The organism is Streptomyces flavusporus (assembly GCF_046267975.1).
GTDB classification, from domain to species: Bacteria; Actinomycetota; Actinomycetes; order Streptomycetales; family Streptomycetaceae; genus Streptomyces; species Streptomyces flavusporus.
This window is the reverse complement of record NZ_CP176503.1, coordinates 7,655,001-7,712,671: the sequence shown is the minus strand read 5'-3', so window position 1 is coordinate 7,712,671 and position 57,671 is coordinate 7,655,001. Positions and strand designations below refer to the sequence as shown.

Here is a 57,671-nt window from a genome sequence, read left to right as displayed (position 1 = left end):
CGGCCGCCCTTCGAATCCGCGGGCGACGACACCGTCGTTGATGCGCTTGGTCGGATCGCCCGCGGCGGCGAGCAGGGCGGCGGTCAGGGCCAGAGCCTCGGAGTTCTGCATTCCCCCGGGGACCAAAGCGCTCGCCCACACCGTCACCCGCGAGGAGATCTTCCACCTGCTCATCGGCGAACTCCTCATCACACTCGACGGCCGCACCGACCGCGTCCTGGCGGGCGACACGGTGATCATCAACCCGGCGCCACCCTCGCCGTCGAGAACCCGACCGACCGGACCGCGATCTCCTGGGTCACCACCTCCATCGGCCTGGAGGCAGAGCCGGCCGACGGCACGCGCATCGTGCCGCCGTGGGCCAACTGAACGCCGGTCGAGGGGAGTTACGCCACCAACGACCCCGGAATCACCGCCCACGGCCCGAACTTTGCTCGCGCGCGGTCCGCGACCTCCTCGATGCGGCGGACCTTTTCGTCCACGGGGTCGAAGGTGAGCTGATAGGAGGCCTGTTCGGCGGGAGTGAGGCCCTCGGCGCGCAGGGCGATGGCGCGGACGCGGGCGCGCTGGAGGCCGAGGGACTCATACATGCGGGCATGCGAAAGTCCCGCCCCTCGCGCGCGGGGCGGGACTTCGCAAGAACGGAGTGGATCAGCCGATCTCGGTACCGGTCGCCGACAGGGCCTCCGTCACCGGCTGGAAGAAGGTCTCCCCGCCGGAGGTGCAGTCGCCGCTGCCGCCGGAGGTGAGGCCGACCGCGTTGCTGCCGGAGAACAGCGAGCCGCCGCTGTCACCGGGCTCGGCGCAGACGTCGGTCTGGATGAGGCCGTTGACGATGTCGCCGTTGCCGTAGTTCACGGTGGCGTCCAGGCCGGTGACCGTGCCGGAGTGCACCTGCGTGGTCGAGCCGCTGCGGGTGACCTCCATGCCGACCGTGGCCTCGGCCGCGCCCGAGATCGCCTGCGCGGAACCGTCGTAGAGGTTGACCTCGCTCGGGTGGTCGCCCTCGGCGGTGTACTTGACGAGGCCGTAGTCGTCACCCGGGAAGCTCGAGGCCTCGTTCTCACCGATGACATTGCCGGACGAGTCCGACCAGGTGGAGATCCCCTCGGTGCAGTGGCCCGCGGTGAGGAAGAACGGCTCCCCGCCCTTGACCACGTTGAAGCCGAGCGAGCAGCGCCCGCCGTCGCCGGTGATGGCGTCGCCGCCGGCGATGAAGGGCTTGAACTCTCCCTTGGTGCGCTGGAGTTCGGCCGTACCGCCGAGCTCCTCGACGACCGCGGTCAGCTTCTTCCACTCGGCCGCGGAGACCGTGCGGTCGGCGGTCACGACGACCTTGTTGGTGGTCGGGTCGGTCACCCAGGAGGTGCCGGGGATGGTCGCGTCCTGCTTCAGGGTCGTACGGGCGCTCTTCAGCTCGGCGAGGGAGTTCTCGACGATTCTCGCCTTGGCGCCGGCCTGCTCGACCGTCCGGGCGGCGGTCTCGTCGAGCACGTTCACCACGAGGCTCTTGGCCTTCGCGTCGTAGTACGTTCCCGCCGCGTCCGCGCCGAGGTCACGGTCGAGCGTCGAGGCGAGCTTTCCGGCCGCCAGGGCCGACAGCGTCTTGAGTGCGGGCGCCTCCGGGGTTTCACTGGCGTTCGCACTCTGCAAGGTGACTCCCGCGGCGACCAGTGCGGCGATGCCCGCACCTGCCACGGCGGCCCGCCGCCTGGGTATGCGTCGGTGCTTCAACTCACGTCCTCCTGTGGGGGGTCGGTCCGGGAGGCTGTGGGGGCCTCACGGACCAGAAGGTGTGTGGACTGGCGCCCACTATTCCGACACCCACAGGGAGCACACAAGGTCGACTTCAGGACGCGCGTACGACAACTGGCGTGCGCCCCATACGCCTTGTGCAACTTGAACGTCCACGGTCACGCCAGCGCGATTCGCAGTGCAAACACTACGCGCGAGTAACCGGTACGCATTGAGTGAGGTCTAGCCCTGTCCGAAACTCGACCCTTCGGGGACTGGAACAAGGGCGAGCCCCCGCACGCGAGTTGCATGCGGGGGCTCGCTTGCTGCCGGCTGCAGATCAGGCAATACAGGTACCGATGGCCGACCGAACGTCAGTAGACGCTGACGCCGTAGGCGCTCAGGGCCTCCGTGACGGGCTGGAAGAAGGTCGTACCGCCGGAGGAGCAGTTGCCGCTGCCGCCGGAGGTCAGACCGTACGCGGTGCCGTTGCTGCCGTAGAGCGGGCCGCCGGAGTCGCCGGGCTCGGCGCAGACGTTGGTCTGGATCATGCCGTAGACGACGTCGCCGCCGCCGTAGTTGACGGTGGCGTTGAGGGCGGTGACCCGGCCGCTGTGCGTGCCGGTGGTGGAGCCGTCGCGGATGACGGTGGTGCCCACGCTCGGCGTGGCCGCGCGGGTGATGTCCACGCCGTTCGCCGTGCCGGGCCTGCTGACGGACCCGGAGTACCGCACGATGCCGTAGTCGTTGCCCGGGAAGCTGGAGCCGGTGGTCGAGCCGATGACCGTGGTGCGGCCGGAGTTGGAGTACCAGGTGCCGGCGCCGTCGGTGCAGTGACCGGCAGTCAGGAAGTACTGGGTGCCGCTGCTGTTCTGGACGTTGAAGCCGAGGGAGCAGCGCCAGCTACTCGCATAGATGGCGTCGCCGCCCTGGATCAGCTTGTTGAACTTGCCGGGGGTGCGCTTGATCGTCAGGGCGTCGGCGTTGGCGCCGGCCGCCTTCTTGATCTTCGCGATCTCGGCCGCGGAGACCGTGCTGTCGACGGTGAGCAGCACGCGGTTGGTCTTGCTGTCGACGGCCCAGGCGGTGCCCGGGACGTCGGCCTTGAGCACCGAGTTGCCGGCGCTCTTGAGCTCGGTGGCGCTGAACGTGGCGGTGTCGGACGCGTTCGCGCTGGGGACCGCGATCGCGGCGGCGGCCACGAGTCCGGTGGAAACGGCGATCAGCCGGGTCCGTCTCGCTATGCCGCTGCGGGGGGTGGTGCGCTTGATCCTCACTTTTCGTTCCTCCACTTGGGAAGTCGGGGGCCCGCGTGGGGTCGGGGCCCGTGAGGCGCAGCCAGCGGGCACGACCGTCCGGATTCCGAACCGCCGTGCCCCTGACAAGCACTGAGGGGGAGTATTCGGCCGAACGACCGGTAGGCGCAAGGGCGCCTTTCGGCCGTCAACTTTTGAACCAGCTCCGGGGATTGGCCGCCGCTGCCCCACCGTCAGCGCACATCGACCCTTCCTTCAGCAGCCGTCGCAGGGGCAGCAGCAGTCGCACCCGCCGCAGTTGCAGTCGCAGTCACGGCAGCAGCCCTCGCGCTTCTTGCGGGACCAGGGGCCCTCGTACTCCTTCGCGCAGCACAGCTTGCAGGTGCAGCACAGCAGCCAGAACATCCCGCAGCCGGCCCAGAACCCACGCCGCCCCTTCGGCGGCTGGGCGGCCGGCCCACCGCCGAACCCGCCGAAGTCACCACCGCCACCACCGCCGGGCGCTCCCCCACCGCCCGCATAAGGGTTCCCGCCCGCGTACGGGTTCCCGCCGGCGTACGGATTCTGCGGCGCCCCGTACGGCCCTTGCTGTGGCGGCTGACCATAGGGCCCGGGCTGGTGGGACGCGCAGGCGGGCACCGTGTCGAACGCCCGGTCCACCGAGCGCCGCAGCTCGTGCACGAGCAGCAGGTGCGCCAGCCGACCGTCCACGAACTCCACCTCCCGCAGCGCCAGCCGCACCCCGTGCACGGCGTCGTCCGCGAGCCGCCGCGCCTCGGCGAGCGAGGTCCCCGTGGCCGTCAGCGGGTTCCAGGCACCCGACGCGGCGTCAGTCTCCTGGTCCTCCACGGCGTCCAGCAGATGCGCCAGCCGTCCGAAGAGCCGGCCGGCCTCGGCGAGCGGTTCGGCGTTGCCCGGCCGGCCCGCCAGGATCGCGGTGTGCGCGAAGGCCGCGGCGGTGGCGGTCTCGGTCGGCTCGGTGACGGTCAGGATCGACGTCCCGGGCCCGGCGAGCGCCTCGATGCCGACCTGCCGGTCCACGGCGTCGACCAGCACCGCGGTATCGAACCCGACCACCGCTGCGCCACGAGCCCCCGCACGCCCCCACCCGTCGGCAACCCGGCGCGCGGCGAGCGCCACCGGCCGGCGGCCCAGCAGCCCGTCCCCGTCGGCGACATGGTCGCGCACCTTGGCCGACGCGAGCACCAGCGAGACGGCGGCCGCGAGCCGGGCCCCCTCACCCTGGGCGACGGACGCGGTCCGCATCCCGCGCAGCGGACACGGCCCCGCGGTACGCCGCCACCCGCCGGCGTCGGCCCGCGCGGCCTGAGCCTCCGTCAATACGGAGATGAGAAGCCCGTCGTAGTTCGTCACCACCCGGGCGAACTGTCCGTGGTCACTGCGCAGCGCGAGACACAGTCCGCACAGATGCGCCATCCACTGCGTCTTGAGTCGTTCCCCGAGCCGGTGGCTGCACGGCCTGACGATTCCGAACACAACGATCCCCCGTGATGCGTGTGACATTGAGCAGCCGCATCGTATCGACCGATTTTCACATCGGATCGACCGCCTTGGTTCACCCGTACGCCCCGTCCCTCACCCGTACGCCCTGAAGAATCATATTTCACTCACAGTCAGCAGCTGGGTATGGCAGGACCCTTGGGGCACCCGGGCTCTCGACGGATTCGCTGTGCACCAGTACCGTCACAAACCCCCCGCGCGGCGTCTATCCACTTGGCGCACCGTCCGCATCATGGATGACCATAGGGATGCGGAAAGCGAGAAAGCCCGCTGTGAGAGGAGGCGTCCATGGGATCGGTGCGCAAGGCGAGTGCGTGGCTCGGCCTCGTCGACGACAACGATGACGAGCGTTACTACGACGACGAGTACTCCGAGGGGACCGAGTCCGGGGACGCCTGGGTCACGGACCCCCGGGTGAAGGTGGCCACGGACACGGCCGAGGAGCGGGGCCGCCGGATCGGCACGGTCACCCCGGACAGCTTCCGGGACGCCCGCGCCATCGGCGAGCTGTTCCGGGCCGGCGTCCCGGTGATCATGAACCTGACGGCCATGGAGTCCGCCGACGCCAAGCGCGTGGTGGACTTCGCGGCCGGCCTGATCTTCGGGCTGCGCGGTTCGATCGACCGCGTGTCCAACCGTGTGTTCCTGCTGAGCCCCGCCGACACGGAGATCATCAGCGGGGAGCCCGCCGCCCACCGGGCGGACGGCTTCTTCAACCAGAGCTGAGGCAAGGCCGCTCACCGGCCCTGCCCTTTCCGGTGCGACGGATCACCGGAAGGCATCGACTCCGGTGAGCGCCTTGCCCAGCACGAGTTGGTGCATCTCGACGGTGCCCTCGTAGGTGAGCACCGATTCCAGGTTGGTCGCATGCCGCATCACCGGGTACTCCAGTGAGATCCCGTTGGCCCCGAGGATCGTCCGGGCCGCACGGCAGATGTCGATGGCCTCTCGTACGTTGTTGAGCTTGCCGAAGCTGACCTGTTCGGGTCGCAGCCGGCCGGCGTCCATACGCCGCCCCAGATGATGGGCGAGCAGAATCCCCTTGTGCAGTTCGACCGCCATGTCGGCGAGTTTGGCCTGGGTGAGCTGGAATCCGCCGATGGGCCGCCCGAACTGCTCCCGCGTCTTCGCGTACTCGACGGCGGTCTCGAAGCAGGTCCGCGCCGCACCCATGGCACCCCAGACGATGCCGTACCGGGCATGGGAGAGACAGCTGAGCGGACCGCGCAGTCCGGTCACGTCCGGCAGCACGGCAGCCGCGGGCAGCCGTACGCCGTCGAGAATCAGCTCGCTGGTGACGCTGGCCCGCAGCGACCACTTGTGCCGGATCTCGGGCGCGGAGAACCCGGGGGCGTCGGTGGGCACGACGAACCCGCGGACACCTCCCTCGGTCTGCGCCCACACGACCGCGACCCCGGCCACGGACCCGTTGGTGATCCACATCTTGCGCCCGTCGAGGACCCAGTCGCCGCCGTCCCGCTTGGCATACGTCCGCATCGAGGCGGGGTCGGACCCGTGATCGGGTTCGGTGAGCCCGAAGCAGCCGATCACGTCACCGGCGGCCATGCCGGGCAGCCACCGCTGCTTCTGCTCCTCGGAGCCGAACCGGTGGATGGCGTACATGGCGAGCGATCCCTGCACCGACACCAGGGACCGGATCCCGGAGTCGGCGGCCTCGAGCTCCAGACAGGCGAGCCCGTACTGCACCGCACTGGCCCCGGCGCACCCGTACCCGCTGAGCGACATCCCGAGCGCCCCGATACCCCCGAGCTCCTTGGCGAGCTCCCGGATCCCCGGCAGCTCGCCCGCCTCGAACCACTCGGCGATGTGCGGCAGCACCCGGTCCGCGGCCCAGCTGCGCACGGTGTCCCGGACGGCCAGGTCCTCGGGCTCCAGCAAGTCGTCGATCCCGAGCGGATCGAACGGATCGAAGGCGGGCAACTTCGCGGACTTCTCGGACTTCGAGGACACCGGCACCCTCCGGGCAGCTCAAACTAGCACCGCTAGTCACGGACTCGGGGTGACGTTACGACCCGAGGGCCGGCGGAGCAACCACCCGCAAGCCACCGACGGCGCTCAACCCCCGCGGCCGACGTCCACCGGGGGTGCGTGGGTGGGAGACCCGACGTCGGCACGAGGCGACGGCACCTCCACAGCGACCGTCTCGCCCTGCATGACCCGCGGCAACCGCAACGCCATCACCGCCCCGAGCAGCAACAGCCCCGCACTCACCAGCAGCGTCACATGCAGCCCATGCACAAAACAGTCCCGAGCCGCCTCCCGCAGAGCATCCCCCGCCGGTCCCCCGAGCCGCCCGGCAACGTCATACGCCTCCCCCAGCGAATGCCCCGCCGCAGCCGAGGCCGACGCCGGGACCCCCGGCACGGACGTCAGCCCAGGCGTGTACGCCGCATTCATCACGCTCCCGAGAAGCGCAATCCCGATCCCCGCCCCCAGCTGGTACGACGTCTCCCCGATCGCCGCCGCGCCCCCCGCCTGCTCCGGCGGAGCCTCGCTCAGCATGGACTCGTACGCCCCGAACAGCGTGGTCTCCAGCCCGAACCCGAGCAGCACGAACCCGGCCAGCAGCAGCCCGGGGTTGTCCTGCCGCCCCATCGCGGTCAGCAGCACCACGGCGAAGGCCGTGAGACAGAACCCGGAGCTCACCATCCGCCGCGGCCCGAACCGCCGCAGCATCCGCGCCCCGGACAGCCCCGCAGCCATCGCCGCGAACGTCAACGGCACCAACCGCAGCCCGGTCTCCAGCGGCGACAGGTCCAGCACCAGTTGCAGATACTGCGCCGCGATCAGCTCCAGCCCCACCAGCGCGAGCATCGCCAGCACAATGCACCCGACCGACGTGCTGAACGCCGGACGGGCGAACATCCGCAGGTCGACCAACGGATACTTGCGCCGCCGCTGCCGCCGTACGAACAGGACGACCAGCGCGACCCCCACCACCAGCGGCACCACGGTGAACGCGCTGTCCACCGGCTCACCGCCCCCGAGCCGCTTGACCCCCAGCACCACCCCGAACAACCCGGCCGCCGCCATCAGCGCACCGGCCACGTCCCAGGGCCCGTCCCCCGCGCCCGTCGACTCGGGCAGCAGAAGTCGCCCCACCGGCAGACTGACCAGCATCAACGGGATGTTGACAAGGAACACCGATCCCCACCAGAAGTGCTCGAGGAGGAAGCCGCCGAGAAGGGGCCCGACCGCCGCGCCGACCGCGGCCACCGCACTCCAGACGCCGATCGCGAGCGCCCGCTCGCGCCGGTCGGGGAAGACCTGCCGCAGGATCGACAGCGTCGCGGGCATGATCATCGCGCCGCCGACGCCGAGCAACGCCCGCGCCACGATCAGGACCTGCGCGGTGTCGGCGACGGCCGCCATGGCGGAGGCGACGCCGAACAGGGCGTAGCCGAGGAGCAGGATCCGTCTGCGGCCCACCCGGTCGCCGAGCGTGCCGAAGAGGATCAGCAGCGAGGCGCAGACGAGCGGGTAGGTGTCGACGATCCAGAGCAGTTCTATCGCGCTGGGCTTGAGGTCCTCGGTGACGGCGGGCACCGCCACGTGCAGCACGGTCGCGTCGACCGCGACCAGCAGCAGGCTGGTGCAGAGGACCACGAGGACGACCCAGCGGTTGGCACCGGCCCCGGCCGCCCGACGGCGCAGCCCGACGGCAGCCGTGGTCGTCCCGGACATGTACGTACCTCCCAGATGTTCCCTCGCTTCGGCGGGCTCACGGGGGTGGGGACTCCCCCGTGACTCGGCCGGAGAGGAGCGGTGGTCTCCGGCCCGCGCAACGATCGGCGAGTGACACGTCAGCGTACGCGAGTCCGCCCCCTGAACTAGTGGCGGACCTCTCATACATATGGCGGAACAGTGTGGCGTACGCCACTACCGTCGCCCGCCTTCGCCTGCCATCACGTCGCCGCCGGCCGTGCGGTTGCGTGGGCCGTCGATAATCGAGCCCGTGACCGATCTTGAAACGCCTGTGGCACGCCGCGGCTCCGCGGCCCTGCGCCGGGCGGCCCCGGCCCTTCTCGGGTACGCGGCCGTCCGTGCGCTGGGACTGCTCGCGCTGGCCGGATGGAGCGCGGCGCGGGACAAGAGCGCGTACACGCTGCTGACCGCCCGCTGGGACGCGCTCTGGTACACCCGGGTCGCCGAACTGGGCTACGGCTACGAGGTGCGTCTGCCGAACGGCGACGTGCACTCCAACCTGGCCTTCTTCCCCCTCCTCCCCTGGCTGGAGCGGCTGCTGCACGCGGTGACCCCGCTGTCGTACGCCGACGCCGGCTTCGTCGTCAGCCTGCTCGCCTCGCTCGCGGCGGCGTGGGGGATCTTCGCGATCGCGGACCATGTGTACGGCCAGAAAGGAGAAGGCGCGAAGCGCGGCCTTGGAAGGGTGGTGGGGGGAGACGGGCGGGCAGGGGTCTGTGCGGTGCTGTTGTGGGCGGTGCTGCCGGTCGGGATCGTGCAGTCGATGGCGTACAGCGAGTCGCTGTTCACGGCGCTGGCCGCCTGGTCGCTGTACGCGGTCCTGACCGGTCGCTGGCTCACGGCGGGCTCACTGGCCCTGCTGGCGGGACTGACCCGGCCGGTGGGGCTCGCCGTGGTCGCGGCGGTGTGGGCGGCCGGCATCGCCTCGTTCGTACGAGCACGGGACCGGGACCTTGCTCCATCCGTGCGGTACCGCAGCGCGGCGCCCGATCCCGGCGCACATGCCCTGTCGCGCGCCGCCTCCTCCTCCGGCGGCGCGGGCATCGAGGGCGCGTCGGCCGGGCGGCGCGCCCTCGGCATGCTCCTCGCGCCGCTCGGTGCCGCCGGGTACGTCCTGTGGGTCGGCCACCACACCGGCAAGGGTCCGCTCGGCTATCTCGACGTCCAGGCGGGCTGGCGCAACGGCTTCGACGGCGGATACGCCTTCGCCCGCTTCGTCGCCGAAAAGTTCACGTCGTTTCCGTCGGCCCTGGCCGGCCTGGGCCTGGTCGTCGGGGTCGGGCTGGTGGTCTGGCTGTACGTCGTCTGTGTCCGGCAGCGCCAGCCGCTTCCGCTGCTGGTGTACGCGGGGGTGGTCACCGCACTCGCCCTGTGCGCGTCGAGCTACTTCGGCTCGAAACCGCGCCTGTTGCTGCCGGCGTTCCCGCTGCTGCTGCCCCTCGCGCTCGCCCTGGCCAGACTGCGCACCGCTGCTGCCGCGCTGGTCGTGGGCGGGGTCGCGGCGGCGTCGGCGGTGTACGGAGCCTTCTGGCTGAACGGCTCCGGTCCGCCCTGACCTGCTTCGATCGCCGGTTTTTATTGCCGGGTTATTGCCAGGTTATCGAACGGAAAAGTTCTCCCCATGGCCCGGTGAACGGTTTCATAAGCAGCTGAAACACTACGCCATGGGTCGATCAAAGGAATTGAAGGGAAGGGCTACGAGGGATTTAAGAATCCCCGGAAATAAACCCCTTCCTGAGAGAAATCCCACATCACATCGTCATTACAAACCCGGCGATTGGACGGGGAACTGAGCTCACTCGCTGTAACGTCGATTGTGTGCGTACCGAACCAACGCTGACCCGGCTCGACCGGATCTTCGCCCGACTGGACCGTGAACCCGTGCGGCCGGTCCTCGACGTGCCGCGAATGACCCGGCACCGGGTGGTGCTCTTCGGCGCGACTCTCACCTTCTACCTGACGATCGTCCTCGCCGTGGTGACCACCTCGTGGCTGGTCCGGTTCGACTGGCAGGCGATGCTGTTCCGCCCCTACCAGCAGTGGTCCGGGATCCACGCCTTCCTGGACTACTGGGTGGTCCTCGGGCAGCGCGGCCCCACGGCCGTCATGGTCGCCGCCTGGCTGGGCTGGCGCTGCTGGCGGCAGCACACGCTGCGGCCGCTGCTGGCGTTCGGCGCGGCACTGCTGTTGCTGAACGTGACCGTGGGTGCGGTGAAGTACGGCCTGGGCCGCTCGGGCCCGCACTACGCGACCGAGGTCGGCTCCAACGAGATGTGGCACTGGTTCCAGGCCGGGAGCGACATATTTCCCTCGGGACACACCGCGAACGCCGTCGTGACCTGGGGCATCCTCGCCTATTTGGCCACCTCGCCACGCGCCCGGCGCTGGCTGTCCGCGCTGTCGGCGGTGCTGTCGCTCAGCGTCGGCCTCACCACCGTCTACCTGGGTACGCACTGGCTGAGCGATGTGCTGCTGGGCTGGGCCGCGGGTCTGCTCATCCTGCTGGCGCTGCCATGGTTCGAGCCGCTGATCGCCCGCGCCGAGGCCCGGCTCCTGGACCTGCGCGACCGCTGGCTCGCCGGTGCGCGGCGTACGGCTCCGCAGGCCGCGCCCGTCCCGGCCGAGGCTCCCGCGGTGCTCACTCCGTGCACGGTCGCCGAGGAGGAGGCGGCACCGGTGCGCGAGACCCTCTCCCCGTCGGCGGCCCGCACCACCCGGGCGCCGGTCTATCTGGCCCCGGGCCCGCACAGCACCCGCGCGGAGCGCACCCCGGTCACCTCGGCGGGCAGCCGCCGGCCCCCGCACCCCGACCGTCTCCCGCGCGGCCCGGCCTCGACGGCCCGCCCGGTCACGGGCGGCTGACGGCCCCGACGGTACGCATGACGAAAGGCCCCGGTTCCTCCTGGAGGAAACCGGGGCCTTTCGTCATGCACCGTCGGCCGGTCAGCCCTTCCAGGAGCGCGCCACCACGCCGTCCTTGACCTCGAAGTTCAGCCGGCCCACGCGGTACTCCATCGTGATGATCGCCCCCGGCGGCAGCGAGCGCACCGTCGACCAGCCGCGCTCGCGCGCGAGCCGCTCGGCCGCGGCCTCTTCGAGGCCGATGTATGCCTCGGGACTGTCGTCGGGTTCCGCGGGGGGTGTGGGAATGGGTGCCATGCCGCCACGCTAGGCGTTGCACGGCGGCCGGGGAAGTCGGCCAGGGAAGTGAACCCGTGCACCGTGGGTCACTGATCCCCCCGTGGTCACACTTCTGTCACAAGATCACGACACGCGCTTCGGTGGAACTCCATCACCCGAACGGACGGATCCGTACGCCTTACGGCGGCATCCGAACACAATTCCCGTGTGTCTCCACAACTCCTCGAATTGCCCGGCGGAGAGTTTCTGAAGGACCGTCCCCGGATCCCATTCCCATTCCAGTTTCGGGCGAGCCCGCGGGGAGTCGGCACAACACAGGAAATACCCGGTTCTGACACAGACTCCCCGTACGCCCCCTGTCGCGGCACCCGGCCGCGCGAGCATCATGGCGTGGGCTCGCGGGTACGCGTGGCGCGGGCTCGGCGGGCCCGGGCGCGACGAGCGAAGGGGCGAGCGAGGCATGGGGACGGAGACCGTACCGGCAGCGGCAGGACCCGTACGGACCAGGGCGCGCGGCGAGGTGATCGTCGACTGGCTGACCACCACCGACCACAAGAAGATCGGCCACCTCTACCTGATCACGTCGTTCGCGTTCTTCCTGATCGGCGGGGCGATGGCGCTGGTGATGCGCGCCGAGCTGGCCCGGCCGGGGCTGCAGATCGTGAGCAACAACGAGTTCAACCAGTTGTTCACGATGCACGGCACGATCATGCTGCTGCTGTTCGCGACGCCCAGCTTCGCCGGTTTCGCCAACGAGCTGATGCCGTTGCAGATCGGCGCCCCGGACGTCGCCTTCCCACGGCTGAACATGCTGTCCTACTGGCTGTTCCTGTTCGGCGGGCTGATCGTGCTCGGCTCGCTGCTGGTGCCCGACGGGCCCGCCAACTTCGGCTGGTTCGCCTACGCGCCGCTGAACAGCATGGAACGCTCGCCCGGCGTCGGACCCGATCTGTGGATCATGGGGCTGGCGCTGGCCGGCTTCGGCACGATCCTCGGCGCGGTCAACTTCATCACCACCATCATCGCCATGCGCGCCCCCGGCATGACGATGTTCCGGATGCCGATCTTCACCTGGAACACGCTGTTCACGTCGATCCTGATCCTGATGGCGTTCCCGGTGCTGGCGGCCGCGCTGCTGTGTCTGGAGGTGGACCGGCGGTTCGGCTCGCACGTCTTCGACGCGGCCAACGGCGGTGCGCTGCTGTGGCAACACCTGTTCTGGTTCTTCGGGCATCCCGAGGTGTACATCATCGCGCTGCCGTTCTTCGGCATCGTCACGGAGATCATCCCGGTCTTCAGCCGCAAGCCGATCTTCGGCTACACGGCGCTGATCGGCGCCACGATGGCGATCACCGGTCTGTCCGTGGTCGTGTGGGCGCACCACATGTTCGCCACCGGGGCGGTGCTGCTGCCGTTCTTCTCCTTCATGAGTTTCCTCATCGCCGTGCCGACGGGCGTGAAGTTCTTCAACTGGACCGGGACGATGCTCAAGGGCTCGCTGTCCTTCGAGACGCCGATGCTGTGGTCGGTCGGCTTCCTGGTGACGTTCCTGTTCGGCGGCCTGACCGGGGTGATCCTGGCGTCGCCGCCGATGGACTTCCACGTCACGGACTCGTACTTCGTGGTGGCGCACTTCCACTACGTCGTGTTCGGCACCGTCGTCTTCGCGATCTTCGCCGGGTTCTTCTTCTGGTGGCCGAAGTTCACCGGGAAGATGCTCGACGAGCGGCTCGGCAAGATCCAGTTCTGGACGCTGTTCATCGGCTTCCACACCACGTTCCTGGTGCAGCACTGGCTGGGCGCGGAGGGCATGCCGCGCCGCTACTCCGACTACCTCGCCGCGGACGGCTTCACCGCCCTGAACACCGTGTCGACGATCGGCGCCTTCCTGCTGGGCCTGTCGACGCTGCCGTTCCTCTACAACGTCTGGAAGACCACCAAGTACGGCAGGAAGGTCGACGTGGACGACCCCTGGGGCTACGGCCGCTCCCTGGAGTGGGCGACCTCCTGCCCGCCGCCGCGCCACAACTTCACGACGCTGCCGAAGATCCGCTCCGACTCCCCGGCGTTCGACCTGCACCACCCTCAGTACGCGGAGCTCGAGCAGCACCCCGTTCAAGAGCCCGGCTCAGGCGGTCCCGTGCCGTCCTGATCGCCTCCGTCAGCCCGTCCGGTTCCAGCACCTCGAACTCGAATCCCATCAGCATCACATGAATGACCATCACGTCGAGGCTCGCGGCCCCGGTGCGCAGGATGCAGGCATTGTCGCCGTCGGCCTGAAGCGTCCCCGCGGACGGCGAGATGCGCTCGGCGGCCTCCTCGACGGGCACCAGCAGCCGGATGGCGGCCTGCGTGGCGTACGCGCGCGTGGAGACGCCTTTCGAGACGTACGCGGCCAGGTCCTCGGCGGGCGGGGTGCGCGGGGCGAAGCGCGGGCCGTGCGGCGGCTTCGGGGCGATGCGGTCGACGCGGAAGGTGCGCCAGTCGTCCCGGTCGAGGTCCCAGGCGACCAGGTACCAGCGGCGCTCGGTGCACACCAGGCGGTGCGGTTCGACGCTGCGGCGGGTGGGGGTGCCCTCGTGGTCGAGGTACTCGAAGCGCAGCCGCTCCCCATCCCGGCACAGGCCCGCCAGCTCGGTCAGGACGGCCGGGTCGACGGCGGCCGGCTGGGGGCCCCTCAGCATCGGCACGGTGAAGGCGTTGAGGGCGCCCACGCGTCGGCGCAGCCGGTTCGGCAGGACCTGCTCCAGCTTGGCGAGGGCCCGCACGGAGGTCTCGCCGATGCCGTCGATGCCCTGTCCGGCGGCCGTGCGCAGTCCGACGGCGACCGCGACGGCCTCGTCGTCGTCCAGCAGCAGGGGCGGCAGCTCGGCACCCGCGCCCAGTGTGTAGCCGCCGCCGGTGCCGGGGCTGGCGTTGACCGGGTAGCCGAGCTCGCGCAGTCGGTCGACGTCCCGGCGGACGGTGCGCGGGGTGACGCCGAGGCGGTCGGCCAGTTCGGCGCCGGACCTCCCCCACTGCCTGAAGGGCGTGGGCGGTGCCCCCAGCGGTGGGCCTGGAGCAGCGAGAGCAGGCGCAGGAGGCGGGCGGAGGTTTCCAGCATGGGTCGAGTCTGTCAGCCGTTGCGGACAGGTGCGGTCCTGAAGCGTCACGGCTCGTACGACAGCAGCGGCACGTCGAAGCAGGTGCTGTTCATGTCCCCCTGGGAGACCCAGCCCCGGCCGTCCTGCCAGCGGGCCACCGACAGACAGTTCCTGCGGATCTGCGGCGGCTCGGGCAGCGGCCTGAAGGTGACGGGGAGCAGCAGGCCGTCCGCGGTGTAGCCGTCGCTGCGGTGCACGAAATCGTCGACGCACGCGCGCGTGATGCCGGTTCGGGAGCAGGACCGCGCCGCGTCCGTGAACCACTTGGCCGCCGCCCAGCCCTCCAACTGCCACTGGGAGTGCGTCGGCAGCGACTCGGTGGCGTCCCGGAACTCCCGTACGGCCTCGTTGCCGGTGTCCTGGTGGTTGCGGCTGGACCCGGTCGCCCACAGGGCGTTGCGGCAGCGCGGGGCGTCCCTGTAGTCCTCGGGGACGGTGGACGTCCAGTTCTGCACGTTGGTGACCTTGGCGGTGACCTCGGCGCCGACGTCGTCCATCGCCTTGCACAGGCGGGCGTTGCCGTGGCTGTCGATGGCGTCGAAGACGAGGTCGGCGCCCTGCTGCTTCAGGTCGGCGGCGACGGCACGGAAGTTGGGCAGCGCGAAGTCGACCTGCTCGGTGACGACCTCGTATCCCTCGGCCTTCAGGCCCTGCTCGACGAGCCGCGCGTAGGCGGCGGACGCGGCCTGGTTGTACGAGACGACGGCGGCCGTGCGTGCCCCGTGCTCGCGTTTGAAGTAGCGGTAGACCTCCGTACCGCCGTACAGCTTCCCGTCCCAGCCCGGCGTCCCGTCACGGGGCGCCTGGCTGCCGTAGATGCCGTACAGGTGCGGGTAGGTGTCGTAGGCGGCGCCGATGGGCTGGCCGCCGATGTCGGGCACGCGCGCGCGGGAGACGCGGGAGGCGCCGGCGTAGTCCAGGGCCGTGGTGGCGACGAGGGCGACGACCCGGTCCTCGTCGATCAGCCGGTGCACGCACTCGTTGTTGCCCACGCCGCTGCCGCCGTCGTCGCACCGGCGCACCTCGACACGGCGGCCGTCGATGCCCCCGCGCGCGTTGAGGCGGTCGAAGTAGGCCTGGGCGCCGTCGCGCGGGCCGGTGAAGGCGTTGCCGCCGACCGGGCTGGTGACGCTGGTGATGATGCCGACGCGCAGGGGCTCACCGGTGGCCGGGGCCGGTGTACGCCTGTCGTGCTCGAAGTCGCTCTCCGGAAGCCGGCTTCCGCAGGCCGTGCCCAGCAGGAGCAGCAGGACCGCGGCGGCGGCTTCAGCAGCCCGGTACGGGCGACGCATTGCCGGTCTGGTTCAGCGCGACAAGTCCGCACAGGGTCTTGACCGACACCTTCCAAGTGCCCTGCTGCTCCACGGCGGTACCGGCGGCGTCCGGCAGGGCGGTGGCCCCCTGGAGGGTCAGCGTGTACGTCACGTTCGCCTCGGTCGCCGAGGTGAACTCGACCTTGTCGACCTTCGCCTGCACCTGGGAGCCGCGTTCGTCGCCGCTGAAGGCCTGCAGCACCGGGGCCATCCGGTCGCCGTTCTCCAGGAAGTTCTGCTTGTCCTCCAGGGCGGTGGCCGGGTCGAAGAACTTCTCCCAGTTCTGCCGGATCTCCCGCTCGGCCGCGGCCGTGTCGGCGGGCGCGCTCGCCGCCTGATCGGTCGGTTCCGTCTGCTCCACGGCCGGCGTCGGAAGTGGACTGTCGCTGCCTCCCCCCTCGTCGTCGCTGCACGCCGCGAGGGCCGGGGCGAGGAAGAGGAGCAGGGCGGCCGCCAGTGCCGCACGCCGTCCCGCGTTCGTCCGCCTGAGGTCGCTCCCGAGAACCATCTGGCTCACCACCGGGTGTCGGTCCGGGCCGTGCACGCCGCTTTCAGGGTCAGCTTCCGGAAGGCATAGTGCAAGTCCGTTGGCAGACTTGGACATACAGCCAGACACACCCAGACACACGACGTGTGGGAGCCGGCCATGAGGACAGCCCGACTGCGGACCGTGCACCCCGTCCTGTGGGCCGGCTGGGCGGCGCTCGCGGCCGGCGCGGTGCTGTGCGTCCTGGGCTGGTACGGCGTCTCCGGTGAGCGGTTCGCCGAGCGGCAGCTGCCCTATCTGGCCTCCTGCACGGTCCCCGGCGCCGCGCTGATCATCGCCGGGGCGGTACTGCTCACCCACGGCCGCACCACGCTCGCCGCCGCGCGCGTGGAGGAGCTGTACGCCCTGCTGGTGGCCGCCGAGCCCGCCGACGGGGACGGGTCGGGCCAGGCAGCCGTCGCGCCGGTCGCGGTCAGCGCGGACCTGTTGATGGTGCCGGGCGGCACACTGTTCCACCGTGCGGACTGCCCGCTGGTGGCCGGGAAGGCGGAGGCCGTGCCGGTGGACGGGAAGCTGGTGGTGGGCGGCGAGCTGGGCCCGTGCCCGATCTGCGAGCCCGCCGGGACGACGGGCTGATGTCGTCCCTCACGTACGACCTGACGCTCGCCGGCCTGTCGGTGGGCAGCGCCGCCGCGCTCACCGGGATCGGGCTGATCGTGACGTACCGCGCGACGGGCGTGCTGAACTTCGCGCACGGCGCCATCGCGATGGTGTGCGCGTACGCGCTGCGGCAGTGTGTCGTCGAATGGGGCTGGCCGCTGTGGCCGACCGCCGCGGTGACGCTGGTGGTGCTGGCGCCGGGTCTCGGCGTGGTCCTGGAACGGTGGGTCTTCCGCCCCCTGTCGGTCCTGGGCAGTGATCCGGCGCAGACTCTGGTGGCGTCCATCGGGGTGTTCGTGCTGCTGGTCGGCGGGGCGGCGCTGCTGTGGGGGCAGGGGGCGCGGGACGACGCCCCGGTGCTGGTGTCGGACGAGCCGTGGGGGCAGTTGGCCGTCGTGCTCGTGCTGGCCGCCGGTGTGGCGGCAGTGCTGCGTCCTTCCGGGGGACACCCCCGGACCCCCTGGTGGACACGGTTCGGGCGGAGCTGCGGGCGGTCGTGGACGACCGGCAGCTGGCCGTGCTCGGCGGGATCGACGCGGACCGGGTGGCCGCGGCCGGCTGGGCGTTCGGCTCGTTCACGGCGGGGCTGACGGGCGTGCTGCTGGCGCCGTACGTCCGTCTGGACCCGTACGGGATGCCGCTGTTGGTCATGGAGGTGGTGGCGGTCGCGGTCGCCGCGCGGATGCGCAGTCTGCCGGTCGCTGTGCTGGTGGCGCTGGGCGTCGGGGTCGCACAGAGCCAGTTGACGCGGCTTCACCCGGCTGGCTGGGGCGAGCCGTTGCTGCAGGCGGTCGGCGCGAACCTGTTCGTGGTGGCGTTGCTGGTCGCCGCCCTGGTGCTGCCCGGCATCGGCACACGGGACGCGCTGCCGCGTACGGCGACCGCGCGAGTGCCGACCCCGCCGGGCGCCTGGATCGTCGCCGTGGTCCTGTTCCTGCTGCCGCTGGGCTTCGCCCCCTCCCCCGGCCTGACCGTCCTGCTCGGCCGCAACGGCTCCGGCCGTACGACCGCCCTGCGCGCGCTCGCCGGAACCGTGCCGCTGTCGGGCGGCGCGGTGCTGTGGGACGGCGTCGACGTGACCCGCATGCCCGCCTACGAGCGGGCCCGGCGCGGACTGTGCCTGGTACCGGAGCGGCAGGCCGTGTTCGGCTCCCTCACCGTGCGGGAGAACCTGGAACTCGCGGCGCCGCGCCACGACTCCGCCCTCGCCGCCTATCCGCAACTGCAGCCGCTCCTCCCGCGCCGCGCCGGCACCCTCTCCGGCGGCGAGCAGCGCATGCTCGCCCTCGCCCGGGCGCTGCTGACACGCGCGCGCGTGGTGCTCGTCGACGAACCCGCGCAGGGCATGTCGCCGGCGGTCGCGGCCCGCACGTACGACCTGCTGGGCTCGCTGGACGCCTGCGTGGTCCTGGCGGAGCAGCGGCTGCCGCCCGCCCTGCACGGCCGGGCCGCCCTCGTGTACGAACTGCGCCGCGGTGCGGTCGTCTTCAGCGGGGAAGCGGGCGAGTTGCGGGCGCGGGAAGCGGCGGACCGCACACCGCGGGGGCGTGCTCCGGGCCCTGCGCGCGGGCCGAACCCTCCGGGATGAGCAGCATCATGCCGTGCCTGCGGGCGACGTCGCCTGCTGCGCCAGGGCCCCGCCCGGTCGGTGGACCGGGCGGGGCCCCGTGCTCCGGGCAAGGGGAGCGGCTCAGAGCGCGAGGCGCTGCCCGGGCACGATCACGTCGGGATCACCGCCGATGACGGCCTTGTTGGCGGCGTAGAGCCGCTGCCAGGTGGTCCCGTGCCGGTCGGCGATACCGCTCAGGGTGTCGCCCTGGCGGACGGTGTAGTCGCCGCGGGTCGCACCGCGGTCCGGGTGGCCCGACGCCCGCGCCGGCGTCTTCGCCGGCTGCGCCGAGGTGGACTGCTCGGACTGGTCGGACTGCTCGCCGGCCGAGCCGGTCGCGGGCGCCTCGGGAGCGCCGCCGGACGCTCCGGCGCGCACCGAGCAGGTCGGCCACGCCCCCCAGCCCTGTGCGCGCTGAACCTTGGTGGCGACGGCGATCTGCTGCTCCTTGGATGCCTGATCGGCGGTGGGCGCGTAGGCCGTGCCGCCGTACGCTCGCCAGGTGTCGGCGGAGAACTGGAGTCCGCCGTAGTAGCCGTTGCCGGTGTTGATGTGCCAGTTGCCGCCGCTCTCGCACTGGGCGATGCGGTCCCACACTCCGCCGTCCGCGGCCGCCGCGTTGCCTGTTCCGGCCAGCAGCCCGAGCGGGGCCAGCAGGACCGCCCCGGCGAGGACCGCCGTCGTACGCGTCTTACGGACGTTGTTGCGAGTGGTATCGGCACATTCGGACATGTAATTCCCTCTCGACGGACCCGGGGTCCCCCAAGGCGGGGCGCGTTTCCCGCGCATGGCCGCGGTCGTCGCGCTCCGCCCCGTCCGCCGACGGCTGTGCTGTGCGCCGGCCTGATGCGGCCGGCGCGGCGGCGGACGTACCCGAGCGGTGCTCGTTGCACACGGCCGAGGAATGTACGGAGCTTGAGGAGCCGGCCTCAACCAACTCCTCGTCGTTCCAGGCCAGTTCGCCGTTACCCGAGGTATCGTCAATTTTCGGCCACCCATTTCATTCGCCGATTTCCTGATTTGTCGACCAGTCACTCCGTCGACCTGTGACCCACTTCACCACCACAAGTGCCTTGCCGCTTCCCCGACTTGACGGTGAGTGTCCGATTCCGTGCCGGTCGTGACCGTGTGCGGTGGATGGTTCGATTCCGTTCGCCGGTCAGCGTGACTCCCGCCACAGATCCCCCGTTGTCTTCTTCATGAGCCCGGGACCACCCGGACCACGGGCCGGGAGCCACCCGGCTCGCCACGTACCGCATCCCGAGGGAGCCACCCGTGCCGCGCATGCTCGACGTCAGCGACGAGGTACGCGCCGAGATCGGCGACGAAGAAGCCAACCGGCTGCTCGCCGGAGAGAACGCCCCCGGCAGTTACGACTGCACGTCCTGCCGCACCCCGGGGGACTCCGAGCGCGAGCGGACCAGCACCGTCCTGTTCATCGGCGACGAAACCGCCGTGCTCGCCTTCGCCCACGCCACCTGCCTGCCCTCGCAGGTCGTCCAGGTCACCGAGGAACAGCTCCGCGGCGCCGTGCGGTCCATCAGCGGCGACACGGTCGACCTGGAGCCGGAGCAGGTGGTGCCGGAGCAGGCCGTGCTCGGTGTCACCAGCGGACTGGTGCTCATCGCCGGGGAGTTGCACCCGGCCCTCGTCGTCGAACCCACCGGCCCCATCGTGCGCCCGGGCTCCATCGCCTCCGGTGACGACTTCCTGCCGCTGCTGATCGAGCAGGGCTTCATGCCGGTGACCGAGCTGAGCTCCCTGCCGCCGGTGCTGCACGGCTGGTCCGTGCTGCTCGCCATGGGGCAGCTGCACGCGGTGCTCCAGCCGAGCCCGGGCGGTCAGCCGGTGGCCTGGTGGCAGGCGCATCAGCCACTGCAGGTGACCGAGGGGTGGCGGGCCGCCGCCAACAAGCACCAGCAGGTGCTGATGTTCGCGGCTCCGGTGGGGTCGATCGGGCGTCAGCCCCGGGAGGATCTGCTGCGGGACGCCTTGGACAAGGCCGCGGCCAACGGGAAGCTCGTCGCGAGTGTGTTGCCGCTTGCGGGGACGTGAGCGAGCGAGATCGTCGGGGGTGCAACAGTCCTGCGCCCCTTGCGGTCTCGCTCGGCCGCATCTCTTCAGAGCCGGGGTCGTTTGGACATACGTGCACGCATACGACGTTTCCCGCCGCCAGTCCTTCCAGTCGATCCGGTCCACGCGGCCGGCACAGGAACATTCGGGCGGCCCATCGGCCACGCCGATCTACGACGCGCTCTATGCCGAGTACGTCAAGTCCTTCCGCTCGCTGCCGGGTGACCGCAGCGGCGAGGACGAGTTCGGGTTCACCGCCTTCGCGAGCATCCCGCACGGTTCGGGATCGTTCGGGGGCCACCGCGCGGGATCGTTCAGCAGCTCGTACAGCGCCTACAGCGCGGGCGCGCAGAGCGCCCGGCACGGCAGTGGGCAGCTGTCGCCCTGGCAGCGGGTCGGGCAGATCGGGCAGCACGGCACCGGGATGCACCACGTCCCGGCGGCGCTGCCACCCGGCCCCCGCAAGGGGAGCTGAAGCGACGAGGGCGGCCCGGCGAGGGCCGCCCTCCTGCTACGTCTTGTGCCGTGTCGCTACTTCTTCTTCGCGCCGCGCTTCTCGCGCACCCGCACCGAGATATGGATCGGCGTCCCCTCGAAGCCGAACTCCTCGCGCAGCCGGCGCTCGATGAAGCGCCGGTAGCCCGCCTCGATGAACCCGGAGGCGAAGAGCACGAACCGCGGGGGCTTGGTGCCGGCCTGGGTGCCGAACAGGATGCGCGGCTGCTTGCCGCCCCGGACCGGGTGCGGGTGGGCGGCGACCAGTTCGCCGAGGAAGGCGTTCAGCCGACCCGTCGGGACGCGCGTCTCCCAGCCGGCCAGGGCCGTCTCGATCGCCGGGACCAGCTTCTCCATGTGCCGTCCGGTCTGCGCCGAGACGTTCACCCGGGGCGCCCACGAGACCTGGCCCATCTCGGTCTCGATCTCCCGCTCCAGGTAGTAGCGGCGCTCCTCGTCGAGGGTGTCCCACTTGTTGTACGCGACGACGAGGGCGCGGCCCGCCTCGACGGCCATGGAGATGATGCGCTGGTCCTGCACCGAGATCGACTCGGCGGCATCGATCAGGACGACGGCCACCTCGGCCTTCTCGACGGCCGCCGCGGTGCGCAGCGAGGCGTAGTAGTCGGCGCCCTGCTGGAGGTGGACGCGCTTGCGGATACCCGCCGTGTCGACGAACTTCCAGGTCTTGCCGCCGAGTTCGATCAGCTCGTCGACCGGGTCGCGGGTGGTGCCGGCGAGTTCGTTGACGACGACCCGCTCCTCGCCGGCCACCTTGTTCAGCAGCGAGGACTTGCCGACGTTCGGGCGGCCGATCAGCGCGACGCGGCGGGGGCCGCCCACGGCGGCTGCGAAGGTCTGCTGGGGCGCATCCGGCAGCGCCTCCAGGACGGCGTCCAGCATGTCGCCGGTGCCGCGGCCGTGCAGCGCGGAGACAGGGTGCGGCTCGCCGAGGCCGAGGGACCACAGATAGGCCGCGTCGGCCTCGCCGCTCGGGCCGTCGACCTTGTTGGCGCACAGCACGACGGGCTTGCCGGCCTTGCGCAGCAGTCGTACGACCGCCTCGTCGGTGTCGGTGGCGCCCACCTTGGCGTCGACGACGAAGACGACCGCGTCGGCCGCCTCGATCGCGAACTCGGCCTGCGCGGCCACGGAGGCGTCGATACCGAAGACGTCCTGCTCCCAGCCGCCGGTGTCGACGACCTTGAAGCGGCGGCCCGCCCACTCGGCCTCGTAGGTGACGCGGTCGCGGGTGACACCCGGCTTGTCCTCGACGACGGCCTCGCGGCGGCCGATGATGCGGTTCACCAGAGTCGACTTGCCGACATTCGGACGGCCGACGACGGCGAGTACGGGCAGCGGTCCGTGCCCGGCCGCCTCGATGGCACCCTCGACCTCCTCGAGGTCGAAGCCCTCTTCCGCGGCGAGCTCCATGAACTCCGCGTACTCGGCGTCGCCGAGCGCCCCGTGATCGTGCTCGAACGCGTCCGAGCCGTCGGGCTGGATGTGGTCGTTCATGAAGTCCGTACCTCGTCGTTCATCGTGGTGATCGGTGGAGTACCCGATATCGGGTGATCCACTACTCAGTGTCGCTCAGCGCCCGGTAAGGCGCCTGGCGTTTTCCAGGTGCTCGGTGAGCTGTTTCTGGATGCGCTCGGTCGCCTCGTCCAGCGCCGTGCGGGTGCGCCGTCCGCTGCCGTCGCCCGCCTCGAAGGGTTCGCCGAAGACGACGTCGATACGGTGCCGCAGCGGGGGCAGCCCCTTTATCAACCGTCCCTGCCGCTCGGAACTTCCCAGCACGGCCACCGGCACGATCGGGGCGCCGCTGCGCACCGCGAAGTACGCGAGGCCGGAGCGCAGTGCGGCGAAGTCACCCTCGCCGCGGGTGCCCTCCGGGAAGATGCCGAGGACGTCGCCGGCGGACAGCACGTCGAGGGCCCGCGTGATCGCTGCCCGGTCGGTCGTGTCGCGGTCGACCTTCAGCTGGCCGATGCGGGTCAGGAACGGGTCGAGCGGGCCGACGAACGCCTCCTTCTTGACCAGAAAGTGTGTCGGCCGGGGCGCCACGCCCATGACCATCGGGCCGTCGATGTTGTGGGAGTGGTTCACGGCGAGGATCGCCGGACCGGCCGCGGGCACCCGCCAGGCGCCGAGCACGCGCGGCTTCCACAGCCCGTACATCAGGCCGACGCCGATGCGCCGCCCGACCTCGGCGCCCCGCGCCGACGGCACCTCGCTCACTTCCCGGCCCGCTTCTCCTCGACGAGGGTGACGACGCACTCGATGACCTGCGGCAGCGTGAGGTCGGTGGTGTCCACCTCGACCGCGTCGTCCGCCTTGGCGAGCGGCGAGGTCTTGCGGCTGGAGTCGGCGGCGTCCCGCTTGATCAGAGCCTCGCGGGTGGTGTGGATGTCCACGCCCTTCAGCTCGCCGCTGCGGCGGGCGGCACGGGCCTCCGGGGAGGCGGTGAGGAAGATCTTCAGATCGGCGTCGGGCAGCACGGTCGTCCCGATGTCGCGGCCCTCGACGACGATGCCGTTCTCGGCGGCGGAGGCGATGGACCGCTGCAGCTCGGTGATCCGGGCGCGCACCTCGGGCACCGCGCTCACCGCGCTGACCTTGGAGGTGACCTCCTGGGTGCGGATCGGGCCGGCGACGTCGACGCCGTCCACCGTGATCGTCGGGCCCGCCGGGTCGGTGCCGGAGACGATGTCCGGCTTGCCGGCCACGGCGGCGATCGCGGACGGGTCGTCGATGTCGATGCCGTTGGTCACCATCCACCAGGTGATCGCCCGGTACTGGGCGCCGGTGTCCAGGTAGCTCAGGCCGAGCTGCGCCGCCACGGCCTTCGACGTGCTCGACTTGCCCGTGCCGGAGGGGCCGTCGATGGCGACAATCACGGGCTGGGCGGTCCGAACGGCGCCGTTTTCCACGGGGGGACACCTTCCTGGTGCGGTGTGGTGTGAGTGTGCGGGGCGCGATCGTGCCCCGCACAAGGTTACTGGCTTCGGGTCACTCGTCCGGCCGCACGGCACCTCCCGACGCGGTGGGCTGCCCCACCCCGGCACCTACTGCCGGATCGCCCAGCCCCGCTCGCGCAGCGCGGCACTCAGCACGGGCGCCGCCTTGGGCTCCACCATCAGCTGCACCAGACCCGCCTGCTGCCCGGTCGCGTGCTCGATGCGTACGTCCTCGATGTTGACGCCCGCCCGGCCCGCGTCCGCGAAGATGCGGGCCAGCTGGCCCGGCTGGTCGTCGATGAGCACGGCCACGACTTCGTACACCCGCGGAGCGGACCCGTGCTTGCCGGGGACGCGGACCTGGCCCGCGTTGCCGCGCCGCAGGACGTCCTCGATGCCGGTGGTGCCCTCGCGCCGCTTGGCCTCGTCGGAGGACTGCAGGGCGCGCAGCGCGCGGACCGTCTCGTCGAGGTCGGCGGAGACGTCCGCGAGGAGGTCGGCGACCGGCCCCGGGTTCGCGGAGAGGATGTCGATCCACATCCGGGGGTCGGAGGCGGCGATCCGGGTCACGTCACGGATGCCCTGCCCGCACAGTCGTACGGCGGCCTCCTCGGCGTTCTCCAGACGCGCGGCGACCATGCTGGACACCAGGTGGGGCATGTGGGAGACGAGGGCCACCGCGCGGTCGTGGGCGTCGGCGTCCATGACGACCGGGACGGCCCGGCAGTGCGAGACCAGCTCCAGGGCGAGGTTCAGCACCTCGGTGTCGGTGTCCCGGGTCGGGGTGAGCACCCAGGGGCGGCCCTCGAAGAGATCGCCGGTCGCGGCCAGCGGACCGGACTTCTCGCGGCCGGACATGGGGTGCGTGCCGAGGTAGCAGGACAGGTCGAGGCCGAGTGCCTCCAGCTCACGGCGGGGGCCGCCCTTGACGCTGGCCACGTCGAGGTAGCCGCGGGCGACCCCGCGCCGCATGGCGTCCGCGAGCACCGTGGCGACATGGGCGGGCGGGGCGGCGACGATCGCGACGTCGACGGGACCGTCGGGCGCCTCGTCCGTGCCGGCGCCGAGCGCGGCCGCCGTCCGGGCCTGCTCGGGGTCGTGGTCGGCGAGGTGCACGATGACGCCGCGCTGCACCAGTGCCAGGGCTGCGGAGGTGCCGATGAGCCCGGTGCCGATGACGAGTGTGGTCCTCACTGCGCGATGTCCTTGCGCAGGGCCGCCGCGGCGCCGAGGTAGACGTGGTTGATCTCGGCGCGGGACCGGTCGGACTCGATATGCGCGAGGATGCGGACGACCCGCGGCATGGCGCCCGCGATGTCCAGTTCCTGGGCGCAGATCAGCGGGACGTCGACAATGCCGAGCTTGCGCGCCGCGGCTGCCGGGAAGTCGCTGTGCAGGTCGGGCGTGGCCGTGAACCAGATGCTGATCAGGTCGTCCACGTTCAGCCCGTTGCGCTCCAGAACGGCGGTGAGCAGGGCTCCGACCTGCTCGTCCATATGGCCGGCCTCGTCCCGCTCGAGTTGGACGGCGCCCCGGACCGCTCGTACCGCCACGGCGATGCTCCTTGCTGGTGTGTATCGGCTCTGCGTCCGTCCAGCGTAGTCAGCCCGTCGCCGACAGGTACGCGACGCCCGCCCGCTGAGACGGCGGGCGCCGCACGCCGTTCGGACAGGCCCTAGAGGTCGACCTCCTTCATCAGCATCCCGACCTCGGTGTTCGACAGCCGTCGCAGCCAGCCCGACTTCTGGTCGCCCAGCGTGATCGGGCCGAAGGCCGTCCGCACCAGCTTGTCGACCGGGAAGCCGGCCTCCGCGAGCATGCGGCGGACGATGTGCTTGCGGCCCTCGTGGAGGGTGACCTCGACGAGGTAGTTCTTGCCGGTCTGTTCGACGACCCGGAAGTGGTCGGCGCGCGCGTACCCGTCGTCCAGCTGGATGCCGTCCTTCAGGCGCTTGCCCAGGTCACGGGGGATCGGGCCGACGATGTGCGCGAGGTAGGTCTTCTTCACGCCGTACCTGGGGTGCGTGAGGCGATGGGCCAGCTCGCCGTGGTTGGTCAGCAGGATGACGCCCTCGGTCTCGGTGTCGAGCCGGCCGACGTGGAAGAGCCGCGTCTCACGGTTGGTGACGTAGTCGCCGAGGCACTGGCGGCCCTCGGGGTCCTCCATCGTCGACACGACACCGGCGGGCTTGTTGAGCGAGAAGAACTGGTACGACTGCGTCGCGACGGTCAGGCCGTCGACCTTGACCTCGTCCTTCTCCGGGTCGACCCGCTTGCCCTGCTCCAGGACGATCTCGCCGTTGACCTCGACCCGCGCCTGCTCGATCAGCTCCTCGCAGGCACGCCGCGAGCCGTACCCCGCGCGCGCGAGCACCTTCTGCAGCCGCTCGCCCTCCTGCTCGGCGCCCGGGAAGGTCTTGGGCAGCTTGATGTCCTTCTTGCCCGCGTACCGCTCCCGGTTGCGCTCCTCGGTCCGCGTCTCGTACTCACGCGAGCGCGCCGGTGCCGTACGCCCGCCCTGCTGGGGCTTCTTGGGCCCGCCCTTGGCGCCGCCGCGGGCCGCGCCGCCGCGTCCCGCCTTCGGGCCGTCCTTGGTGGCGCCGGGGCCCACGTCGTAGCGGCGCTCCTCGGGGCGGGGCTTGCGGGGGCGGCCCTGCCCCTGCTTCTGGTCCCTGTTGTTGCCGGCACCGCGATAGTTACCGCGCCCGCCGGTCCCGCCACTCTTGCCGCTGCCGCTGCTTCGCATCAAAGTTCCGTCGTCTTGTCGTCTGCGTCCTCGGAATCCGGAGCGTCCGGATCGAACGACGGCACGCCTTCCTGCGTCTCGGCCTCGATCGCCTCCGCCTCCGGGAGGAAGGGCGCGAGCTCCGGGAGCTCGTCCAGGCCGCGCAGGCCCATCCGCTCCAGGAAGTAGTCCGTCGTCGTGTACAGGATCGCACCTGTTTCGGGTTCCGTGCCCGCCTCCTCCATCAGACCCCGCTGGAGGAGGGTGCGCATCACGCCGTCGCAGTTGACTCCGCGTACGGCTGACACGCGGCTACGGCTGACCGGCTGCCGGTAGGCGACCACCGCCAGCGTCTCCAGCGCGGCCTGGGTGAGCCGGGCCTGCTGGCCGTCCAGGACGAAGCCCTCGACGGCCGCCGCGTACTCGGGCCGGCTGTAGAAGCGCCAGCCGCCCGCGATGAGCCGCAGCTCGAAGCCGCGCCCCTGCACGGTGTACTCGTCGGCCAGCTCGCGCAGCGCGTCGCTGATCTGCCGCCGGGGCCGCTGGAGAATCTTCGCGAGATGCTCCTCGGTCGCGGGCTCGTCCACGACCATGAGGACGGCCTCCAGGGCTGGCTTCAGTTCGAGGTCGGCGACGGTCCGCAGCCCCGCCGGAAGCCCGGTGGTCTCCTCGCTCACGCCTTCTCCTCCTGCTCCTTCGGCTGCTCGGGCGGCCGGTCGAACTCGTCGGTCACCATGGGCTCCGCGTCCCCCTCCCCGCCGGTCCAGCGCACCAGCAGCTCGCCGAGCGCGGTCTCCTGCTCCAGCGCCACGGCCTTCTCCCGGTACAGCTCCAGCAGCGCCAGGAAGCGCGCCACCACGGTCAGTGTGTCGTCCGTGTCCTCGACCAGCGCGCGGAAGCTGGCCTCGCCCAGCTCCTTCAGCCGCGCGACCACGATCCCGGCCTGCTCCTGCACGCTCACCAGCGGCGCGTGGATGTGGTCGACGTACACCTGCGGCCTGGGCTTCGGCTGCATCGCCTTGACCGCGAGCTTCGCGAACCCCTCCGCGCCGATGCCGATGACGACCTCGGGCAGCAGCTCCGCGTGGTGGGGTTCGAGTCCGACGGTACGGGGGTAGCGCCGGGCCTCCTCGTCGAGGCGGTTGCTGAAGATGTCGGCGATCTGTTTGTACGCGCGGTACTGGAGCAGCCGCGCGAACAGCAGGTCCCGGGCTTCGAGGAGGGCCAGGTCGGCCTCGTCCTCCACCTCGGCGGCAGGCAGCAGCCGGGCCGCCTTGAGATCGAGCAGGGTGGCCGCGACAACGAGGAACCCGGTCGTCTCGTCCAGGTCCCAGTCCGGCCCCATCGCCCTGATGTGCGCCATGAACTCGTCGGTCACCTTGGACAGGGCGACCTCGGTGACGTCGAGCTTGTGCTTGGAGATCAGCTGGAGCAGCAGGTCGAAGGGGCCCTCGAAGTTGGAGAGCCGCACCTTGAAGACACCGGACTCGCCCTCTTCGGACTCCGCGGGAGCCTCTTCGGACTCCAAGGGAGCGGTGGGTTCAGGCTCTGGCTCCGGTGTGGCGACCTCGGGTTCCGGCTCTGGCTCCGGTGTGGCGACCTCGGGTTCCGGCTCTGGCTCCGGTGCGACGACCTCGGGTTCCGGCTCTGGCTCCGGTGCGACGACCTCGGGTTCCGGCTCTGCGGGAGCGCCCGGCCCTCTCCCCAGGGCACGCCGACGACCGGCTGCACCGCCGGAGGCCGAGGCGTCGTTCGAGGTCATAGCCCCCGCAGGCTACCGTTACCGCCCACGGAGCCGTCGTACGAGGATGCTGGCGTCCCCCCTGGTCTCCAGATCCGCGAGCACGACGGCGACCGCCTCCCGCACGATCCGTCCCCGGTCGACGGCCAGCCCGTGCTCTCCCCGGAGCACGAGTCGCGCGTGCTCCAGATCCATGAGCTCCTCGGCAGACACGTACACCGTGATCTTCTCGTCGTGCCGCTCACGCCCGCTGGGCCGCCGTGCGGCCGCCCGTCCACGCTTGCGGGGCGTCGCCGCGGCAGATCCTTCCTGCGCCGCCTGACGCCGGGAGGAGCGCTCCGAGGCCGCGGCCCGGCTGCGGGACTCCCCCGCGTCGGCCGGCTCCGCGTCGGCCGCGACATGCTCGGCCCCGTCGCCGTCACCGCCCTGCGCGGGCACCGACTGCGGCGCGTCCTCCACCGCGGCGGCCGCGTCGCCCTCTCCCGCGGGCGGCGGCACTCTGGCCTCGCCGTTGGCCTGGCGCCGGGGAGTGGATGCCTGGAGCGCCATTCCCCCTGTCGTACGGAACAGTTCGTCGGCCCCCGGCAGACTCACTCGGCGTGACACCGGGCGAGCACCTCCCTGGCGAGCTGGCGGTAGGCGGCGGCACCGACGGAGTTGGAGGCGTACGTGGTGATCGGTTCACCGGCGACCGTGGTCTCCGGGAAGCGGACCGTGCGCCCGATGACCGTGTGGTAGACGTGGTCGTCGAACGCCTCGACGACCCGCGCGAGCACCTCGCGGCTGTGCACCGTGCGCGAGTCGTACATCGTGGCGAGGATCCCGTCGAGCTCCAGCTCCGGGTTGAGCCGCTCCTGAACCTTCTCGATGGTCTCGGTGAGCAGCGCGACACCACGCAGCGCGAAGAACTCGCACTCGAGGGGCACGATCACCTTGTGAGCGGCCGTCAGGGCGTTCACGGTGAGCAGGCCGAGCGAGGGCTGACAGTCGATGACGATGAAGTCGTAGTCGGGCAGCAGCGGCTTCAGGGCGCGCTGCAGCGTCGACTCGCGGGCCACCTCGGAGACCAGCTGCACCTCGGCCGCCGACAGGTCGATGTTGCTGGGCAGCAGGTCCATGTTGGGGATCGCCGTCTTCAGCAGCACCTCGTCGGCCGCCATCCCCCGCTCCATGAGCAGGTTGTAGACGGTGAGGTCGAGTTCCATCGGGTTCACGCCGAGGCCGACCGACAGCGCGCCCTGCGGGTCGAAGTCGACGAGCAGCACCCGGCGCCCGTACTCCGCGAGCGCGGCACCCAGGTTGATGGTCGACGTCGTCTTGCCGACGCCGCCCTTCTGGTTGCACATCGCGATGATCTTCGCGGGACCGTGGTCGGTCAGCGGGCCCGGGATCGGGAAGTACGGCAGCGGGCGACCGGTCGGGCCGATGCGCTCACGGCGCTGGCGGGCAGCGTCGGGCGCGAGCGTGGCCGCGTACTCGGGGTCGGGCTCGTACTCGGCGTCGGGGTCGTAGAAGTGCCCGTCGGGCAGTTCGTCGTAGTCGGCGAAGTGGTTGTGGGGCGCGCCACTTCCGTCGCCGGCCATGGCGTTCACGTGATGGCCATCCATGCTCTGGTGTGCTGGGCGAGTCACTCCTGAGGTCTGGTGACTCTGGTGGGCTGCGAAGGTGCGCACCGCGACGGAGCCGACAGCCTCGAACCCCGCGGGAGCCTGGCCCCGCGCAGGGCTTCCTGGTTGACCACCCCCGGGAGAAAATGTCGACTCATTCACAAGTCGTCTTACCTCCTTGGTGACCAGGAAACTTCTAGACAGGTCAGCGTGGCACCATGCCGACGGTTGGCGACTCTATGGCGTGTCGGCGGTTCGCAGCAACACAATCCGCCGGACCCGGCCGGATGTGTCGGCAATGAAACATCCCTCTGTCAAGGGCGTACGGCCGTCGCACGGTAGGTTTCACCGGTGTGCGAATCGGTTCAAGGGTTACGTTCGAGGCGAGTTGACCGAGAGTCGCAAAGTGACCATACACACACCCGGCCGGACCTTGTCGGGCAAGGTCCGGCCGGGTGTGCGGGGTTGACGAGCCGTGACGGTGGTCCCCCTGATCGAGCGAAGCCGAGACCGGGGTGTATCGCCTTCACGAGAAAGCGACTTGGCTCCGAGTCGTGTCACCGGCTCAGTCGTGTCGCTGACTCTGCCGTGTCGCCGGCTCAGCCGAGCAGGGACTCCAGCTCCACGTGCTCCAGGCCGTGCGCCTCGGCGACCTCGCGGTAAGCGACCTTGCCGTCATGGGTGTTGAGGCCCTTGGCGAGCGCGGGGTCACGGCGCAGCGCCTCGACCCAGCCGCGGTTGGCCAGCTCGACGATGTACGGCAGCGTGGCGTTGGTCAGCGCGTAGGTGGACGTGTTCGGCACGGCGCCGGGCATGTTGGCGACGCAGTAGAACACCGACTCGTGGACCTTGAAGGTCGGCTCGGCGTGCGTGGTGGGGCGGGAGTCCTCGAAGCAGCCGCCCTGGTCGATCGCGATGTCGACAAGGACACTTCCCGCCTTCATCCGGGAGACCAGCTCGTTGGTGACCAGCTTCGGGGCCTTGGCACCCGGGATGAGGACGGCGCCGATCACGAGGTCGGCCTCGAGGCAGGCCTTCTCGAGCTCGAAGGCGTTGGAGACGACGGTCTGGATCTTCGTACCGAAGATCTTGTCGGCCTCCTTGAGCTTGTTGATGTCCCGGTCGAGCAGGGTCACGTGGAAGCCCATGCCGATGGCGATCTGTGCGGCGTTCCAGCCGGAGACGCCACCGCCGATGACGACGGCTTTGCCCGCCGGCACACCCGGGACGCCGCCGGGCAGCACACCGCGGCCGCCGCCCGCGCGCATCAGGTGGTAGGCGCCGACCTGCGGGGCGAGCCGGCCCGCGACCTCGGACATCGGGGCGAGCAGCGGCAGCGCGCGGTTCGGCAGCTCGACGGTCTCGTAGGCGATCGCGGTGGTGCCGGACTCCAGCAGGGCGTCGGTGCACTCCTTGGAGGCGGCCAGGTGCAGGTAGGTGAAGAGCGTCTGGTCCTTGCGGAGGCGGTGGTACTCCTCGGCGATGGGCTCCTTGACCTTCAGCAGCAGGTCGGCGGTGGCCCACACCTCGTCGGCGGTGTCGAGGATCTGCGCGCCGGCGGCCAGGTACTCGGCGTCCGGGATCGAGGAGCCGACGCCGGCGCCGCGCTCGATGACGACCTGGTGGCCGTTGCGCACCAGCTCGTGCACGCCGGCGGGGGTGATGGCCACCCGGAACTCGTTGTTCTTGACCTCGCGGGGGATGCCGACCTTCACGTCGATCACGGTCCTTGGCTCAGAAGGTGTAGTACGCGACATACCCGGATGTTCAGGGCACACCGGGAGACACCGCAGGAGAACGTGCGGCAGAGCCAGTCTAATGAAGGCGTTCCCGCTGTCTAGCCTTTCATTGCATCAATCTTCAGTGGATGTATTACGGATTTCGCAGGCGTTAGCGTCTTGTTCCATGGCTGGATCTCGCGTATCGCCCTCCTGCATCTCTTCCCCCAGCATGCGCTCCGCCGCCTTGCGGTGCAGCAGAGCGGCCGTGGAGTCACCGAGGTGGTCCAGGGTGTCGGCGAGCCGCAGGTGCAGCGCGGCCTGCAGTCGTACGTCCTCCGCGCGGCGCGCACACTCGATGGCCTCCTGGCAGGTGCGCAGCGACTCCTCGGGCCGCCCCGCGTACTCCTGGACCCGCGCCAGTTCGCTCAACGCCCGCGCGTGGGCGGCCACATCGCCCAGCTTGCGGTACCCGGCCATCGCGGCGCGCCAGTGCCGCTGCGCCTCGCCGTAGCGGCCCGCGTAGGTGTGTGCGGTGGCGATACGGCCGTACAGCCGGGCGGCCTCCGCGCGCTCGTCGCGGGCCAGACGCTCGGCGAGGGCCCGGCCGAACCAGTCGGCGGCCCGGTCGTGATCGCCGAGCTCCTGGTGCGCGCCGCCTACGGATTCCATCGCGCGTCCGGTCGCATACGGGTCGTTCGCCCGGCGTCCGGCGTCCAGGGCGGCCCGGTAGCGGGTCAGCGCGTCGGCCGTGCGGCCGGTCTGGGCATCCAGGTCACCGAGGTTCAGCAGCGCGGCGGCCTGCTCGCGGGGCAGGTCCTGGCGCTCGGCCACATCGAGGACGAGGCCGTGGATGCCGTACAGGTCGGGCGCCGCCGCCTGCATGCCGAAGTGGGCCACCATCGCCCGCACCAGCTGGGACATCAGGCGCCTGGCCAGCGTGTCCAGCTCCCCGTCGGCGACCGCGAGCCGGGCTGCGGCGAGCAGGGCCGGCTTGCGGATGCTCAGCCAGTCGGCGGCCGCGCGGGGGCTGGGGAAGCGCAGGGAGCGCGGCATGCCGAGCAGCTTCTCGCGGGCCTGCGGGCTGTCGGTCTCGGTGATGGCCCGGCACGACTGCAGCAGCCGGACCGTCCGCTCCAGCATCCGGGCGCGGGCCAGCTGGAGCTCGGCCGGGCGGTCCTGAGCCTCGATGCGATCGCGCAGCAAGGGGTGCAGACAGCCCGGCACCTCGTACTGCGGCAGCGGCGAGTCCACCGTCCGCAGCAGACCGACGGCGACGAGGTCGTCCAGGGTGGTGCGGGCGCCGCTGACCGAGCAGCCGGCGAGCGCGGAGGCGGTGTGCGGGTCGACGTACCCGGTGGGGGCCAGAGTGAGCAGTCGCAGTATCCGGGCGGCGGGGCCCGGCAGGGACGCGTACACGAGCCGGAAGACCCGGCCGAGGGGGGCCCCCTCGTCGCCCTCGGCGCGCAGTTGCTTGGCGAGGTCGGCGACGGCCGCCTTGGGGCGGGCTGCGAGCCAGCCCCCGGCCAGCGTCAGCGCGGTCGGCTGGGCCTGGCACTCCTCGACGAGCCCTTCGGCCGCCCGCGGGTCGACGGTGATCCGGACGGAGCCGGTGAGCCGGGACAACAGCTCGACGGCGGACTTGGTGTCGAGGCCGCCGAGGGTGCAGGGGCGGACGTCCGAGATCCCGGTCAGCGGGCCTTGGGAGACGGCGACGACCAGGCAGTCCGGGGTGTCCGGCAGCAGGGCGTCGACCTGCCCGGCGTCGGCCGCGTCGTCCAGCAGGAGCAGGGCCCGGCGGTCGGTCAGGGCTTCGCGGAGCGCCGCCGCGAGGTCGTCCTCGGCGGCGCCGGGCGGGGTCGGCAGGTCCAGGGCGGACAGCAGTTCGCGGGCGGTGCGCTCGGTGGGGACGGGGGTGCCGTCGGGTTCGCTGAGCCGGGCCCGCAGTACCCCGTCGGGGTAACGCTCCGCGACCTGACGTACCAGCTCCTCGGCCAGCGCCGTACGGCCGGAGCCGGGTCTGCCCGCGATGAGGAGCACGCGCGCGCGTGGTGCCTTCCGGCCGGAGAGGGTGTCCAGTCCCGCACGCTCGATGTCGGCGCGCAGCTCCTTCAACTCCCGTGTGCGGCCCAGGAACTGGCTCTCCGCCGACGTGCGCCCCGACATCTGCACGCCGTCCGTGTCCACCGCCTGATCCGTCACGGGCCACACTCCCGTCCCACCGCACCGCACACATCCCGCCGGGACTCCGGTTCGGGCGCTTACAGAGCCTAGTTCACGCTCTGCGACGAACCGTGTGGAGCACGGCGGGGACGTCCCCCGATCGGATCAGGCGATCGTCACACCGGGGGACGCCGCGGGCGCCACATGCGTGTTCAGGACTCGAAGGGACGCGCGGGCCACGGCGCCTGCGCCGGGCGCAGCGCGTCGAGGCCGTCGCCCTGCCGGGCGGCGACGAGCGAGAGGACGCCCACGACGAGGCAGGTGTTGTGCAGCTCGCCGGCCAGCACGCCACGGACGAGCTCCTCGACCGGCACGCGCGCGAGCTCCATGTCGGCCTCCTCGTCCTCGACCTCGAAGCGCTCGCCGTCGGCGTCGGACAGGCCGCGGGCCAGGAAGATCCGCACGGCCTCGTCGCAGCCGCCGGGCGTGGTGTAGACGTCGGTCAGCACCCGCCAGTCCTCGGCCTTGACGTGCGCTTCCTCGTAGAGCTCGCGCTGGGCGGCGTGCAGCGGGTTCTCGCCCGGGACGTCGAGCAGCCCGGCCGGGATCTCCCAGAGCTTGTGGCGCACGGGGTGGCGGTACTGGCGCAGGACGAGCACGCGGCCGGCCTCGTCGAGGGCGAGAACCGCCACCGAACCCGGGTGCACCTGGTAGTCGCGGCGTACGACGGTGCCGTCGGGCATGACCACGTCGTCGGTGCGGACGGAGGTCTTGTTGCCCACGAAGGGGGTGTCCGTGGCCCGGATCTCCCATTCCTCCGGGGTGTCCTTGATCGTCATGCCCTGTCCTTCCACGTACAAGAATCCCCGTACAAGAGAAACCGGGGAACAAAAGAAACCGGGGTGCTCACCTTTTGAAGGTATGCACCCCGGCCACCGTACAACTGGTGTGTTACTTCGAATTCTTCCGCTCGACCGCGGCCTTCACGAGCCCGGCGAAGAGCGGGTGCGGCCGGGTCGGCCGCGAGCGCAGCTCCGGGTGCGCCTGGGTGGCGACCAGGTAGGGGTGGATCTCGCGCGGGTACTCCACGTACTCGACGAGCTTGCCGTCCGGCGAGGTGCCCGAGAAGAGGATGCCCGCCTTCTTCTCCAGCTCGGAGCGGTAGGCGTTGTTCACCTCGTAGCGGTGCCGGTGCCGCTCCTCGACGTACTCCTTGCCGTCGTACACCTCACGCACGATGGAGCCCTCGGCGAGCTTGGCCGGGTACATGCCCAGGCGCATCGTTCCGCCCATGTCGCCCTCGCCAGCGACGATGTCGAGCTGTTCGGCCATGGTGGAGATGACGGGGTGAGCCGTCGCCGCGTCGAACTCCGTCGAGTTCGCGTCGGCGATGTCGGCGAGGTTGCGGGCCGCCTCGATCACGATGCACTGCAGGCCGAGGCAGAGGCCGAGCAGCGGGATCTTGTTCTCGCGGGCGTACTGGATGGCGCCGACCTTGCCGGAGACGCCGCGGTCGCCGAAGCCGCCGGGGATGCAGATCGCGTCCACGTCGGAGAGCTGCTCGGCGGCGCCGGCCGGCGTCCTGCAGTCGTCGGAGGCGACCCACTTGATCTTGACGCGGGTCTTGTTGGCGAAGCCGCCCGCGCGCAGCGCCTCGGTGACCGAGAGGTAGGCGTCGGGCAGGTCGATGTACTTGCCGACGAGGGCGAGGTTGATCTCGTGCTGCGGGTTGTGGACGCGGTCGAGCAGGTCGTCCCAGGTCGTCCAGTCCACATCGCGGAACGGCAGGTCGAGGCGGCGGACGGCGTAGGCGTCCAGGCCCTCGGAGTGCACGACCTTGGGGATGTCGTAGATGGAGGGCGCGTCCGGGCAGGCGACGACCGCGGCCTCGTCGACGTCGCACATCAGCGAGATCTTCCGCTTGATCGCGGTCGGCACTTCGCGGTCGCAGCGCAGCACGATGGCGTCCGGCTGGATACCGATGTTGCGCAGGGCCGCAACCGAGTGCTGGGTCGGCTTCGTCTTCAGCTCTCCCGAGGGGCCGATGTACGGCAGGAGCGAGATGTGCACGACGAAGACGTTGTCGCGGCCGACCTCATGACGGACCTGGCGGACGGTCTCCAGGAACGGCAGCGACTCGATGTCGCCGACCGTGCCGCCGACCTCGGTGATGACGACGTCCACGTCCTCGGCGGCCATGCGGCGGATGCGGTTCTTGATCTCGTTGGTGATGTGCGGGATGACCTGGACGGTGTCGCCCAGGTACTCGCCGCGGCGCTCCTTGGCGATCACCGTCGAGTAGACCTGACCCGTGGTGACGTTGGCGGAGCCGTCCAGGTCGCGGTCGAGGAAGCGCTCGTAGTGGCCGATGTCCAGATCGGTCTCGGCGCCGTCGTTGGTGACGAACACCTCACCGTGCTGGAAGGGGTTCATCGTGCCCGGGTCGACGTTGATGTACGGGTCGAGCTTCTGCATCACGACGCGCAGGCCCCGGGCCTTGAGCAGCATGCCCAGGCTGGAGGCGGTCAGGCCCTTGCCGAGCGAGGAGGCGACACCCCCGGTGACGAAGATGTGCTTGGTCGTCGTGGCTGTGCTGTTTCGAAAAGCAGCGGGCGGCATGGCCAAGAGGAGGCTCCCGTGGTCGCGTTCTGGAGTGCGGTGCGGCTGTCCGGCCCGGAGATCCCGGGTTTTCTGGAGGAGCCGTCGCTGCGGTTCGGGGGTTTCTTGCCCACCGGTCCACGGGCTACCAGGGTATCAGCGCCACGGCCCGATGGCGCCCGGCCACGCTCCGCGCACAGTCCGCCACGGACACGTACCGCTCACCCGTTTCTCACCCGGTGCTCACTCGTTCGGCGCACGCGCGTTGCCCGGAGCGGCACGCAGTTCATCTACGTGCGTCGTATCCTGCTCGGACACTCGCTGCCGAGCCCGCCGGCACCACGGCACCACCCCCGCCCGTACGCACCGGAACAACAAGAGCTCGTCAGTTCGTTGAGCGACGACGGTCGTTTTGCCCCTGGGCAGAGCGGCAGCTTTACTTCACAGTTCAACGACGCATTACAACAACCCCCTGACCGCTTCAGCGCAAGCCCCCTGTGGGGCTACGTGGCCGTTCGACTGGAGTTGCACGTGGCCGGGCGTATCGAGGACTACGCACTCATCGGAGACATGCAGACCGCTGCCCTGGTCTGCCGGGACGGCACAGTCGACTGGCTGTGCCTGCCCCGCTTCGACTCGCATGCCATCTTCGCCGGTCTGCTGGGCACCGAAGAGCACGGGTTCTGGCGGATCGGCCCTGCGCACGCGGCCGACGCCGAGCCCCCGACGGCGGCCCGGCGCGGCTACCGCGGCGACTCGCTGATCCTCGAGTCGGAGTGGGACACCCCGCGCGGCACGGTCCGCGTGATCGACTTCATGCCCCCCAGGGACGGCGCGCCGCAGCTGATCCGGATCGTGGAGGGCGTCTCGGGCCGGGTGCCGATGCGCTCGGCGCTGCGGATGCGGTTCTCCTACGGCCGGATCGTCCCGTGGGTGCACAAGCACGACGGACGCACGGTCGCGGTCGCGGGCCCGGACTCTGTGTGGTTCGACACATCCGCCGAGACGTACGGCAGGGCGCTGACCACGTACGCCGACTTCACGGTCGCGCCGGGCGACCGGATCGCGTTCACCATCTCGTGGCAGGCCTCACACCGCGAGCCCCCGCCGCTGCCGGAGCCGGAGCAGTCGCTGGAGGCGACGGAGGACTTCTGGCGCGAGTGGGTGGAGCACTGTACGTACCACGGCCCGTACCGCGAGGCGGTGATCCGCTCGCTGATCACGCTGAAGGCCCTGACGTACGCGCCCACGGGCGGCATCGTCGCGGCGCCCACGACCTCGCTGCCGGAGGAGATCGGCGGCGTACGCAACTGGGACTACCGCTACACCTGGCTGCGGGACGCCGCGATCACCCTGTCCTCGCTGCTGCGCACCGGCTACCGCGAGGAGGCCCGCGCCTGGCGCGAGTGGCTGCTGCGCGCGGTCGCCGGCGACCCCGAGAACCTGCAGATCATGTACGGCATCGCCGGCGAGCGCGAGCTGGGCGAGGCAGAGCTGGACTGGCTGCCCGGCTACGAGAACTCCGCCCCGGTACGGGTCGGCAACGGCGCCGCACACCAACTCCAGCTCGACGTGTACGGCGAGGTCACCGAGGCCCTGCACCTGGCCCACATGACGGGCCTGGCCCGCAGCGACTACGCCTCGCTGCTCCAGCTGAAGCTGATCCGCTACCTCGAGGACCACTGGCAGGAGCCGGACGAGGGCATCTGGGAGGTGCGCGGCCCGCGCCGCCACTTCGTGCACTCCAAGGTCATGGCGTGGGTCGCCGTCGACCGCACGATCAAACTGCTGGAGTCCGGCGACGCCGACGGCCCGCTGGAGCGCTGGCGCGAACTGCGTGACGACATCCACCGGGACGTGTGCGAGAAGGGCTACGACAAGGAGCGGAACACCTTCACGCAGTCGTACGGCTCGAAGGAGCTGGACGCCTCGCTGCTGCTGATCCCGCAGATGGGCTTTCTGCCGCCGGACGACAAGCGCGTGATCGGCACCATCGAGGCCATCCAGCGCGAGCTGTCCACGCCGGACGGCTTCATCCTGCGCTACCCGACGCAGGGCGAGGACGCGGGCGTCGACGGTCTCCCCGGCGACGAGGGAGCCTTCCTGGCCTGCTCGTTCTGGATGGCGGACGACCTGGCGATGATCGGCCGCGTCGACGAGGCCCGCAAACTGTTCGAGAAGCTGCTCTCCCTGCGCAACGACCTCGGTCTGCTCGCCGAGGAGTGGGACCCGCGCCTGCAGCGCCAGGTCGGCAACTTCCCGCAGGCTTTCAGCCACGTCCCGCTCATCGACACAGCACTGCGCCTGACGGCCTCGGGAGCGTACGGAGGATGAGACCCGGCCGGAAGGCCGGAAAGGACCGACGGGCCGCCCCGGCCTAGGCTGGAAGCGCATGCGCCCTTCGCCGGAAGGGGGCGGCCATGTCCTCCAAGGCTCACGCGGCCCTCGCCGCGCTTCGTGACGATCTCGACGGCGATGTGTTCGCCCCGTGGGATCCGGGCTACGACGACGTCCGAGCCGTGTTCAACGCCATGATCGACCGCCGGCCGGCCGTGATCGCGCAGTGCGCGCACAAGACCGATGTCGTCCGGGCCGTGCGCTTCGGACGCGACCTGGACCTGAACATCGCGGTGCGCGGCGGCGGTCACAGCGTCGCGGGTATGGGGACGAACGACGCCGGGCTGGTCGTCGACCTGCGCCGGATGCACGACGTCACCGTCGATCCAGCAGCCGAGGCGGTCCGGATCGGCGGCGGCGCCACGATGCGCGACCTGGACCGCGCGACACAGCCGTACGGCCTGGCGACGACGGGCGGACGGGCTTCGACGACCGGCGTCGGCGGCTTCGTACTCGGCGGTGGCAGCGGCTGGCTGGAGCGCTCCTGCGGCCTGGCCGTCGACAACCTGCTCGGCGTCGAGCTGGTCACCGCGGACGGCGAGCAGGTCCACGCCAACGCCGACGAGAACCCGGACCTGTTCTGGGCCCTGCACGGCGGCGGCGGCAACTTCGGCATCGCCACGGCCCTCACCCTGAAGCTGTACGAGGTACCCGAGTTCTCCATCGCCCTGGTGCTGTACCTCCCGGAGTTCGGCCCCGAGGCGGTCCGCACCTACCGCGACATCATCGAGTCCGGCCCCCTGGAGGCGGGCGGCGCCGTCATCCACCTCACCGGCCCGCCCGCGGACTTCGTACCGCCACGGCTGGTCGGCAGGCTGCTGTGCTGTGTGCTGCTGACGTACGCGGGGGCCGAGGAGGACCTGCGCAAGGTGGCCGAGCCGCTGCTGGCACTGCCGCACGAGGCGGAGCTCGTCACCGCGATCCCGTACGCCGACCTCCAGTGCATGATCGACGATCCGCCCGGCCTGCGGAACCACTGGTCGGCGGAGTATCTGACCGGCGCGCCCGACGAGTTCGTGGACGTCCTCTGCGCCCGCGCAGACTCCCTGCCCGTGCCGACCGGCACCAAGCACATGCTGTTCCCGCTGGGCGGCGCGGTCGCCGACGGTCCGGCCGACCACCCGGTGCCGTACCGGGACGCGCCCTGGGCCGTGCATCCCTTCGCCATCTGGGCGGACCCGGCGGACGATGAGCGGTGCACGCGGTGGGTCCGCGACGTCCGTGCCGACGTCCGGCCGTGGAGCACCGGAGCGGTCTGCCTCAACTTCATCGGCGATGAGGGCACGGACCGTGTACGGGCCGGACTGGGCGCCGAGAACATCCGGCGCCTGGGCGAACTGAAGCGGCGCCACGACCCGGACAACGTCTTCCGCTTCAACCACAACATCAAGCCCCTGTAGGCCGGTTCCGAGGTGATCGTTCCCGTAACCGCTCGGAGATGTCGCCGGAGCGTTCGCGCAGGTAGCGTCCGCTGCATGGACAGCCGCACGGACCACCGATTCGACAGCCAGGGCGCCGGCATCACCGTTCAGCGGGCGCTGGAGCTGCCCGGGCTGCGCAGTGGGCTCCCCGAGGTGCTCGCGGGCGCCGACCGGCTGCAGCGGACCGTGCGCTGGGTGCACGCGGGCGAGGTGCCGAACATCGCCTCGCTGCTGAAGGGCGGCGAACTGCTGCTGACCACCGGCTATGGCCTGGGCACCCGGCCGGCCGACCAGCGGGCGTTCGTGCGCACCCTGGCCGAGCGGGGCATCGCGGCCCTGGTGGTCGAGCTGGGCCCGCGCTTCACCCGGCTGCCCGCCGCGCTGGTCGACACGGCGCGGGCGGCCGGGCTCCCGCTGGTCCAGCTGCACCGCGAGGTGCCGTTCGTGACGGTCACGGAGGAGATCCACACCGAGATCGTCAACGGCCACTACGCGCTGCTCCAGCAGGCGGAGGAGGTGCACCGGCGCTGCACCGAGGCCCTGCTGGGCGGCGGCGGAGTACCGCAGGTGCTCGGCATCCTGGCCGACTTCAGCGGCAACCCGGTCTTCCTGGAGACCTCCGACGGCCGGCTCCTGTACGCCGCCGGGGCCGGGCCCGAGGGTGCCGAACCGCTCCAGGTGTGGGAGGGGCTGCGCGGCCAGCACAAGGACACGCCGCCGCCGGCCGGGTCGGTGCTCGTGGACGTGCCGGGGGGCGGTCCGGGGACGGGGTCGGTGCGGGCCCGTCTCGTGCTCCTGCCGGTCCGCGCGCCCCTGGCGCCGGTGCACCGGATCGCGGCCGAGCGGGCCGCCGGCATCCTCGCCGTGGTCCTGATGCAGGCCCGTCAGGAGGAGGAGCTGGCGGCGCGCGGACGCGGCGACTTCCTCACCGACCTCGCCGAGGGCCGGATCACCCCGCAGGACGCCCCGGCGCAGGCGCGCGTCCTGGGCTTCAAGCCGGGCGCCGGCCCGCTGCTGCCGGTGGTGATGCGGCTGGGCGACGCGCTGACACCGGACGGGGGTACCGCCCGCTCGACCGGGGCCGAGAGCGGCGGCGGCTGGGCGGTGCTGGCCCGGGCGGTGGCGGAGGAGCTGGCCTCGGTGGGGGTGCCGGTACTGCTGGGCGTACGACCGGTCGAGGGCCGTGTCCCGTTGTTGCTCGGCCTGCGGTCGGAGTCGGAGCGCTCCGCGGTCGCCGACCGGGTCGCGGCAGCGCTGCGGGCGGGGGTGGAGCGGGCGGGGATGCAGCGGCCGGGAGCCCAGCCGCCGGTGGTGGTCGTCGGGGTGGCCGGCGGCTGGGCGGCGGCGTCGGCAGGGCTGCGGCACGCGGCGGAGACGGCCACCGCGGCACAGGGGCTCAGGGACCGTCCTTGGTACGACGCCCGGCGCCTGGACATCGACCTGCTGCTGTGGCGGCTGCGTGACCATCCCGACCTCGCGGCCTTTGTCGACCGCGCGATCGGCCCGATCCAGGACCACGACCGCCGCTCCAAACCCCCGCTGCTGCCCACCCTGGAGACGTACCTGGCACATGCGGGCCGCAAGGCGGAGACGGCCCGCGAGCTGCACCTCAACCGCCAGACGCTCTACAACCGCCTTGCCCGGATCGGCGAGTTGCTGGGCACCGACCTCGACGACCCGCAGACCGTACTGGCGTTGAGCCTGGCACTGCGGGCACGCCGGCACGTCGGTTAGGCGAACGGCCTGGCCTGCGTCAACTCGTCGTAGATGCTGAGGACTTGGGCGACGGTCTCGTCCTCGGTCGGCCAGGTGGCCGCCTGCCGCAGACCCATCTCCTTGAGCTGCTCCCGCCGTTCGGGGTCGGTGAGGAGCCGTACGACGGCGTCGGCGAATGCCTCCGCATCTCCCGCCGGGACGAGTTCGGCGGCGTCGCCGACGAGTTCGGGGATGCCGCCGACCGAGGTGGCGACCAGCGGCACGCGCGCGTGCAGGGCCTCCTGCGCGAGCACGGACCGGGACTCCCACCGGCTCGGCAGCAGGGCGAGGTCGGCGGACGCGAGCAGTTCGGCCACGTCGTCACGCCGCCCGATGAGCCGCACCGGCAGCCCCTCCTCCTCGATCCGGCGCTGCAGCACCTGCCGCAACGGCCCCTCCCCCGCGATGACGACCAGTGGCACGGGATCGAGCCGACGCCAGGCACGCGAGGCGTCCAGCAGGACGTCGTAACCGCGCTGCGGGTCGAGGGAGCCGACGGCCATCAGCAACGGACGTCCGGTGGCGCCGAGTTCGGCCCGGATCTTGGGGCGCAGCCGGTCGGGGTCGTCGCGCTCGACGGGCGTGCGCTGCCCGGGCAGGGCGACGGCGGCGAGCCGGGCGTCCCGGGCGCCCGCCCTGCGCGCCCGGTCGACGAGGTCCGAGGTGGTCCCGAGCACGACCGCGGCGGCCTTGACCACCCGGCGCTCCAGCAGGCGCAGAAAGCGGGCGCGCGCCCCCTCGGCGTGTGCGCGGTTGTGCCAGGTGACGACCAGCGGGGTGCCCCGTCCGCCGAGGGCGAGCGCGGCCCGGAAGGAGGCGTGCAGTCCGTGCGCGTGCACCAGGTCGGCGCCCGTGCAGGCCGCCCGCAGCACGGCCACGGACGCGGGATCGCTGCTGCGCGGCACATGGACGTGCTCGGCTCCGGCGCCGGTGAAGTCGTAGGTGTGATCCGCATCGAGGGGGGCGCACACGGTGACCCGCACGCCCCGTGCGACGAGCCCCGCGGCAAGAGAGCGCACATGTGCGCTGCTGCCGGCGTTGCCTCCGCCCAGCACCTGCACGGTGCGCAGCGGCGACTGGCCGTGCGGTGAGGGGCTGCTCACGGGGGTCACGTGGCCGGGGCTCCTGGTTCGGCGTCGGACGGTCACGAAGCAACGTACAGAAGGATCGTGCGGAGGGGGTGTACCGCTCGGCTTCCTGGCGTACCCGCCCAAGCATGCCAGGGCATACGGCCGTCAAGGGCCCGTCGACCGCCTCGGCCGTAGGCAACCCAGCGACCCGAGTCACTCACACGAGTGACCTCGCCAACTCGCTGACCCGATCGCCGCAGACCGCCGCGGCCACGACCGCCGCAGCGTGGACGGCCAGCCCGATCCGCCCTCCCCCACCGACGACAACGGCTGCCCCGAGGGCGGCTCCCAGCGCATGCGCGCCGGTGTCACCGATCATCGCGCGCTCCCTCAGGTCATCGGGCAGCACCGCGGCAGCCACCCCCGACGTGGCGGCGGCCATGTCCGCGCCCGGCCCCTTCCGCAGCAGCCCCGGCGCCGCGAGTGCGAGGACCGCTCCGGCAGCCCTCCCGGGCCGTACGTCCATGAGGTTGACGAAGTGCGCGGCACCGGCGATCACGACGCCGGCCAGCACCTTGTCCAGCGGCCGCTCCTTGAGCGCCGCGCCCGCGAGCAGCCCGGCCGCGGAGATCCCGAACAGCTTGACGGCACCGCTGGTGACCTCACCGTCCCGCAGCGCCGCCAGATGCGCCCGGAAGCCGCGCCGGTGATCCCCGGCGACGTCGTCATACGCCCCGCAGGCGCCGACGGCCACCAGGGCGGCCCCCGCGAGCGGACTCACTCGCCCGACGCCGGCCGCCGCCGCGAGGGCGGCCGCGGGTCCGGCGTACAACTCCACGGTCCTCCCGGCGTAGTTCTTCCGTTCCCACCGCTCCCGCCCACCGGGCGCGGTGGCCCGCAGGGCGGCGAGTCCGGCGCGGGTGAGGGCGGCCGTGATGGCGAGGGAGGTGGACCTCGACACCGTCACACGTCCGCCCGAGCCGTCTTGAGCAGCTCCTCCGCATGCGCCCGGGCCGTCTGCGAGTCCTCCTGCCCGGCCAGCATCCGCGACAGCTCCCGGATCCGCTCCTCGCCCTCCAGAACCTTGACGCCGGACCGGGTCACCGACCCCTCGTTCGTCTTCTCGACCAGCAACTGCCGGTCGGCGAAGGCGGCCACCTGCGGCAGATGCGTCACCACGACGACCTGCGCGGTCTTCGCCAGCCGCGCCAGCCGCCGCCCGATCTCGACCGCGGCCTTGCCGCCCACGCCGGCGTCCACCTCGTCGAAGAGATACGTCGGCACGGGATCCGTCCCCGCGAACACGACCTCCACGGCCAGCATCACGCGGGACAGCTCACCGCCGGACGCACCCTTGGCGATGGGCCGGGGCGGCGCGCCCGGGTGGGGCGCGAGCAGCAGCTCCACCTCGTCGACACCGGACTGCCCGTACGCCACCGCACGTCCGCCGACCTCGACGCCCTCCGGGTCCTCGGTCTGCCGGATCGAGAACGACACGCGCGCGTGCGGCATGGCCAGCGAGGCCAGTTCGGCGGTCACTGCGGCGGCGAACCGCTTCGCCGCCTCGGTGCGCGCATCCGTCAACGCCTGCGCCAGCCCGCCCAGTTCGGTCCGCAGCGCGTCCCGTTCGGCGGTCAGCTCCCCGATCCGCTCGTCATCGCTGTCGAGCTCGGTGAGCCGCGCGGCGCCCTGCTCGGCATAAGCGAGTACGGCGTTGATGTCCTCGCCGTACTTCCGGGTCAGCGCGGTCAGCGCGGCCCGCCGCTCCTCGACGGCGGCCAGCCGCAGCGGATCGGCGTCGAGATCGTCGGCGTACCCGGCCAACTCCCCCGCCACGTCGCCCAGCAGGATCCCGACCTCCCCGATCCGGTCGGCCAGCGAGGCCAGCGCCGGATCGTGGGACCGTACGGCCTCCAGGGCCCGGTGCGCGCCCGCGACGAGGGTCGAGGCGTCGACGCCCTCGGGGTCCTCCGGGTTGCCCACGAGCGCGGCGTGCGCGGCGGCCGCGGCCGACGCCAGCGCCTCCGCGTGCCCGAGCCGCTCGGCCTCCTCGGCCAGCTCCACGTCCTCACCGGCCCGCGGTTCCACGGCGGCGATCTCGTCGAGCCCGTACCGCAGCATGTCGGCTTCCTGGGCCCGCTCACGCGCGCGTGTGGTGATTTCCTCCAGCTCGGCGGAGACGGCCCGCAGCCGCCGGTAGGCCTCTGTGTACTTGGCGAGCGGCACGGCGACGGCGTCACCGGCATACCGGTCCAGTGCCTGCCGCTGCCGGGACAGCTTCAGCAGCCCCTGCTGATCGGTCTGCCCGTGCACGGCGACCAGCTCGTCGGCCAGCTCGGCCAGCACCCCCACGGGCACCGACCGCCCACCCAGATGCGCCCGCGACCGCCCCTCGGCGGAAACGGTACGGCTGATCAGCAAGGCTCCGTCGTCGAGCTCGGCCCCGGCCTCCTCGGCCCGTACGGCGACCGAGGCGTTGTCGGGCACGGTGATCCGCCCCTCCACGACCGCTTTCCCGGCTCCGATCCGCACGAGCGCCGGATCCGCACGCCCACCCAGCAACAGCCCCAGGCTGGTGACCACCATGGTCTTGCCCGCACCCGTCTCACCGGTGACCGCGGTGAACCCCGGCGACAGCTCGACGACGGCATCGTCGATGACTCCGAGTGACCGTATCCGCATCTCCTCCAACACGGACACGACCATACGAGGTCGGGGCAGGGAAGTGCACGCGGCCCACCCATGTCACCCACGTGAGTGCATGCCGCTAAGGGGCACGATCAACCACAAACAACCCGCAGTCGCCCACGCACCGAAACACCCACGGCGAACCGCTAATGCGGCGCCCCCCGCCACCCGGAAACCGGCAACGCAAACTTCGCCACCAGCCGATCCGTGAACGAAGCATGATGCAGCCGAGCCAGCCGCACCGGCACAGCCCCCCGCCGCACCTCGACCCGCGCCCGAGGAGGCAACTCCACGGTCCGCCGCCCGTCACACCACAAGACCCCCGGCGGAATATGCGGCGCCACCTCCACCGCGAGCACCGAGTCCGGTGACGTCACCAACGGCTTCGCGAACAGTGCATGCGCACTGATCGGCACCATCAACAGCGCCTCCACCTCGGGCCACACCACAGGCCCACCCGCGGAAAACGCATACGCGGTCGATCCGGTGGGCGTCGAGAGAACGATCCCGTCACACCCGAACCCCGTCACCGGCCGCCCGTCGATCTCGAGCACGACCTCGAGCAGTTTCTCGGCGCCCGCCTTCTGCACGGCCGCCTCGTTCAGCGCCCAGTCGGTGTGCACGATGTCCCCGTTGCTGAGCACGACGACATCGACGGTCATCCGCTCCTCGACCTCGTACGCCCGCGTCACCACCCGGTCGACAACCTTGTCGAGATCGTCCCGCTCGGCCTCGGCGAGGAACCCGACCCGCCCGAGGTTGACGCCGAGCATCGGCACCCCGGAGGCTCGGGCGAACTCCGCGCCCCGCAGCAGCGTCCCGTCACCACCGAGCACGATGAGCAGCTCGCACCCGTCGAGGCACTGCGGGGTCGCCTCCTTGACGAGTTCCACCTCGTCCGGCAGGGGCAGATCCTCCGCCTCCGCCTCCAGCACCCGGACGCCGATCCCCGACCGCAGCAGCCCCTTGACCACCAGCTCGGCGCTGCGGATCGCCGCGGGTCGCCCGGTGTGGGCCAGCAGGAAAACAGTACGAGCTCGGTTCGGTGTCAACGCGGCCCCTCCGCCACTGCACGGTCAACGTCGGCCGGGTCCAGTCGGGGAGCCCCGGCCCGCAGCCACAGAAAGTACTCGACATTCCCCGAGGGCCCGGGCAACGGACTGGCCGTCACACCCTTCACCCCGAGCCCCAGCTCCCAGGCCCGCTCGGCCACCCCGCGCACGGCCTCGGCCCGCAACTGCGGACTCCGTACGACTCCCCCGCTGCCCAGTCGCTCCTTGCCCACCTCGAACTGCGGCTTCACCATCATCACCAGATCGGCGTCCGGCCGCACGCATCGCACCAGTGCGGGCAGGACCAGTCCCAAGGGGATGAAGGACAGATCCCCCACCACAAGATCCACAGGTTCCCCATCGATCGCCTCAAGCGTCAACTCGCGTACGTTCGTACGGTCCTTGACCGTGACGCGTTCATCGCTCTGCAGACTCCAGGCGAGTTGCCCGTATCCGACGTCGACGGCGACGACATGCGCGGCCCCCGCCCGCAGCAGCACGTCGGTGAAGCCTCCGGTGGACGCACCGGCGTCCAGCGCCCGCCGCCCCTCGACGACGAGCCCCTGCGGGACGAACGCCTTCAGCGCGCCGGCGAGCTTGTGGCCGCCCCGCGACACGTAGTCGGGATCGTTGTCGTCGGCCGCGACGACGATGGCCGCCGCGGTCTCCACCTGCGTGGCCGGCTTGGTCGCGACGGTCCTGCCGACGGTGACCCGCCCGGCGGCGATCAGCTGGCCGGCATGCTCACGCGAGCGCGCAAGCTTGCGGCGGACCAGCTCCGCGTCGAGACGGCGACGTGCGACTCCTGCCACGTTCGGTTCAGCTCCTACTGCCATACGACGATGGGGGCACCGGAGGTCCCGGGCGGGCGTCGAGCGCGGTGAGCGCGTCGCGCAGCCCCCGATGTACATCCTCGTACACCTCGAGGTGTCCGTCCGTGGCGAGGTGGTCGGCGTCGGCCAGCCGCTCCAGCTGTGCGTCGACCTCGGGGTTGCCGGTGGGGGTGCGGGGAACCTCGAGCGGGGCGGGGGCGGCGGGGTCGTACTCGGGCTGCGCCGGCGCCGCCTCCTGAGGGATCTCCGTCTGCTGAACCGAGTCGTTCATGCCCCGACGCTACCCCGAAGCGCTGGGGTACCGTCGATCGCTATGGCCACGATCGAGGAGTGCCGCGCCGCACTGGAGAAACTCTCGGACAACATGCAGCACGCCGAGGGCGACGTCCGGGCTGCCGCCGCGCTGGACCGCTCGGTGAGCTGCCGTATCACCGATCTGGACATCACCTTCGTCGGCCGCCTCGAGGACGGCCGGATCAATGTGCACGACACTCTCCAGGGACCGCCGCCCGAGAAGGCGCAGATCCGGCTGACGCTGGCCGGCGACGACCTGGTGGCGCTGGTGGACGGCGAGCTGAACTTCGCGAAGGCCTGGGGCTCGGGCCGGGTGAAGCTGGAGGCGAGCCTGTTCGACCTGTTCCGCCTCAGGAAGCTTCTGTAGCCGCCACGGCCGGGGCTTTCGCCCGGGCCTTGCGCGCCGCCGGCACCACGAGCGGGGTCCCGGTCTCCGGGTCGTCGATGACCTGGCAGCGCAGCCCGAAGACCTCCTCCACCAGCTCGGCGGTGACGATGTCGTTCGGCGCACCCTCGGCGATCACCTCGCCGCCGCGCAGCGCGATGAGGTGCGTGGCGTACCGGGCGGCGTGGTTGAGGTCGTGCAGAACGGCCACCAGGGTGCGGCCCTGCTCCTCGTGCAGCTCGGCGCACAGGTCGAGGACGTCTATCTGGTGCTGGATGTCCAGGTATGTCGTCGGCTCGTCGAGCAGCAGCAACGGCGTCTGCTGGGCGAGCGCCATCGCGATCCAGACGCGCTGGCGCTGACCACCCGACAACTCGTCGACATAACGATCCGCGAGCTCCGCGACACCGGTCTGCGCCATGGACTCCTGCACGACCCGCTCGTCCTCGGTGGACCACTGGCGCAGGAGCCCCTGGTGCGGATAGCGGCCACGGCCCACGAGGTCGGCGACCGTGATCCCGTCCGGCGCGATCGACGACTGGGGCAGCAGGCCGAGGGTCCGGGCGACCTTCTTCGCGGGCATCGACTGAATGACCTGCCCGTCCAGCAGCACCCGGCCCTGGCTGGGCTTGAGCATTCGCGACAGCGCGCGCAGCAGCGTCGACTTGCCGCATGCGTTCGGACCGACGATCACGGTGAAGGAGTTGTCGGGGATCTCCACCGACAACTGCTCGGCGATGACGCGCTGGTCGTAGGCGAGGGTGACGCTCTCGGCGGTCAGGCGGTTCACGGTGCTCCTTGTGTTGTTCAGCTCGGTGCTGTTGCTCGCCGTCATATCCGGCCCGCCCTGCGCTCGGTGACCAGCAGCCACAGCAGGTAGACACCGCCGAGCACGCCGGTGACCACGCCCACGGGCAGCTGGTCGGCGCCGAAGACGCGCTGCGAGATCCAGTCGGCGGTGACCAGCAGGGCGGCGCCCATGCACAGGGACGGCAGCAGGTTCGGGCCGGGCGAGCGGGTCAGGCGGCGGGCGAGCTGCGGCGCGGTGAGCGCGACGAAGCTGACGGGGCCGGCGGCGGCGGTGGCCGCCGCGGTGAGCAGGACGGCGGCCACCATCAGCAGCAGCCGTACGCGCTCGACACGCACCCCGAGGGCGTACGAGACGTCGTCGCCCATCTCCAGCATCCGCAGCCCCCGTGCATTGGCCAGCACGAGCGGTACGAGGACGGCGCACAGCGCGAGCAGCGGCCAGACCTGCTCCCAGTCCCGGCCGCTGAGCGAGCCGGTCATCCAGACCACCGCGCGGGCCGCGTCGACGATGTCCGCCTTGGTCAGCAGATAGCCGTTGACGGCCGTGACGACGGCGGACACACCGATACCGACCAGGACCAGCCGATAGCCGTGCACGCCCTGCTTCCAGGCCAGCACGTAGATGGCGAGCCCGGTCCCCAGACCGCCCACGAGCGCGCCGAGGGTGACGGCGTTCGCGCTCCCGGAGAACAGCACGATCATGACGAGCGCACCGGCCGTCGCCCCCTGACCGAGACCGAGCACGTCCGGGCTGCCCAGCGGATTGCGGGAGATCGACTGGAACAGCGCACCGCCGAGACCCAGCGAGGCGCCGACCAGCAGCGCGACCAGGACCCGCGGCAGCCGCAGCTCGTTGACGATGAACTCCTGACCGGCATCGCCGTTCCCGACCAGGGTCTTCAGCACGTCGCCGGCCGGGATCGGGAAGTCGCCGGTACCGATCAGCACGACGCTCGCGGCGAGCGCGGCGAGCAGCAGCAGGAGGACGACGGCGAGGGTCCGCACGTCCAGGCGCACGGACAGCCCGCCCGGCGTGCGCACGGCACGGTTGGTCTTCACAGCTGGGCCGTCCTCCGCCGTCGTACGAGAAAGATGAAGACCGGCCCGCCGATGATCGCGGTGACGATGCCGACCTGGACCTCCGCGGGCCGGGCGACGATCCGGCCGAGCACATCCGCGCCGAGCAGCAGCACGGGCGACAGAATCGCCGCATACGGCAGGATCCAGCGCAGATCCGGCCCGGTGAAGGACCGCACGACATGCGGAACCATCAGTCCGACGAACACGATCGGCCCGCAGGCTGCGGTCGCGGCCCCGCACAGCACGGTGGCGGCGAGCATCGACAGCGCCCGGGTCCGGTTCAGGTTGGCGCCCAGCGCCTTGGCGGTGTCGTCGCCCATGGCCATGGCGTTCAGCGGCCGGGCGAGCGCGAGCGCGAGGAGCGAGCCGACCAGGAAGAAGGGCAGCACCTGTGTGATGGTCTCGTCGGTCGCCGAGGTCAGCGAACCGACCGTCCAGAAGCGCATCTTGCCCAGCGCGGCATCGTCCATGATCATCACGGCCTGGAGATAGCCGTAGAGCGCGGCGCTGATCGCGGTCCCGGCCAGCGCGAGCCGGACCGGCGTGGCCCCCCGGCTACCGCCCAGGAACCACACCAGCGCCCCGACCGCGGCCGCGCCGAAGAACGCGAACCACACATAGCCGCTCAGGCTCGTCACGCCGAAGTAGGTGAGGGCGGTGACGACCGCCGCGGACGCGCCCGCGTTGATGCCGAGCAGTCCGGGATCGGCCAGCGGATTGCGGGTGAGCGCCTGCAACACGGCCCCGGACAGACCGAGCGCCGCGCCGGCGAGGAGCCCGAGGACCGTCCGGGACAGCCGTTCGTCGACCACGACGTCGCCGTAGGTCCCCGTGCTCTGGAACAGGCCGTGCCAGACCTGCTCCGGAGAGAGCTCCTTCGCGCCGACGGCGATGCTCGCCAGCGCGACGAGCACCATGATCGCCACGGCCACGAGCAGCCCAAAGGCACGTATCACCCGGCGGTTCGGAGGCGCAGAGGTGAGGTCCGCGCGCTGTTCGGGAGGACTTTCAACCAACACGTGGTTAGGTTAGCCTACCCTCTGATCGGATCAAGATCCCGACCCCGGCGCAGGGAAGAGCTGACCCCGTCTCACAAACCCAGCCGCGCCAGCGCCTTCCCCCCGTCCAGCTCGCACGCCCCCTCACCGGCCGCCGTCCAGGCCGCGGCGCACAGGGCGCGCAGTCCGTCCACGGGCTCGCCGTCACCGTCGAGTTCCAGCCGCTCCGCGCCGGCCGTCGCCGTCCAGCCTCCGCACCGGAATCCGTCGCCCGCCTCGGCGATCTCCGGCTGCCCGGTGAGCAGCCCCCGCAGATCGGCGTCGACATACGTCGGCCGGTGCTGCGGCGGCGCGGCGAGCAGCTGCGGCCCGTCGGTCACGCCGGTCAGGACGAGCAGCGAGTCGACCTCGCCGTTGAACGCGCCCTCGATGTCCGTGTCCAGCCGGTCCCCCACCACCAGCGGCCGCTTCGCCCCCGTGCGCAGGACCGTCTCCCGGTGCATCGGAGGCAGCGGCTTGCCCGCGATCTGCGGCTCGGCGCCGGTCGCGATCCGCACCACCTCCACGGCAGCGCCGTTGCCCGGCGCGATCCCGCGTGCGCTCGGAATCGTCAGGTCGGTGTTCGACGCGAACCACGGCACGCCCGCCGCGATGGCGTAGCACGCCTCGTTGAAGCGCCCCCACGGCAACTCCGGCCCGCCGAACCCCTGCACGACCGCCGCCGGATCGTCGTCCGCCGACTCGACGGGAACGAGCCCGCGCTCCCGCAGCGCCACCCGCAGCCCCTCACCGCCGATCACCAGTACCCGGGCTCCCGACGGCACCTGCTCGGCGATCAGCCGCGCCACCGCCTGCGCCGAAGTGATCACGTCCGAGGCCGTCGTGGGTATGCCCAGCGCGGTCAGATGCGAGGCCACGGTGTCCGGGGTCCGCAGCGCGTTGTTGGTGACGTACGCGAGGTGCATCCCGCCCGCCCGGGCCGCACCGAGCGAGTCGACCGCGTGCACGATCGCGTTCCCGCCCGCGTACACCACTCCGTCCAGGTCGAGCAGCGCCGTGTCGTACGCCTCGCTGAGCGCCTGCCCACAGCCCTCGGGCCTGGTCCTGACCCCCTGGCTCATTCCGCATCTCTCCTCGGTTCGGCCTCTTTCCCCCGATCATCCCCCATGCCACCGACACACGTACGATGCCGAGATGAACACAGCAGGTCACCCGGAAGCAACGACGCGCCGAGGCCTGGAACTCACCCCGTTCCGAGGGCTCCGCTACGACCCCGACCGGGTCGGCAGCCTGGCCGCCGTGACATCCCCTCCCTACGACGTCGTCGTGCGCCCCGACGGCCTGCAGCACCTGCAGTCGGCCGACCCGCACAACATCGTCCGTCTGATCCTCCCCGAGGCCGCCACCCCCACCGCCCGTAACGCACAGGCCGCGGACACCCTGCGCCGCTGGCTCACCGACGGAATCCTCACCCCCGACCCGGAGCCCGGCCTCTACGTATACGAACAGCACGACGGCAACGGCATGCTCCAGCGCGGACTCATCGGCGCCCTGCGGGTCTCGGATCCGACGGAGGGTGTGGTCCTGCCGCACGAGGACGTCATGCCGCACATCGTCGCCGACCGCGCGGACCTGATGCGCGCCACCTCCGCGAACCTCGAGCCCCTCCTCCTGACCTACCGCGGCAACGGCCCGGCGGCCGCCACGACCGAAGTCGTGGAACGCACAGCCGAGAAGCCCCCCCTGCTCGCCACGACCACGGAGGACGGCTTCAGCCACCGCCTCTGGTCCGTCACGGACCCCGGCGACGTGGCCCGGATCCAGTCCGATCTCGCCCACCGCCAGGCCCTGATCGCCGACGGCCACCACCGCTGGGCCACCTACTGCCTCCTGCGCGCCGAGCACCCGTCCCCCAGCCCCTGGGACTACGGCCTGGTCCTGCTGGTCGACACCGCCCGCTACCCCCTGCGCGTCCGCGCCATCCACCGCCTTCTGCACGGACTGCCGGTGGCCGACGCCCTCGCCGCCCTCGACGGCTGGTTCCGTGTACGCCGCCTCGACGCACCGCTGACCGAGGCGCTTGCCGCCCTCGGCGACGCGGCGTCCGCCGGCAACGCCTTCCTCCTGGCCGGCGACGGCGCCTTCCACCTGGTGGACCGCCCGGACCCGGACCTGCTCTCCCGTACGGTCCCCACCGACCGCCCCACCGCATGGCGCACCCTCGACGCCACGGTCCTGCACGCCACGCTCCTCGCCCACGTCTGGCACATCCCCGAGGACTCCCCCACGCACATCGCCTACATCCACGACGCGTCCGCCACGGTCACCAAGGCGGAACGCGACGGCGGCACGGCCGTACTGATGCACCCCGTCCGCGAGGAAGTCGTACGGGACCTCGCCCGCCAAGGCGTCACGATGCCCCGCAAGTCGACGTCGTTCGGCCCGAAACCGGCGTCCGGCCTGGTGCTGCGCGTACTGGACATCTGACATACGAAGGGGGCGGGACCCGTCTCCGGGTCCCACCCCCTTCACTCGGGCACGTCAGTGCTTGTCGTCGTCCCGGCCTTCACCGGTCTCGTCACTCAGCTCACTCTCACTCTCGTCGAGAGCGTCGACGAACTCCACGCCGTCCAGCTCGGCAAGCCGGTCCGAGGCATCCGTGCTGCCGTCCCGGTCCGCCTCGACGGCCTTCGCGAACCACTCCCGTGCCTCGCGCTCCCGCCCGGCCGCGAGCAGTGCGTCGGCGTAGGCGTACCGCAGGCGCGCGGTCCACGACTGTACGGAGCTGGAGGCCAGCTCGGGGCTCTGCAGCGTCACGATGGCCGCGTCGAGCTGCCCCATGTCACGCCGGGCACCGGCCGCGACCAGCCGCATCTCCACCTGCCCGGCCTTGTCGAGCTTGTGCACCTCGGGCGCGCCGGCCATGTCGAGCGCCTTCTCCGGCCGTCCCAGGCCCCGCTCGCAGTCGGCCATGACGGGCCACAGATCGACGTTGCCGGTCATACGCCGCGCCGCACGGAACTCGGCCAGCGCCTCCCCGTACTTCTGGTTCGCGTACGCCGCGAACCCGGCAGCTTCCCGAACGGCCGCCACGCGCGAGGCCAGCCGCAGGGCGACCTTGGAGTAGCCGTACGCCCTCTCGGGGTCCTCGTCGATGAGCCTGGCGACCATCACCAGGTTCTTGGCGACATCGTCCGCGAGCGTCTTCGGCAGGCTCTGCAGCTCCTGCCGTACGTCCTTGTCGATCTCGTCGCCGGTCACGTCCTCGGGGATCGGCAGCCGCTTGATCGGCTCACGGTCACGGTCCCGCTCCTCACGGAACCGGCCGCCACCGCCACCGTGCCGGTCGTCGCGGCCACGGAAGCCACCAGGGCGGCCACCACGGTCGTCCCTACGCGGCGCACCACGCCCACCACGGTCGTCCCGACCCCGGTACCCACCGCGCTCACCCCGGCTGTCGTCGCGGCGCCCGTAGCCACCGCGCTCCCCGCCCCGACGATCGTCCCGCCGGAACCCACCGCGCTCACCTCGGTCACCCCGCTCATCCCGCCGGAAGCCACGGTCGCGGTCGTCCCGGCGGTCATCGCGGCGGTCGTCCCGGCGGTCGTCCCGGCGGTCATCGCGGCGGTCATCGCGGCGACCGTATCCACCGCGGTCACTGTCACGCCGGACATCGCGGCGCTCGTCGCGGCGGTCGTCCCGGCGGACATCACGACGGTCATCGCGGCGGTCATCGCGGCGGAAGCCACCACGGTCATCACCACGCCGATCGTCGCGTCGGCCGTACCCGCCACGGTCATCGTCCCGACGGATGGAAGGACGGTCACCACGGTCGTCGTCCCGACGGAAAGCAGGGCGGTCACCGCGGTCGTCCCGCCGGAACCCACCGGGACGGCTGCCACGGTCGTCCCGACGCGGCCCACGGTCACGGTCACCGCGCTGGAAGGACGGACGCGATCCACGGTCACTGTCACGCCGGCCGTATCCACCCCGGTCACTGTCACGGCGATCATCGCGCCTGTCGTCGCGGCGATCATCGCGGCGGAAGCCACCACGCCCACCCCGGTCATCACCGCGGCGATCGTCGCGCCGGCCGTACCCGCCACGGTCGTTGTCCCGCCGGAAACCGCCGCGGTCACCACGGTCACCACGATCGCCGCGGTAGCCGCCTCGGTCGCCGCGATCCCCACCATCCCGTCGCCGCGGGTCGCGCTCCGGTCGGTCCTCGGGAGAGTTGGTGGACATCGGTGACTCCTGTCTTCGGTACCGCAAGTCATTCTCGCGCAGCCGCGTACGCCGCGCGCTCTGGAAAAAACAAAAGGACCCCTGGTCCCAGCTGAACGCTGGTGACCAGGGGTCCTTCAAAGATTGTTCGGCGGCGTCCTACTCTCCCACAGGGTCCCCCCTGCAGTACCATCGGCGCTGTGAGGCTTAGCTTCCGGGTTCGGAATGTAACCGGGCGTTTCCCTCACGCTATGACCACCGAAACCCTATTGGTTTCGAGCGAACAAGCACACTCTTCAATTGTCTGTTCGACTCAAAGCCGGCAACTGTTCGTTGCCTCAGAACTGACACAGTGGACGCGAGCAACTGAGGACAAGCCCTCGGCCTATTAGTACCGGTCAACTCCACACGTTGCCGTGCTTCCATATCCGGCCTATCAACCCAGTCGTCTACTGGGAGCCTTACCCCATCACGTGGGTGGGAGTCCTCATCTCGAAGCAGGCTTCCCGCTTAGATGCTTTCAGCGGTTATCCCTCCCGAACGTAGCCAACCAGCCATGCCCTTGGCAGGACAACTGGCACACCAGAGGTTCGTCCGTCCCGGTCCTCTCGTACTAGGGACAGCCCTTCTCAAGACTCCTGCGCGCACAGCGGATAGGGACCGAACTGTCTCACGACGTTCTAAACCCAGCTCGCGTACCGCTTTAATGGGCGAACAGCCCAACCCTTGGGACCGACTCCAGCCCCAGGATGCGACGAGCCGACATCGAGGTGCCAAACCATCCCGTCGATATGGACTCTTGGGGAAGATCAGCCTGTTATCCCCGGGGTACCTTTTATCCGTTGAGCGACGGCGCTTCCACAAGCCACCGCCGGATCACTAGTCCCGACTTTCGTCCCTGCTCGACCCGTCGGTCTCACAGTCAAGCTCCCTTGTGCACTTACACTCAACACCTGATTGCCAACCAGGCTGAGGGAACCTTTGGGCGCCTCCGTTACCCTTTAGGAGGCAACCGCCCCAGTTAAACTACCCATCAGACACTGTCCCTGATCCGGATCACGGACCCAGGTTAGACATCCAGCACGACCAGACTGGTATTTCAACGACGACTCCCCCCGAACTGGCGTCCAGGGCTCACAGTCTCCCAGCTATCCTACACAAGCCGAACCGAACACCAATATCAAACTGCAGTAAAGGTCCCGGGGTCTTTCCGTCCTGCTGCGCGAAACGAGCATCTTTACTCGTAGTGCAATTTCACCGGGCCTATGGTTGAGACAGTCGAGAAGTCGTTACGCCATTCGTGCAGGTCGGAACTTACCCGACAAGGAATTTCGCTACCTTAGGATGGTTATAGTTACCACCGCCGTTTACTGGCGCTTAAGTTCTCAGCTTCGCCCACCCGAAGGTGAGCTAACCGGTCCCCTTAACGTTCCAGCACCGGGCAGGCGTCAGTCCGTATACATCGCCTTACGGCTTCGCACGGACCTGTGTTTTTAGTAAACAGTCGCTTCTCGCTGGTCTCTGCGGCCACCCCCAGCTCACACTGCAAGAGTGATCACCGGGTGTGGCCCCCCTTCTCCCGAAGTTACGGGGGCATTTTGCCGAGTTCCTTAACCATAGTTCACCCGAACGCCTCGGTATTCTCTACCTGACCACCTGAGTCGGTTTAGGGTACGGGCCGCCATGAAACTCGCTAGAGGCTTTTCTCGACAGCATAGGATCATCCACTTCACCACAATCGGCTCGGCATCAGGTCTCAGCCGTATGCAAGGCGGATTTGCCTGCCTTGCGTCCTACACCCTTACCCCGGGACAACCACCGCCCGGGATGGACTACCTTCCTGCGTCACCCCATCACTCACCTACTACCAGCTCGGGTCACCGGCTCCACCACTCCGCGCTTGTCCGAAGACGCACACGGCGGTTTCACGGGCTTAGCATCACCGGATTCGATGTTTGACGCTTCACAGCGGGTACCGGAATATCAACCGGTTA

At 70.9% G+C, this 57,671-nt stretch carries 48 protein-coding genes, 2 rRNA genes and 5 pseudogenes (2 of these 55 cut by a window edge); 16 read left to right on the top strand and 39 right to left on the bottom strand.

Features of this window, described 5'->3' with window-relative positions; translation table 11 throughout:
- On the bottom strand, positions 1–111 hold the beginning of the coding sequence (locus ACKTSN_RS36370; protein WP_409472986.1) for a MarR family winged helix-turn-helix transcriptional regulator. 333 nt of this gene lie to the left of the window's left edge; only the first 111 of its 444 coding nucleotides appear in the window; its start codon is at positions 109–111; its stop codon lies beyond the left edge, outside the window.
- On the opposite strand from ACKTSN_RS36370, the pseudogene ACKTSN_RS36365 reads away from it, so the two are divergent.
- Positions 41–369, top strand: a pseudogene (locus ACKTSN_RS36365) (cupin domain-containing protein). The gene ACKTSN_RS36370 and the pseudogene ACKTSN_RS36365 sit on opposite strands and share 71 nt — an antisense overlap.
- A gap of 17 nt (positions 370–386) precedes the next feature.
- Here ACKTSN_RS36365 and ACKTSN_RS36360 read toward each other — a convergent pair.
- The 4 genes and pseudogenes from ACKTSN_RS36360 to ACKTSN_RS36345 all read right to left on the bottom strand — a co-directional run.
- A pseudogene (locus ACKTSN_RS36360) lies at positions 387–590 on the bottom strand (hypothetical protein); the annotation flags it as partial.
- Positions 591–651: 61 nt separating this feature from the next.
- Positions 652–1,734, bottom strand: coding sequence for a S1 family peptidase (locus tag ACKTSN_RS36355; RefSeq protein ID WP_409472985.1), 1,083 nt, complete (start codon positions 1,732–1,734; stop codon positions 652–654).
- 374 nt (positions 1,735–2,108) lie between these two features.
- Positions 2,109–3,011: a S1 family peptidase gene (locus ACKTSN_RS36350; RefSeq protein WP_409472984.1), complete on the bottom strand. Its 903-nt coding sequence runs from the start codon at positions 3,009–3,011 to the stop codon at positions 2,109–2,111.
- A gap of 234 nt (positions 3,012–3,245) precedes the next feature.
- Positions 3,246–4,487, bottom strand: coding sequence for a DUF5685 family protein (locus ACKTSN_RS36345; protein WP_409472983.1), 1,242 nt, complete (start codon positions 4,485–4,487; stop codon positions 3,246–3,248).
- Between the two features lie 312 nt (positions 4,488–4,799).
- Here ACKTSN_RS36345 and ACKTSN_RS36340 point away from each other — a divergent pair, with 312 nt between their 5' ends.
- Positions 4,800–5,237, top strand: coding sequence for a cell division protein SepF (locus tag ACKTSN_RS36340; RefSeq protein WP_409472982.1), 438 nt, complete (start codon positions 4,800–4,802; stop codon positions 5,235–5,237).
- A gap of 42 nt (positions 5,238–5,279) precedes the next feature.
- Here the strand turns inward: ACKTSN_RS36340 and ACKTSN_RS36335 are convergent, their stop codons facing one another.
- A complete protein-coding gene (locus ACKTSN_RS36335) occupies positions 5,280–6,488 on the bottom strand; it encodes an acyl-CoA dehydrogenase family protein (RefSeq protein WP_409472981.1) in 1,209 nt (402 codons plus the stop codon).
- A gap of 99 nt (positions 6,489–6,587) precedes the next feature.
- A complete protein-coding gene (locus tag ACKTSN_RS36330) occupies positions 6,588–8,216 on the bottom strand; it encodes an MFS transporter (protein ID WP_409472980.1) in 1,629 nt (542 codons plus the stop codon).
- Positions 8,217–8,487: 271 nt separating this feature from the next.
- Here ACKTSN_RS36330 and ACKTSN_RS36325 point away from each other — a divergent pair, with 271 nt between their 5' ends.
- Both ACKTSN_RS36325 and ACKTSN_RS36320 read left to right on the top strand, forming a co-directional pair.
- Complete coding sequence (locus ACKTSN_RS36325; protein ID WP_409472979.1) at positions 8,488–9,792, top strand: hypothetical protein; 1,305 nt, start codon at positions 8,488–8,490, stop codon at positions 9,790–9,792.
- Positions 9,793–10,055: 263 nt separating this feature from the next.
- Positions 10,056–11,099 carry a phosphatase PAP2 family protein gene (locus ACKTSN_RS36320; RefSeq protein ID WP_409472978.1) on the top strand — a complete coding sequence of 348 codons (1,044 nt, stop codon included), beginning with the start codon at positions 10,056–10,058 and terminating at the stop codon, positions 11,097–11,099.
- An 81-nt stretch (positions 11,100–11,180) separates the two neighbouring features.
- Here ACKTSN_RS36320 and ACKTSN_RS36315 read toward each other — a convergent pair whose 3' ends face one another.
- A complete protein-coding gene (locus ACKTSN_RS36315) occupies positions 11,181–11,396 on the bottom strand; it encodes an I78 family peptidase inhibitor (RefSeq protein WP_129797083.1) in 216 nt (71 codons plus the stop codon).
- Positions 11,397–11,838: 442 nt separating this feature from the next.
- On the opposite strand from ACKTSN_RS36315, the gene ctaD reads away from it, so the two are divergent.
- Positions 11,839–13,530: an aa3-type cytochrome oxidase subunit I gene (gene ctaD / locus ACKTSN_RS36310; RefSeq protein WP_409472977.1), complete on the top strand. Its 1,692-nt coding sequence runs from the start codon at positions 11,839–11,841 to the stop codon at positions 13,528–13,530.
- Here the strand turns inward: ctaD and ACKTSN_RS36305 are convergent.
- The 3 genes and pseudogenes from ACKTSN_RS36305 to ACKTSN_RS36295 form a co-directional block, all read right to left on the bottom strand.
- Positions 13,415–14,481: pseudogene (locus ACKTSN_RS36305) on the bottom strand (helix-turn-helix transcriptional regulator); the annotation flags it as partial. The gene ctaD and the pseudogene ACKTSN_RS36305 overlap by 116 nt on opposite strands.
- Before the next feature lie 45 nt (positions 14,482–14,526).
- Positions 14,527–15,813: an ABC transporter substrate-binding protein gene (locus ACKTSN_RS36300; RefSeq protein WP_409472976.1), complete on the bottom strand. Its 1,287-nt coding sequence runs from the start codon at positions 15,811–15,813 to the stop codon at positions 14,527–14,529.
- Positions 15,788–16,342: a hypothetical protein gene (locus tag ACKTSN_RS36295; protein ID WP_409472975.1), complete on the bottom strand. Its 555-nt coding sequence runs from the start codon at positions 16,340–16,342 to the stop codon at positions 15,788–15,790. Before ACKTSN_RS36295 ends, ACKTSN_RS36300 begins: the two co-directional genes overlap by 26 nt.
- 138 nt (positions 16,343–16,480) lie before the next feature.
- Between ACKTSN_RS36295 and ACKTSN_RS36290 the strand changes: the two genes are divergently transcribed.
- The 3 genes and pseudogenes from ACKTSN_RS36290 to ACKTSN_RS36280 all read left to right on the top strand — a co-directional run.
- Positions 16,481–16,957, top strand: a complete 477-nt coding sequence (locus ACKTSN_RS36290; RefSeq protein WP_409472974.1) for a hypothetical protein — start codon at positions 16,481–16,483, stop codon at positions 16,955–16,957.
- Positions 16,957–17,936: pseudogene (locus ACKTSN_RS36285) on the top strand (branched-chain amino acid ABC transporter permease); the annotation flags it as partial. The gene ACKTSN_RS36290 and the pseudogene ACKTSN_RS36285, both read left to right, overlap by 1 nt.
- Positions 17,934–18,569: pseudogene (locus ACKTSN_RS36280) on the top strand (ATP-binding cassette domain-containing protein); the annotation flags it as partial. The pseudogenes ACKTSN_RS36285 and ACKTSN_RS36280, both read left to right, overlap by 3 nt.
- Positions 18,570–18,671: 102 nt before the next feature.
- Here ACKTSN_RS36280 and ACKTSN_RS36275 read toward each other — a convergent pair.
- The gene (locus ACKTSN_RS36275) at positions 18,672–19,322 is read right to left on the bottom strand and encodes a transglycosylase family protein (RefSeq protein ID WP_409472973.1); all 651 of its coding nucleotides are present in this window, start codon (positions 19,320–19,322) and stop codon (positions 18,672–18,674) included.
- A 543-nt stretch (positions 19,323–19,865) separates the two neighbouring features.
- On the opposite strand from ACKTSN_RS36275, the gene ACKTSN_RS36270 reads away from it, so the two are divergent.
- Both ACKTSN_RS36270 and ACKTSN_RS36265 read left to right on the top strand, forming a co-directional pair.
- On the top strand, positions 19,866–20,645 hold the full coding sequence (locus ACKTSN_RS36270; protein WP_385516796.1) for a hypothetical protein: 780 nt from the start codon (positions 19,866–19,868) through the stop codon (positions 20,643–20,645).
- A 91-nt stretch (positions 20,646–20,736) separates the two neighbouring features.
- Positions 20,737–21,138 (top strand): hypothetical protein, encoded by a 402-nt coding sequence (locus ACKTSN_RS36265; protein WP_129797090.1) that lies wholly within the window; start codon positions 20,737–20,739, stop codon positions 21,136–21,138.
- A gap of 56 nt (positions 21,139–21,194) precedes the next feature.
- On the opposite strand, the gene der is transcribed toward ACKTSN_RS36265, so the two are convergent.
- From der to ACKTSN_RS36195, 14 genes are all read right to left on the bottom strand, one after another.
- Positions 21,195–22,676 carry a ribosome biogenesis GTPase Der gene (gene der, locus ACKTSN_RS36260; RefSeq protein WP_385262077.1) on the bottom strand — a complete coding sequence of 494 codons (1,482 nt, stop codon included), beginning with the start codon at positions 22,674–22,676 and terminating at the stop codon, positions 21,195–21,197.
- A 75-nt stretch (positions 22,677–22,751) separates the two neighbouring features.
- Positions 22,752–23,399 (bottom strand): lysophospholipid acyltransferase family protein, encoded by a 648-nt coding sequence (locus tag ACKTSN_RS36255; RefSeq protein WP_409472972.1) that lies wholly within the window; start codon positions 23,397–23,399, stop codon positions 22,752–22,754.
- On the bottom strand, positions 23,396–24,091 hold the full coding sequence (cmk, locus tag ACKTSN_RS36250) for a (d)CMP kinase (protein ID WP_385516792.1): 696 nt from the start codon (positions 24,089–24,091) through the stop codon (positions 23,396–23,398). The genes ACKTSN_RS36255 and cmk overlap by 4 nt, the downstream gene beginning before the upstream one ends.
- A gap of 135 nt (positions 24,092–24,226) precedes the next feature.
- The gene (locus tag ACKTSN_RS36245; protein WP_409472971.1) at positions 24,227–25,312 is read right to left on the bottom strand and encodes a prephenate dehydrogenase; all 1,086 of its coding nucleotides are present in this window, start codon (positions 25,310–25,312) and stop codon (positions 24,227–24,229) included.
- Positions 25,309–25,671, bottom strand: coding sequence for a chorismate mutase (gene aroH, locus ACKTSN_RS36240; RefSeq protein WP_409472970.1), 363 nt, complete (start codon positions 25,669–25,671; stop codon positions 25,309–25,311). Before aroH ends, ACKTSN_RS36245 begins: the two co-directional genes overlap by 4 nt.
- A 122-nt stretch (positions 25,672–25,793) precedes the next feature.
- A complete protein-coding gene (locus tag ACKTSN_RS36235; RefSeq protein ID WP_129797096.1) occupies positions 25,794–26,864 on the bottom strand; it encodes a pseudouridine synthase in 1,071 nt (356 codons plus the stop codon).
- Positions 26,864–27,520 (bottom strand): SMC-Scp complex subunit ScpB, encoded by a 657-nt coding sequence (scpB, locus tag ACKTSN_RS36230; RefSeq protein WP_409472969.1) that lies wholly within the window; start codon positions 27,518–27,520, stop codon positions 26,864–26,866. Before scpB ends, ACKTSN_RS36235 begins: the two co-directional genes overlap by 1 nt.
- On the bottom strand, positions 27,517–28,605 hold the full coding sequence (locus ACKTSN_RS36225) for a segregation and condensation protein A (protein ID WP_409472968.1): 1,089 nt from the start codon (positions 28,603–28,605) through the stop codon (positions 27,517–27,519). Before ACKTSN_RS36225 ends, scpB begins: the two co-directional genes overlap by 4 nt.
- An 18-nt stretch (positions 28,606–28,623) precedes the next feature.
- A complete protein-coding gene (locus ACKTSN_RS36220) occupies positions 28,624–29,190 on the bottom strand; it encodes a hypothetical protein (RefSeq protein ID WP_224738958.1) in 567 nt (188 codons plus the stop codon).
- Positions 29,175–30,353: a ParA family protein gene (locus tag ACKTSN_RS36215; protein WP_409472967.1), complete on the bottom strand. Its 1,179-nt coding sequence runs from the start codon at positions 30,351–30,353 to the stop codon at positions 29,175–29,177. The genes ACKTSN_RS36220 and ACKTSN_RS36215 overlap by 16 nt, the downstream gene beginning before the upstream one ends.
- A 437-nt stretch (positions 30,354–30,790) precedes the next feature.
- Complete coding sequence (ald, locus tag ACKTSN_RS36210; RefSeq protein ID WP_409472966.1) at positions 30,791–31,915, bottom strand: alanine dehydrogenase; 1,125 nt, start codon at positions 31,913–31,915, stop codon at positions 30,791–30,793.
- A gap of 129 nt (positions 31,916–32,044) precedes the next feature.
- Positions 32,045–34,111 carry a tetratricopeptide repeat protein gene (locus ACKTSN_RS36205; RefSeq protein ID WP_409472965.1) on the bottom strand — a complete coding sequence of 689 codons (2,067 nt, stop codon included), beginning with the start codon at positions 34,109–34,111 and terminating at the stop codon, positions 32,045–32,047.
- Between the two features lie 173 nt (positions 34,112–34,284).
- Positions 34,285–34,911 carry an NUDIX domain-containing protein gene (locus ACKTSN_RS36200; RefSeq protein ID WP_129797103.1) on the bottom strand — a complete coding sequence of 209 codons (627 nt, stop codon included), beginning with the start codon at positions 34,909–34,911 and terminating at the stop codon, positions 34,285–34,287.
- 112 nt (positions 34,912–35,023) lie between these two features.
- Positions 35,024–36,691, bottom strand: a complete 1,668-nt coding sequence (locus tag ACKTSN_RS36195) for a CTP synthase (protein WP_409475006.1) — start codon at positions 36,689–36,691, stop codon at positions 35,024–35,026.
- A gap of 510 nt (positions 36,692–37,201) precedes the next feature.
- On the opposite strand from ACKTSN_RS36195, the gene ACKTSN_RS36190 reads away from it, so the two are divergent.
- From ACKTSN_RS36190 to ACKTSN_RS36180, 3 genes are all read left to right on the top strand, one after another.
- Positions 37,202–39,004 (top strand): glycoside hydrolase family 15 protein, encoded by a 1,803-nt coding sequence (locus ACKTSN_RS36190; protein WP_385516780.1) that lies wholly within the window; start codon positions 37,202–37,204, stop codon positions 39,002–39,004.
- A gap of 86 nt (positions 39,005–39,090) precedes the next feature.
- Positions 39,091–40,467 carry an FAD-binding oxidoreductase gene (locus ACKTSN_RS36185; RefSeq protein WP_409472964.1) on the top strand — a complete coding sequence of 459 codons (1,377 nt, stop codon included), beginning with the start codon at positions 39,091–39,093 and terminating at the stop codon, positions 40,465–40,467.
- Positions 40,468–40,542: 75 nt separating this feature from the next.
- Positions 40,543–42,222 (top strand): PucR family transcriptional regulator, encoded by a 1,680-nt coding sequence (locus tag ACKTSN_RS36180; protein WP_409472963.1) that lies wholly within the window; start codon positions 40,543–40,545, stop codon positions 42,220–42,222.
- On the opposite strand, the gene ACKTSN_RS36175 is transcribed toward ACKTSN_RS36180, so the two are convergent.
- The 6 genes from ACKTSN_RS36175 to ACKTSN_RS36150 form a co-directional block, all read right to left on the bottom strand.
- On the bottom strand, positions 42,219–43,355 hold the full coding sequence (locus ACKTSN_RS36175) for a glycosyltransferase family 4 protein (RefSeq protein WP_409472962.1): 1,137 nt from the start codon (positions 43,353–43,355) through the stop codon (positions 42,219–42,221). The genes ACKTSN_RS36180 and ACKTSN_RS36175 overlap by 4 nt on opposite strands.
- Before the next feature lie 175 nt (positions 43,356–43,530).
- Entirely contained in the window at positions 43,531–44,274 is a 744-nt protein-coding gene (locus ACKTSN_RS36170) for a hypothetical protein (RefSeq protein WP_409472961.1), read from the bottom strand.
- Positions 44,275–44,276: 2 nt separating this feature from the next.
- Positions 44,277–46,019, bottom strand: a complete 1,743-nt coding sequence (gene recN, locus ACKTSN_RS36165; protein WP_409472960.1) for a DNA repair protein RecN — start codon at positions 46,017–46,019, stop codon at positions 44,277–44,279.
- 128 nt (positions 46,020–46,147) lie between these two features.
- Complete coding sequence (locus tag ACKTSN_RS36160; protein WP_409472959.1) at positions 46,148–47,053, bottom strand: NAD kinase; 906 nt, start codon at positions 47,051–47,053, stop codon at positions 46,148–46,150.
- The gene (locus tag ACKTSN_RS36155; RefSeq protein WP_409472958.1) at positions 47,050–47,865 is read right to left on the bottom strand and encodes a hemolysin; all 816 of its coding nucleotides are present in this window, start codon (positions 47,863–47,865) and stop codon (positions 47,050–47,052) included. Before ACKTSN_RS36155 ends, ACKTSN_RS36160 begins: the two co-directional genes overlap by 4 nt.
- 7 nt (positions 47,866–47,872) lie before the next feature.
- Entirely contained in the window at positions 47,873–48,157 is a 285-nt protein-coding gene (locus tag ACKTSN_RS36150; protein WP_409472957.1) for a hypothetical protein, read from the bottom strand.
- A 42-nt stretch (positions 48,158–48,199) separates the two neighbouring features.
- Between ACKTSN_RS36150 and ACKTSN_RS36145 the strand changes: the two genes are divergently transcribed.
- Positions 48,200–48,547 carry an SCP2 sterol-binding domain-containing protein gene (locus tag ACKTSN_RS36145; protein WP_409472956.1) on the top strand — a complete coding sequence of 116 codons (348 nt, stop codon included), beginning with the start codon at positions 48,200–48,202 and terminating at the stop codon, positions 48,545–48,547.
- On the opposite strand, the gene ACKTSN_RS36140 is transcribed toward ACKTSN_RS36145, so the two are convergent.
- The 4 genes from ACKTSN_RS36140 to ACKTSN_RS36125 all read right to left on the bottom strand — a co-directional run bounded on the left by ACKTSN_RS36140 (position 48,531) and on the right by ACKTSN_RS36125 (position 52,574).
- Positions 48,531–49,400 (bottom strand): ABC transporter ATP-binding protein, encoded by an 870-nt coding sequence (locus ACKTSN_RS36140; protein WP_409472955.1) that lies wholly within the window; start codon positions 49,398–49,400, stop codon positions 48,531–48,533. The two genes, ACKTSN_RS36145 and ACKTSN_RS36140, sit on opposite strands and share 17 nt — an antisense overlap.
- Positions 49,397–50,434 carry a FecCD family ABC transporter permease gene (locus ACKTSN_RS36135; RefSeq protein ID WP_409472954.1) on the bottom strand — a complete coding sequence of 346 codons (1,038 nt, stop codon included), beginning with the start codon at positions 50,432–50,434 and terminating at the stop codon, positions 49,397–49,399. Before ACKTSN_RS36135 ends, ACKTSN_RS36140 begins: the two co-directional genes overlap by 4 nt.
- Positions 50,431–51,474, bottom strand: a complete 1,044-nt coding sequence (locus ACKTSN_RS36130) for a FecCD family ABC transporter permease (protein ID WP_409472953.1) — start codon at positions 51,472–51,474, stop codon at positions 50,431–50,433. Before ACKTSN_RS36130 ends, ACKTSN_RS36135 begins: the two co-directional genes overlap by 4 nt.
- A gap of 71 nt (positions 51,475–51,545) precedes the next feature.
- The gene (locus ACKTSN_RS36125) at positions 51,546–52,574 is read right to left on the bottom strand and encodes an HAD hydrolase-like protein (RefSeq protein WP_409472952.1); all 1,029 of its coding nucleotides are present in this window, start codon (positions 52,572–52,574) and stop codon (positions 51,546–51,548) included.
- A 73-nt stretch (positions 52,575–52,647) separates the two neighbouring features.
- On the opposite strand from ACKTSN_RS36125, the gene ACKTSN_RS36120 reads away from it, so the two are divergent.
- The gene (locus tag ACKTSN_RS36120; RefSeq protein ID WP_409472951.1) at positions 52,648–53,940 is read left to right on the top strand and encodes a DUF1015 domain-containing protein; all 1,293 of its coding nucleotides are present in this window, start codon (positions 52,648–52,650) and stop codon (positions 53,938–53,940) included.
- A 54-nt stretch (positions 53,941–53,994) separates the two neighbouring features.
- Here ACKTSN_RS36120 and ACKTSN_RS36115 read toward each other — a convergent pair whose 3' ends face one another.
- Positions 53,995–54,732, bottom strand: a complete 738-nt coding sequence (locus ACKTSN_RS36115; RefSeq protein WP_409475005.1) for a hypothetical protein — start codon at positions 54,730–54,732, stop codon at positions 53,995–53,997.
- Between the two features lie 60 nt (positions 54,733–54,792).
- Between ACKTSN_RS36115 and ACKTSN_RS36110 the strand changes: the two genes are divergently transcribed.
- Complete coding sequence (locus ACKTSN_RS36110; protein ID WP_409475135.1) at positions 54,793–55,704, top strand: hypothetical protein; 912 nt, start codon at positions 54,793–54,795, stop codon at positions 55,702–55,704.
- Between the two features lie 119 nt (positions 55,705–55,823).
- On the opposite strand, the gene rrf is transcribed toward ACKTSN_RS36110, so the two are convergent.
- Positions 55,824–55,940: ribosomal RNA gene (gene rrf / locus ACKTSN_RS36105) — 5S ribosomal RNA — on the bottom strand.
- A gap of 105 nt (positions 55,941–56,045) precedes the next feature.
- Positions 56,046–57,671 (bottom strand): 23S ribosomal RNA (locus tag ACKTSN_RS36100) (it continues 1,497 nt past the right edge of the window).

Excerpts from the sequence above, each read along its gene's own strand:
- ACKTSN_RS36150 (WP_409472957.1), bottom strand. The coding sequence starts at position 48,157 with ATGAACGACTCGGTTCAGCAGACGGAGATCCCTCAGGAGGCGGCGCCG.
- ACKTSN_RS36125 (WP_409472952.1), bottom strand. The coding sequence starts at position 52,574 with ATGAGCCAGGGGGTCAGGACCAGGCCCGAGGGCTGTGGGCAGGCGCTC.
- ACKTSN_RS36145 (WP_409472956.1), top strand. The coding sequence starts at position 48,200 with ATGGCCACGATCGAGGAGTGCCGCGCCGCACTGGAGAAACTCTCGGAC.
- ctaD (WP_409472977.1), top strand. The coding sequence starts at position 11,839 with ATGGGGACGGAGACCGTACCGGCAGCGGCAGGACCCGTACGGACCAGG.
- recN (WP_409472960.1), bottom strand. The coding sequence starts at position 46,019 with ATGGTCGTGTCCGTGTTGGAGGAGATGCGGATACGGTCACTCGGAGTC.
- ACKTSN_RS36195 (WP_409475006.1), bottom strand. The coding sequence starts at position 36,691 with ATGCCGCCCGCTGCTTTTCGAAACAGCACAGCCACGACGACCAAGCAC.
- ACKTSN_RS36275 (WP_409472973.1), bottom strand. The coding sequence starts at position 19,322 with ATGTCCGAATGTGCCGATACCACTCGCAACAACGTCCGTAAGACGCGT.
- ACKTSN_RS36180 (WP_409472963.1), top strand. The coding sequence starts at position 40,543 with ATGGACAGCCGCACGGACCACCGATTCGACAGCCAGGGCGCCGGCATC.
- ACKTSN_RS36330 (WP_409472980.1), bottom strand. The coding sequence starts at position 8,216 with ATGTCCGGGACGACCACGGCTGCCGTCGGGCTGCGCCGTCGGGCGGCC.
- ACKTSN_RS36315 (WP_129797083.1), bottom strand. The coding sequence starts at position 11,396 with ATGGCACCCATTCCCACACCCCCCGCGGAACCCGACGACAGTCCCGAG.
- ACKTSN_RS36300 (WP_409472976.1), bottom strand. The coding sequence starts at position 15,813 with ATGCGTCGCCCGTACCGGGCTGCTGAAGCCGCCGCCGCGGTCCTGCTG.
- ACKTSN_RS36225 (WP_409472968.1), bottom strand. The coding sequence starts at position 28,605 with ATGACCTCGAACGACGCCTCGGCCTCCGGCGGTGCAGCCGGTCGTCGG.
- ACKTSN_RS36185 (WP_409472964.1), top strand. The coding sequence starts at position 39,091 with ATGTCCTCCAAGGCTCACGCGGCCCTCGCCGCGCTTCGTGACGATCTC.
- ACKTSN_RS36200 (WP_129797103.1), bottom strand. The coding sequence starts at position 34,911 with ATGACGATCAAGGACACCCCGGAGGAATGGGAGATCCGGGCCACGGAC.
- ACKTSN_RS36340 (WP_409472982.1), top strand. The coding sequence starts at position 4,800 with ATGGGATCGGTGCGCAAGGCGAGTGCGTGGCTCGGCCTCGTCGACGAC.
- der (WP_385262077.1), bottom strand. The coding sequence starts at position 22,676 with ATGAACGACCACATCCAGCCCGACGGCTCGGACGCGTTCGAGCACGAT.
- ACKTSN_RS36290 (WP_409472974.1), top strand. The coding sequence starts at position 16,481 with ATGAGGACAGCCCGACTGCGGACCGTGCACCCCGTCCTGTGGGCCGGC.
- ACKTSN_RS36295 (WP_409472975.1), bottom strand. The coding sequence starts at position 16,342 with ATGGTTCTCGGGAGCGACCTCAGGCGGACGAACGCGGGACGGCGTGCG.
- ACKTSN_RS36120 (WP_409472951.1), top strand. The coding sequence starts at position 52,648 with ATGAACACAGCAGGTCACCCGGAAGCAACGACGCGCCGAGGCCTGGAA.
- ACKTSN_RS36140 (WP_409472955.1), bottom strand. The coding sequence starts at position 49,400 with ATGACGGCGAGCAACAGCACCGAGCTGAACAACACAAGGAGCACCGTG.
- ACKTSN_RS36235 (WP_129797096.1), bottom strand. The coding sequence starts at position 26,864 with ATGCGAAGCAGCGGCAGCGGCAAGAGTGGCGGGACCGGCGGGCGCGGT.